Source organism: Pseudonocardia oceanicola (assembly GCF_047200735.1).
In the GTDB taxonomy this organism is placed as follows: domain Bacteria; phylum Actinomycetota; class Actinomycetes; order Mycobacteriales; family Pseudonocardiaceae; genus Pseudonocardia.
Genome location: NZ_JBJZON010000015.1, coordinates 115,343 through 171,197 on the forward strand (window position 1 = coordinate 115,343; position 55,855 = coordinate 171,197).

The window sequence follows — 55,855 nt, forward strand, 5'->3', positions numbered from 1 at the left end:
GGCGCGCAGCGCCGCGAGCGCGGGCTGGGCGACGAGGGAGTCGCCGAGGCCGTTGGCGCGGAGGACGGCGATCCGCCGCACCCCCGGGAGCAGACCATGATCGGGCACGAGGACGGGATGCCCGCTGCGGCCGTCCGCACACACCTCCGCCCGTCCCCGGCCGGGTGCCGCGGGGCCTGTCGCGGTGGCGCCGGTGCTCCTACCGTGAGCACGTGCGCAGCGACGTCGTGCGGACCGCGGCCGTCGCGTGCACCGGCCTGCTCGGCACCGCGACGGGGCGGGACTGGACGGTCCGGGCCGGTGCGCCGGACATGACGGTGGCCGAGGTCGTCGCGCACATCGCCGAGGTCCTCACCGCCCACGTGCTGCGCCGGCTCGTCCCGTGGGCGCCGCACGAAGGCCGCTCCTGGCCCACGCTCCGCTGGGCCAACGGCCGCACCTCACGGGGCGCCCGGCCGCGCCTGGAGACGTGGCGGTGGCACTGCGCCCCGCTCGCGGAATGGGACGGCACCGGCCCCTGAGCGGAGGGACCGGTGCCGTGGGATCGCGCGGGAGCCGACGAGGTCAGGGGGTGAACGCCGACTCGGCGGCGCGGTCCACGCGGCGGTGGTAGCGCTCGCCGGCCTTGCCCCCGACGACCGCCCCGATCAGCGCCACCGCGGCCGCGATCAGCAGGGCGATCACACCGGTCAGGGTGAGCGCCTCACCGGAGACCGCGACGCCGGGCACGCGCAGCGCGGCGAACAGGCTGTCCGTGGCGCCGGTGACCGCGATCGCGATCGACACCGCGACGGTGACGACGAGGCCCATCGCCCAGACCGCGACCCCGTTGCGGGCGCCGTCGAAGCGGGCGAGCCGGCCCGAGACGTAGCCGCCGGCGTAGTAGGACAGCAGCATCACGGCCACCGCGACGATGCCGCCGGTGATGCCCAGCATCCGGGGGTCCTGGCCGGGCCCGGCGCCGAGGTCCGGCGACACCCCGGCCAGCCGGACGACGAGCGAGGCGAGCGCGCCGAGCAGCACGGTCAGGCCCACCGCGACGAGCCAGCCGAAGAAGGCCGACCCGATCTTGAGGCCGCCGAAGCGTTCGTGCTGGTACTCGTGGGCGGCGGACAGCGCGCCGTGGCTGGTGTAGTGCTGGGCCAGCTCGGCGTCGGGCTCGTGGCGATCCGGTGCGGTGCGCACGGTGCGGCGGTCGATCGGGACGGTCACCCCGCGGTCGTCCGGGGTGGCGCCGGAGAGCGGGATGGTGCGGGAGCCGCCCGTCCGCGGGCGCACCACACCCCAGGGTGTGCCGTCCGGCCCGTCGACGACGTCCGTGAGCCGCCCGACCGTGTTCCCCGACCGTCCGCGCACGGTCTGGCCGACCCACTCGCGTGGACCGGCCGAACCGTCGGCCGCGGGCCGCGGGAACTGCTGGGTGGCGGGGTCGGCGGCGGGATCCGGGCCCGGGCCGGTCGGGGCGGGCCCGGCCGGGGCGCCCGCCGCGGACCCGGACGAGGACGGGCTACCGGTGCTCGCGGAGTCCATGACGTCGGGTACCCGACGGTGGCCCGCCTCACACGTCCGCGGGGCTGCGCGGCCGCTCCACCGGACGTGGGACGATGGACGGGACCCCGTACCGGAATGGATGTCTGAGTGACGACGTACGCCGACCGCACGTTCACCCCGCCGGAGCGCATCCGGAACTTCTGCATCATCGCCCACATCGACCACGGCAAGTCGACGCTGGCCGACCGGATGCTGCAGATCACGGGCGTGGTCGACGAGCGCGCCATGCGCGCGCAGTACCTCGACCGGATGGACATCGAACGCGAGCGCGGCATCACGATCAAGGCGCAGAACGTCCGGCTGCCGTGGACGGTCGACGGCACCGACCACGTCCTGCACCTGATCGACACGCCCGGCCACGTCGACTTCACCTACGAGGTCTCGCGCGCGCTGGAGGCCTGCGAGGGCGCGATCCTGCTGGTCGACGCCGCGCAGGGGATCGAGGCGCAGACGCTGGCGAACCTCTACCTGGCGCTCGACAAGGACCTCACGATCATCCCGGTCCTCAACAAGATCGACCTGCCGGCGGCGGACCCCGACCGCTACGCCGCGGAGATCGCGCACATCATCGGCTGCGACCCGGGCGACGTGCTGCGGGTCAGCGCCAAGACCGGTCTCGGCGTCGAGGCGCTGCTGGACGAGGTCGTGAAGCAGATCCCGGCGCCGGAGGGCGACGCGGACGCCCCGGCGCGTGCCATGATCTTCGACTCGGTCTACGACACCTACCGCGGCGTCGTCACCTACATCCGGGTCGTCGACGGCAGGATCGTGCCGCGCGAGCGGATCAAGATGATGTCCACCGGCGCCACCCACGAGCTGCTCGAGGTGGGGATCGTGTCGCCGGAGCCGAAGCCGAGCGAGGGTCTCGGCGTCGGCGAGGTGGGCTACCTGATCACCGGGGTGAAGGACGTCCGGCAGTCGAAGGTCGGCGACACCGTCACGTCCCAGCGGCACGGCGCCGCGGAGCCGCTCACCGGCTATCGCGAACCGCGCCCGATGGTCTACTCCGGCCTCTATCCGGTGGACGGTTCCCAGTACCCGGACCTGCGCGAGGCGCTCGACAAGCTCCAGCTCAACGACGCCGCGCTCACCTACGAGCCGGAGACGTCGGCGGCGCTGGGCTTCGGCTTCCGCTGCGGTTTCCTCGGCCTGCTGCACCTGGAGATCACCCGGGACCGGCTCGAGCGCGAGTACGGCCTCGATCTCATCTCCACGGCGCCCAACGTCGTCTACCGGGTGACCGCCGACGACGGTACCGAGATGACCGTGACGAACCCGTCGGACTGGCCGACGGGCAAGGTCGCCGAGATCCACGAGCCGATCGTCAAGGTCACGATCCTCGCGCCCTCGGAGTTCATCGGCGCGATCATGGAGCTCTGCCAGAGCCGGCGCGGCCAGCTCGGCGGGATGGACTACCTGTCCGAGACCCGCGTGGAGCTCCGGTACACGATGCCGCTCGCCGAGATCATCTTCGACTTCTTCGACGCGTTGAAGTCCCGCACCCGCGGCTACGCGTCGCTGGACTACGAGGAGGCGGGCGAGCAGCAGTCCGACCTGGTGAAGGTCGACATCCTGCTGCAGGGCGAGCCGGTCGACGCGTTCTCCGCGATCGTGCACAAGGACGCGGCGTACTCCTACGGCACCACCATGGCGTCGAAGCTGCGCGAGCTGATCCCGCGCCAGCAGTTCGAGGTGCCGATCCAGGCCGCGGTGGGGTCGCGGATCATCGCGCGGGAGACCATCCGCGCGATCCGCAAGGACGTCCTCGCCAAGTGCTACGGCGGCGACATCAGCCGCAAGCGCAAGCTTCTGGAGAAGCAGAAGGAGGGCAAGAAGCGGATGAAGACCATCGGTCGGGTCGACGTGCCGCAGGAGGCCTTCGTGGCGGCGCTGTCCACCGAGTCGAGCGCGGACAAGGCCAAGAAGTAGCGCGGGAACCGGCCGCTGAGGAACCGGCGCTGAGGAACCGACGCTGACCGAACCGGCGCGGGGCCGACCGTCAGGGGTTTCGGCGTGGGGCCGCGGCGGAGTGGCCGGGCGGCCCGGGGCCCGGCGTCGCTGCTGAACCGGGAACGGGGGCGAAGGGAGCCGGGGAGCTCGGGGGTGTCGCTGGGGGAGCTCTACTCGGGGTCGGGGTTCGCCAGGTCGTCGAGGAGACGTGCGAGCTGCACGCGTTCGGGGGTCCGGGCGGCGCCGAGGGCGGTGCCCACGCGGCGCTCGATGCTCCCGCACACGCGCTCCACGACCTCACGGCCGCCCGCGGCGAGATGCACCAGCACCCGTCTTCGGTCCACCGGGTCGTTCTGCCGGTAGGCGTGCCCGTCGGCGACCAGGCGGTCGACGACGCGGGTGGCGGTGGGGGCGGGAAGAGCGGTGTGCGAGGCGATCTCGCCCATGCTGCGGCCTCCGCCGCGGGCGAGCATCAGCAGGACCCGCCAGCCGTCGCGGCTGACGCCCTGCGCCGAGGTGGCCGGGGTGAGCGACGCCGCGACGGCGCGCTCGACCCGGTCGAGGAGCTCGACGAGACCGGGGACACGCGGCGCCGGGACGGTCATGGTCCGACCGTGCACCGGCGCCGAGCTACTAAGTGGCTCAGGCACGATGACCGACTGTACTTGCTGTGCGGCACGTTTGCCGCAAATCGCGAGCAGAAGCCGTGACAGCAACGTTGCCGGTGTCAGTGCGTGAACACGATCTTGCCCGCTGTGTCTCCCTCGAGCATCGCGCGGAAGCCCTCCTCGGCCCGCTCGAGGGGGATCTCGAGCCCGATCTCGGGGGTGATGCCGGCGTTGGCCACGAAGCTCAGCAGGTCCGCCAGCTCCTGCCGGGTGCCCATCGTCGAGCCGACCACGTTCAGCTGCAGGAAGAAGAGCCGCTGCAGGTCGGCACCCGGGTTGGGGCCGGAGGTGGAGCCGCAGCAGACGATCGTGCCGCCCGGGCGCAGGGCCCGCATCGAGTGCTTCCAGGTGGCCTCGCCGACCGACTCGAACACGGCGTCGACCTTGCCGGGCAGCTTCGCGCCGGCCTCGAAGACGGCGTGCGCGCCGAGCTTCTCGGCCAGGTTCCGCTTCTCCTCCGTGCGCCCGGTCACCCAGACCGTCATCCCCGCCGCACGGCCGAGCTGGACGAGCGCGGTGGACACGCCACCGGAGGCGCCCTGGACGAGCATCGTCTGCCCGGGGTGCAGGCCGGACTTGGTGAACAGCATCCGGTAGGCGGTCAGCCACGCGGTGCCCATGACGGCGGCCTGGCTCGCGGTGATGCCCTGCGGCTTGGGTACGGCGTTGCGCTTCGGGACCACGACGTGGTCCGCCATCGCCCCCTGGTACTTCTCGGTGAGCAGCGTGCGCCTGGGGTCGAGCGTCTCGTCGCCGCTCCAGTCCGGGTCGCCGATGATCGAGTGCAGGACGACCTCGGTGCCGTCCTCCAGCGTGCCGGCGCCGTCGCAGCCGAGGATCATCGGGAACTGGTCGGGCTTGATGCCGACGCCCCGGAGCGTCCAGAGGTCGTGCATGTTGAGGCTGGCGGCGGTCACCCTGACCTTGACCCAGCCCTCGGGGACCTCGGGCTCGGGGCGCTCACCGACGGTCAGGGAGTCGAGCGGAGTGTCGGCGTTGGGCTCAGCGGCGTAGACGGCGAACATGCCCAGAACCTAACCCGCCGGACCCGGCGCTACCGTGTGAACCGTGGCGAGGGCGATCGCGGACTGGTGGGACGCGCTGGAGCTGTGGCTGACCCAGCTCGCCTTCTCGCTCCAGGTCGGGCTGGCGATCCTGGTGGTCCTGCCGCTGTGCTGGGCGGTCGCGGGGCTGCTGGACCGCGCCGCCGGTGTGGTCACCGACGCCGTCGCGCGCCGGCGTCGGTAGGCGCCGCGCCGAGCGGCGTGGCGGTGGGGACGGCCGCGCGGCGCGGTCCGGCGGCGTCGGGATCGGTGCCGTGCCGGCGCCGGAGGTGGCGTGGGTGAGGGGCGCGGCGGCGGTCAGGGGGCCAGGTCGCGCCACTCCGGGATCGGGGTGTCGATCACCACGCCCCCGCAGGCGCCGGCGACGGCGGAGAGCACCTCGGAACACCCGGCGTCGACGCGCAGGGCGGCGAGCGGATCGCCGCGGGTCTCGCCCCGGTTCACGATCACGACCGGCACGCCGTGCCTCCCGGCGTGCTTCACGAACCGCAGCCCGGACATGACGGTGAGCGAGGAGCCGGCGACCAGGAGCGCGCCGGCGACGGGCCGTAGCGCGTCGACCATCGCGTAGGCGCGGGCGACCCGGTCCTTCGGCACGTTCTCCCCGAAGAACACGACGTCGGGCTTGAGCGGGCCGCCGCACGCCGTGCAGCCGACCAGCCGGAAGCCCTCGGTGCGTTCGAGCAGGACGTCGCCGTCGGGCGCGGTCTCGATCCCGGGGCCGACGGAGTCGGCGAAGCCCGGGTTGGCCTCCGCCAACCGCGCCTGCAGGTCCGCCCGTGAGCTGACCGCACGGCAGGACAGGCAGACGACGTCGGCGATCCGGCCGTGCAGGTCCACCAGGACGCGGCTCCCGGCCGCACCGTGCAGACCGTCGACGTTCTGGGTGATCAGACCCTGGAGCACACCACGGCGCTCGAGGTCGGCGAGGGCGAGGTGGCCCGGGTTGGGCACGGCCCGCCGCATCCGGGCCCAGCCGACGTGGCTGCGCGCCCAGTACCGGCGCTGCGCCGCGGGCCCGGAGACGAACTCGCCGTAGGTCATCGGACGGCGCAGCGGCGACCCGGGTCCGCGGTAGTCCGGGATCCCGGAGTCGGTGGAGAGCCCGGCCCCGGTCAGCGCGACGAGCGGGCGCCCGGCGAGCAGCTCGAGCGCCCGGTCGACGGGGGCGGCCACGGCGTGGGTCACGATCTGCAGGGTACGTGGCGCAAATGTCCAATGCCCGGCGCTCGTGAGCGACGAACCTCGGACGCATGACGGAACACACCCAGTTCACCGAGGCCGTCGACCTCGCCGTCGGGATCCTCCGCGGCGCCGCGGTCGAGCGGTACGCCGACCCGACCCCGTGCCGTGACTACACCGTGGCCGACCTGGTGAACCACCTCGCGTTCGGCTTCCTGCTGGCCCACCACGCCGCCACCCGCGAGCCCTGGCCGGAGGAGTGGGCGGCCGACGACCGGGCGCCCTTCCTGCGCGAGCTGCCCGAGCGCGAGTGGGCCGCGGCCGCGGAGAAGGAGGGTGTCGCGGCTGCCGCGGCGTGGGCCGACCCGCAGGTGTGGGAGGGCGAGTCCCACCTGGGGGGCGGGCCGATGCCCGCGGCCGCGGTCGGCGCGATGATGACCGGCGAGTTCGTGGTGCACGCCTGGGACCTCGCGGTGGCGACGGGACAGCCGTTCACCGTGTCGCCGGAGCTCGGCGAGGCCGCGCTCGAGGCGATGACCGGCATGGCCGGGATGGGCCGCGAAGCCGGGTGGATCGGCGCCGAGGTGCCCGTCGATCCCACCGCGCCCGCGGTCGAGCGGGCGCTCGGGGTCAGCGGGCGGGACCCGGCGTGGCGGCCGTGACCGTCGCGTGCCTCAGCCGGGAGTGACCCAGCTGGGCTTGCGCTTCTCGCCGAAGGCGCGGATGCCCTCCTGGCCTTCCTCGCCGGCGAAGTAGTCCGCGGACAGGGCGTTCATCTCGGCGAAGTCGTCGGACAGGGAGCTGGGGCGTTCGCGGCGCAGCAGATCCTTCACGCCTTCGAGGGCGCCCGGGGCGCCGAGGCGGAGCATGTCGACGTAGCGGGTGACCTCGGCGTCGACCTGGTCGGTGGGGACGGCGCGGTTGAGCAGGCCGATGGCGGCGGCGCGGGGGGCGTCGAAGGTCTCGCCGGTGAGGAAGAGCTCGTGGGCGGCCCGCGGCAGCAGCCGGGGGAGGACGGTCACGGAGATGACCGCGGGCACCACGCCGATGCGGACCTCGCTGAAGGCGAAGGTGGCGGTGTCGGCGGCGATCGCGATGTCGCACGCGGCGACCAGCCCGACGCCGCCGGCCCGGGCCGGGCCGGTGAGCCGCGCGACGACCGGCTTCGGTGAGGTCCAGATCGTCTCGAGGATCCGGGGGACCTCGCGGACCCCCTGTTGCTCGGCGCCGGCGCCCTTGGACTCCTTGAGGTCCATCCCGGCGCAGAACACGGTGCCGGTGTGGGTCAGCACGATCACCCGGGCGGCGTCGTCGGCGATCGCGGCGTCGAGGTGGTCGATCAGCTCGCGGCGCAGCTGCGCGGACAGCGCATTGCGGTTCGCGGGGGAATCGAGGGTGATGGTCGCGACTCCGTCGGTGGTGTCGCGGTGCACGAGTTCGCTCACGGCCCGGACCCTACCCAGGAGACCGCCGCACGACGCCCGGGACGGTGCGCGACCGCCCGCTGCTCACCGCGTCAGGCGTCGGCGGTCCCGTGCGCGGCGAGCCAGTCCCGCGCCCGCTTCGGCGAGGCGCGCGACAGCCAGGCGTCCTGCACGATCTCGGCGAGCTCGTCGCGACCGAGCTCGTGCAGGCGCGAGGCCCGGACCAGGACCGACGGGTGGCCGTCGAAGTGCGGGGTGGTGAAGAAGGGCGAGCCGGGGTCCTGGACCAGGGCGGTCTTGTCCTCGTCGCCGCCGACCCAGAAGACGATCACGTCGGCGTAGCGATCACCGGTGTCCGGGTCGACCGCGTCGGGCCGGGGCGTGCGGAAGAAGACGAACGACTTGCCGCCCACCTGGTAGACCGCGTTGCCGCGGGGCCCGTCCACGCGCGTGACGTGCGGCATCCCCGCCGCGAGCTCGTGGACGTCCTCGACCCGGGCGGGCCGGGTGTCCGGTGCGGCGTCCATGCGGCGGATGCTGTCAGACGGCGAACAGCTGGTCCAGGTCCGCGAAGGCCTTGAACTCCAGTGCGTTGCCTGCCGGGTCGAGGAAGAACATCGTGTGCTGCTCACCCGGCTCGCCGGCGAACCGGACGTACGGCTCGATCACGAACTCCACGCCCGCGGCCCGCACCCGCTCGGCCAGCGCGGTGAACTCCGGGACGGGCAGGACCACGCCGAAGTGCGGGACCGGTACCTCGTGCCCGTCGACCGGGTTGCGCCCGGCGACCCCGCGGTGTCCGGGCACCAGGTGCGTGACGACCTGGTGGCCGTGCACGTCCCAGTCCGTCCAGGCCTCGGCGGAGCGGCCGCGGGCGAAGCCGAGGACCTCGCCGTAGAACCGGTGGGCGGCGGCGAGGTCGTCCACCGGGATCGCCAGGTGGAAGGGAGGCCGCGTCGGGCCCGTGGCCCTTCCCTCCGGGGCGGTCATGCGACCGGTCGCTCGAACGTGACCAGCAGCCCCTCCACCCCACCGGGGCCGATCCGGCCCTTCACGTCCGCGCTGGTGATCGCCTTGAGCTGCCAGCCGTCACCGGCCTCGCCGTTGAGGACCTTCTCCAGCTTGTCCGCCGACAGCTTGCCGCCGATCATCCCCTCGCGGAGCTGGACCACCTTGTACTCGAATCGCCGTGCCATGCTCCCGAGGATGCCAGGTGCCCGCGTCACGCCGGGTTCCCGAACGTTCGTCAGGCGGCCAGAATGGGCCGGCGCCCGCCGACGACGTCGTCCGGCGGGTGCGGAGGGAGGCGCCGTGACCGCCGCGTGCACCGGGCCGGACACCCGGCAGTCCGGCACCGCCGAGTACTCGCTGGCCGGGGTCGCCGAGGGGGACCGACAGGAGCTGTGGGAGCAGGTCGTCTCGGAGTCGCACGCCCCGATGACGGTGCGGTTCGCGGGTGGCCGGCCGCCGCGACCCTTCCACGGGGTCGTCCGGCGACGGCGGATCGGCGACCTCGAGCTCGTCGACTGCGAGTCCGATCCCTGTGACGGCGTGCGGCCCCGCTCCCGCATCGGGAGCGCGGACGAGGACCTGGTCGGCGTCCTGGTCACGCGGTCGGGCGGGGAGCTGGTGCTGCAGGGGGAGAGCGCCCGGCGGGTCCGCCCGGGCGACCTGCTCGTGTGGGAGGGCCGCCGGCCGACCCGCTTCTCGGTGCGGGGCCGCTTCGCCAAGCGCACCCTGATCACGCGGCGGTCCGCACTCGACGAGGTCCTCGGCCGCGGCTGGTCGGTCGGGGACCGCCCGCTCGACGGGTCCGATCCGGCCGCGCGCCTGCTCGTCGCCTACCTCGACCTGCTCGCGTCGGCGGGGGAGCTGCCGCCGTCGGCCGTCGCGGGAGCCCGCAACGCCACGTTGGAGCTGGTCGCAGGCCTGGTCCGCGCCACCGGTGAGGACGCCCCGCAGGGACCCGGGCTGCGTGCGGCGATGGAGTCGTGGATCGAGCGCCACCTCGGCGAGGAGATCACGCCGGCCGCGATCGCCGCGGCGCACGGGGTCTCCGTGCGCACGGTGTACCGGGCGTTCGAGACCTCGGGTGACACGGTCGGCGCCTACGTGCGCGGGCGGCGGCTGCTGCGGGCCCGGGCCGAGCTGGCCGCGGGCACCGTGCCGGTCTCGGTGATCGCGCAGAACTGGGGCTTCAGCGACTCCAGCCACTTCTCCCGGGCCTTCCGGGCGCGTTTCGGTACCTCGCCGAGGGCGTACCGGGCGGCGCTGCGGTCCCCGCGCTGACCCGCTGGCAGGGATCGGCCGGTTTCCGGCAGGCAGGTGCATGACTCTCCCCGCGCGGCTCCGCAGGATTGAAGTGACCCGGATCACCCCGCCGATGTGGAGAGCCGATGCGGTCGATCTTCTTCCATCTCATGCCCTACCGGGACCTCCCGGCCGACTTCGAACAGCGCTACGAGAGCATCTGGATCACCCCGCCCAACAGCGAGCTGTGCGACCCGAAGAAGGTCGCGCAGTACTACCAGTGGAACCTCGACGAGCTCGAGCTGGCCGACCGGCTGGGCTTCGACGGCGTCGGGGTCAACGAGCACCACCAGAACGGCTACGGCTTCATGGCCTCGCCGAACCTCATGGCCGCGGCGCTGGCCCGGCGCACCCCCAACAACTCCGCGATCATGGTGCTGGGCAACACGCTCGCCCTGTACTCGCCCGCCACCCGCGTGGCGGAGGAGTTCGCGATGCTCGACGTCCTCTCCAACGGGCGGCTGGCCGCGGGCTTCCCCGTGGGCACCTCGATGGACGTCAACTTCTGCTACGGCGTCCCGCCCACGCAGACCCGGCCACGGTTCCGCGAGGCCGAGGAGCTGATCACCCAGGCCTGGACGCGGCCCGGTCCGTTCACCTTCAACGGCCGCTACAACCAGTTGCGCTACGTCAACCCCTGGCCGCAGCCGCTGCAGAAGCCGCACCCACCCGTCTGGCTCGCCGGCGGCGGGTCGGTGGAGACCTGGGAGCTCGCCGCCGCGAAGAACTACACCTACAGCTACCTGTCCTTCTTCGGCGCGAAGTTCGGCAAGAAGCTGATGGACGGCTTCTGGGCGAAGATGGACGAGCTCGGGGTGGACCGCAACCCGTTCCGGGCAGGGTTCGCCCAACAGATCTGCGTCTCCGAGACCGACGAGCGGGCCGAGCAGGAGTACCTCGAACACGTCACGTACTTCTTCAACAAGTGCCTGCACATCCCGCCCTACTTCTTCGAGGCGCCGGGTTACCGCACGCGCAGGTCCACCGAGTTCGCGATCAAGACCAACCAGCCCGGTGCGATCGCCGCGGCGGCGGCGCTGGAGAAGAACTGGAAGACCCTCAACGAGGAGGGCTTCATCATCGCCGGCAGCCCGTCGACGGTCGCGGACCGGCTGATCGAGGTCGCGAAGACCCTGCGCGTGGGCAACCTGCACGCCCTGCTGCAGATCGGCTCGATGCCGCACGAGCTGACGAAGAAGAACATCACCCTGTTCGCCGAGGAGGTCATGCCCCGGATCCGGCACATCTGGGACGCCGAGGGCTGGACCCACGAGTGGTGGCCGGCCGGGGCGGCGAACCGGGCCGTGACCGGGCAGTCGGAGCAGCGGGCGGGGGCGCAGGCATGAGCGAGCTCGCGAGCGGGGCGTCGATGCAGACCACGGCGCCGGGCCGGGCCGACGAGCGGATCGTCCAGGTCGGACCGATCGCCGCCCGGGTGCTGGTCGCCGGGACCGGCGAGCCCCTGCTGTTCCTGCACGGCGCGGGCGGCCTGTGGTGGGACCCGTTCCTCGACGAGCTGTCCCGCCACCACACCGTCCACGCGGTGGAGCACCCCGGCGCGAACGTGTCCGAGGACCTCGACCACCTGCCCGGGCTGTGGGAGCTCGTCCTCTTCTACGACGAGCTGCTCGACGCCCTCGGCCTCGACTCCGTCCGCGTCGTCGGGCACTCCTTCGGCGGCATGGTCGCCGCCGAGCTCGCCGCCAACTCCCCGCGCCGGGTGTCGCGGCTGGTCCTGCTGTGCCCCGTGGGGTTCTGGCGCGAGGACCATCCGATCCCCGACATCGCGGGCATCCCGCCGGACACGCTCCCGCAGCTGGTGCTCGCCGATCCCGAGGGCCCGCTGGCGGCCGCGCTCACGCCGCCGGCCGACGACCCGCAGGCCCTGTTCGAGGCCGCCCTGCGGATGGCCAGCATCCTGCACTTCATCTGGCCGTTGCCGGACAAGGGCCTGGTCCGGCGTATCCACCGGGTGAGCGCGCCGACCCTGCTCGTGTGGGGGGAGCAGGACCGGCTCGTCGACCCCGCCTACGCCGAGGAGTTCACCTCGCGGTTGCGCGACTCGCGGCTGGCCCTCGTACCGGACGCGGGACACCTCCCGCAGCTCGAGCAGACCGGCGCCGTCCTGGCGCGGGTGCTCCCGTTCCTGGAAGGACGCTCCTGACATGCCGCTCGACCCGCAGATCGAGGCCCTGCTCGCACAGATGGCCGAGGAGGGCGCGAAGTCGCCGGAGAGCATGACCGTCGCCGAGAGCCGGGCCATGATCGCGGACCTGGCCGGCCTCGCCGGGCCACCCGCCGAGCTCGCACGCGTGGAGGACACCGCCGCGCCGGGGCCCGACGGCGACATCCCGGTCCGGATCTACGTGCCGCCGGGCGACGGGCCGCTGCCCGTGCTCGTCTACTACCACGGCGGCGGCTGGGTGATCGGCGACCTGGACAGCCACGACGCCCTCTGCCGGGCGCTGGCGGCCCGCGCGGGCTGTCTCGTCGCGGCGGTGGACTACCGGCTCGCGCCCGAGCACCGCTTCCCGGCCGCGGTCGACGACGCCTACGCCGCCCTCGTCTGGGCCGCCGAGAAGATCGGCGACCTGGGCGGCGACCCGGCCCGGCTGGCGGTCGGCGGCGACAGCGCCGGCGGCAACCTCGCGGCCGTGGTGGCGCAGCTGGCGAAGCAGCGGCGCGGGCCGCGGATCACCTTCCAGCTGCTGGTCTACCCGGCGACCGACCGCTTCGACGACAGCCCGTCCATGCGGGAGAACGCGCTCGGCCCACTGCTGTCCCGGGCGTGGATCGAATGGTTCCTCGGCTGCTACCTCACCAGCCCCGACGACGGGCTGGACCCGCGGGTCTCGCCGGCGCGCGCCGAGGACCTGTCCGGTCTGCCGCCCGCACTCGTGATCACCGCGGAGTTCGACCCGTTGCGCGACCAGGGCGCGGCCTACGCCGGGAGGCTGCGGCAGGCGGGTGTCGACGCGCGGTTGCTACCGGTCGCGGGCATGATCCACGGCTTCTTCCAGATGGCGGGGGTGATCGACAAGGCCCGGGACACGCTGGACGAGGCGGGCGACGCCCTGCGCGCGGCCCTGGCCTGACCCGAGCGCCCGGCGCCCCCGCCGTCAGCGCCGGTGGTCCGCCCCGCCGAACCGCCGGTGCAGGTGGTCCGCGGTGGGGGCGGCGGCAGGGAAGAAGGACTCGACCGCCACCTCCTCCAGGGTGATGTCCAGCGGCGCACCGAGCACCGAGACCGTCGAGAGGAAGGTGCGCAGGCCGTCGGGGTGGCGCAGCCGCAAGGGCAGCACGACCCCGTTGCGCGGACGCGCGTCCGGGTCGAGGCCGAGCGTGCGGCAGTGCCCGACCAGCTCGTCGAACAGGGCGCCGAGGGCGGGGTCGGCCGAGCGGTCGACCTGGCGCCGCAGCCGCGAGACGAGGTGGGCGGGGTACTCGTCGAGGCCATCGACGTACCGCGCGAGGCCGCGGGGGTGCAGGGCGAGCCGAAGGACGTCGGCCGGCGGCTCGAGCAGCCCCGGATCCACCAGGTCCACGAACACCGCGACGGCGGGTTCGGGGCGCAGAGGGGTACGGGGTGAACAGGCGCTCGGGTGGGTAGGCGCTCCGGGTGGTACCGACGGGACCAGGCTCCGGCCGGGCGGCACGGAGCCGACAGGGCTAGCGTCGTAACCGGAGGACACTTCCACCTGTGAGGGAGAGCGCGTGAAACTCGGCCTGCACATCGCGGACTTCACCTACCCGAGCGGCCCGCAGGGCCTCGCCGACGACCTCACCCGGATCGCCGTCGCGGCCGAGGAGGCCGGGATCGCCCGGGTCAGCGTGATGGACCACGTCTGGCAGATCCGGCCCGTCGGGCCGATCGAGAACGACATGCTGGAGGCGTACACCACGCTGGGTTATCTGGCCGCGCGCACCGAGCGCGTCGAGCTGCTGGCCTGGGTCACCGCCGTCAGCTACCGGGAGCCGGGGCTGCTCGCCAAGCTCGTCACCACCCTCGACGTGCTGTCGAAGGGGCGGGCGTGGCTCGGCGTCGGCGCCGCCTGGAACGAGGAGGAGGCGAAGGGTCTCGGGCTGTTCTTCCCGCCGACCGCCGAGCGGTTCGAGCGACTGGAGGAGACGCTGCGCATCTGCCTGCAGATGTGGAGCGCGGACGACGGCCCGTTCGAGGGCACGCACTACCGGCTCGAGCGGACGTTGAACGTGCCGCAGCCGTTGACCCGCCCGCACCCGCCGATCCTCATCGGCGGTGGGGGCGAGAAGAAGACGTTGCGCCTGGTCGCGCAGTACGCGAACGCGTGCAACCTGTTCGCCGGTCCCGACCTGCCGCACAAGTTCGACGTCCTGCGGCGGCACTGCGAGGAGGTCGGCCGGGACTACGACGAGATCGAGAAGACCGTCATGGGCCCGCTCGACCCGAGCGACCCGCCGGCCCTGGTCGAGCGGCTCACCGAGCTCGCCGGGCTGGGCGTGCAGGAGTACCACGGCACGGTGCCGGGGGTCTCCGAGCTCGAACCGCTGCGCGTGCTGGGCAAGGAGGTCGTCCCGGCGGTCGCCGACCTCTGACCACCTGCCCGCGCCCTGGCTCCACGAGGCACGTCCGGGGTGCCTCCGTGCGTCTCGTTCGTTCGTCGTTGCTCCGCGGTCGCACGACGGCGGCGCGCTCGCGTGAGTGGTGACGCCGCGGCACCTGCCGGGAGCACACTGCTCGCATGGACGAGGAGCGCAGGGCCTACGAGCGGGTCCGCGCCGCGCACCTGAGCGCGGTGCGGGCCGCCCTCGAGGACCACGTCGCGCGGCTCGGCTGGCCGCGCGAGCGGATCGAGCGGCACCGGGCCGAGCGGCTGCGCGCCCTGCTCGGCTGGGCACGGGAACGCTCGCCCTTCCACGCCGCCCGGACGGGCGAGGTCGATCCGGCGACGGCGACCGTCGACGACCTCGCCCGCTTGCCCGTGATGACCAAGCGGGAGGCCCAGGAGGAGTGGGACGCGATCGTCACCACCCCCGGCCTGGACCGCGCCGGGGTGGAGCGGGTGCTCGCCCGGCAGCGCTGGTTCTCCTACACCCCGCAGGGGTACCAGGTGTTCAGCTCGGGCGGGTCGAGCGGTGTGCGGGGTGTGTACCTCTGGGACTGGGCGCAGTTCGTCACGCTCGCCTGCCTCGCGTGGCGGTGGCAGCTCCGTGCCGACCGGGCCGGCGGGACCGACGGTCCCGCGCGGCTGGCGGTGCTCTCGGCGGGTGGGCCGCCGCACGCCAGCACGCCGCTGTTCGCGGTGGGCACGGCCGCGTCGACGGAGACCGTGGTGATCCCGGCCGCCGCGCCGTTCGACGACGTGCTCGCGGCCGTCGCCGATGCCCGCCCGACCGCGATGGTCGGGTACGCGTCGGTGATCGGCCGGCTCGCCCGGGCCACGCTCGCCGGGGAACTCGACGTCCGCCCGCTGCGGGTCAGCACCAACTCCGAGCCGCTGACCGAGGAGGACCGGACCGCGATCGGCGCCGCCTGGGGCGCCCCGGTGCACAACCTCTGGGGCTCGACCGAGATCGGAGTCCAGGCCGTCGGCTGCGGGGTGGGCGACGGCCTGCACATCTCGGACGACGAGGTGATCCTCGAGCGGGTCGACGCCGACGGCCGCCCCGTCGGCCCGGACGAGCCCGCCGCGCGCACCCTCGCGACGGGGCTGGCGGGCCGCACGTTCCCCTTCGTCCGCTACGACCTGGGCGACGAGGTCACCCTGCTCCCCGGGGTGTGCCCGTGCGGCAGCGCGATGCCGCGGGTCGCCGCCGTGGCGGGGCGCCGCGACGACGACCTCCGGTACGGCGGGCTGCTCGTCCCGGCCAGCGCCTTCCGGTACGTCCTGGGCGCCGACCCGCGGATCGCCGAGTACCAGGTCCACCAGACCTCGGGCGGAGCGGACGTGCTGGTGGTCGGCTCACCGGATCTCCCGGCGGTGACCGAGGCGCTGGTGGAGGCGCTCCGGCCCTACGGCCTTCCCGACGCCGCGATCACCGTCCGCACCGTCGACCGGATCCCGCGCAACGCCGCCACCGGCAAACTGTCCCGATTCGTCCCGCTTCGTCCCGCTGAGGGGACGCGTTGTGGAACCATAAGGCGAGCTCACGCGCCTCCAGAGCGCGTTATGGAACCATAACGCGAGCCCGCGCGCCTTCAGGATGCGTTGTGGAGCCATAGTGCGAGCTCAGTTGCCTCCACGAGGCCGGCGCGGCCGTTGGTGTCCTCAGCCGCTGCCGTCCGCCAGCCGTCGGGCCCGGCCCCGGAGCTCGGCGACGGAGGCGAGGTCGTCGTCCACCGCGCGGATCGCGCGGTTCGCGTCGCGCAGCTCGTCGACGCTGCGCCGCACGCCCTCGAGCCGCGTCGTGGTGGCCTTCTCGCGGGCGGTGACCGCGGCTCCGGCTGCGCGGCGCAGCGTGGTCTGAGCGGTCCGGGAGGCGTCGCGCAGCTGCTTGACCAGCACGATCTGGAACTCTTCGACGACGGCGCGGGTCCCCGCACGAGCCTCCTGGCGGCGGCGGTCGAGGGAGCGCTTGCGCTCCGCGGCCACGGCGGAACCGCCGAGCAAGAGCGCCGCCGTCACGGCCCCGGTGATCAGGACCCAGAGCGGCATCGCGACGTGGAAGACCCGGGTGAGAACCAGGGACATCATGATGCCGCCGTAGGAGGGCATGACGATCCTGGACAGTCGGGCGCCCACGGGCATGGCGCCCCGGTCGGACGCGACCGGCGGTGGGGCGAGGCCGTCGACGAGCGTGGTCGGGGCGGTCATCGGCAGGACGGGCACCTCGAGCGGGGTGCCGAGCTCGAGGTGTCGGTCGAGCCGCGCGGTGAGCTCGGCGACGGTGTCGCGGGCCTGTCCGTGTGCCCGGTCGGCCTCGGTGACGAGGCGCTCGCGGAGCTGTGCGTCGAGGCGGGCGCGATCCTTGCGCGGATCGGTCGCCGCGAGGGCGGCGTCGGATTCGGCCAGCACCCCGCGGGCGGCGGTCCGGACCGCGAACTCGGCGTCGGAGACGAGGGCGGCGAAGCCGTCGGCGAGGAGCTGGGGCCACTCCCGGGCGAGGGCGCGCTCGTGCTCGGACTGCGTGCGGGTGCGGGCCAGCTCGGCGCGCAGCCGGTTGGCGCGGGTGGGATCGGCGAGGGCGGCGCGGCGGTAGCGCAGGTCGGTCCCCAGGGAGGCGAGGGCGCGGTCGGTCTCCTCACCGGCCGCGCGGACCGCGGCAACCTCCTGGTCGGTGTTGCGGGACAGCCGCAGGGTCTCGCGGGCGCGGTGCAGGCGGCGGATCAGGTCCGCGCGGTCGTTGGCCTCCGCGCCGGCGAGGGTCTCGTCGAGGAGCTCGGCCGCCTGGGCAGCGGTGCTGCGGGCGGCGGCGATCGTCTCGGGCATCTCCGGCTCCTCGGGGTGGACGGGCAGAGCGTCCGGCACGACGTCGGGCGGGCGCCGTGGGGACGGCTCCGGCCGACCCGCGGGGCGGGCCGGCCGGGTCGGGTCATGCGGCGTAGTGGTCGTCGCAGTGGTCGTCGGAGGTGGCGTCGTCGGTGTCGGTGTCGTCCTCCTCGAAGCTCGCGGTCTCCTCGAAGTCGCCGTCGTCCTCGCCGCCGTCGTGGTCGTCGTAGCCCTCGTCCGAGTGGTCCTCCCAGTAGTCCTCCGAGTAGTCCTCGGAGTAGTCCTCGCTGTAGCTGCTCTCCCAGTTCGACATGTGTGCTCCTCGTCCGGTGGAGGCCCCCGGTCCGGGGCCTCCGGTGCCGAGAACTGTGCCGGTGCGGGAGGCTCGGGACGAGCGAGCCAACCCCCGCGAACGGTGCGCCGGCCCCCGTTCCCGATGTGGGGTGGACCCCCACTCGTGCCTGGGGCAGGCCCCGGGAATACCGACGGTGGGCCTGCGCGCTGCACGCTGCGAGGACCGACCGCCGGGAGGACGATGAGCACCGCCATCGCGATCGTCGGGGCTGGCCCGCGCGGCGTCGGGATCCTCGAACGGATCTCCGCCAGTGCGCACGAGCTGCTCCGGGACGCCCTGGACGTCCATCTGGTCGACCCGTACCCGGCCGGTGCCGGGCGGATCTGGCGCGACGCACAGTCGCCGCTGCTCGCCATGAACTCGATGGCCGCGGACGTCACGATGTTCACCGACGACACCGTGGTGTGCGACGGGCCGATCGTTCCCGGGCCGTCCTTCTGGGACTGGGCGCAGGGGCTCTCCGAGGCCGACCTCGCCGAGTGGCCACCCGAGCTGGTCGCCGAGCTGCGCGCCGTCACCGCCTCCACCTTCCCGAGCCGCCGGCTGCAGAGCCGCTACCTCGCCTCCGTCCTGCGCACGGTCGTCGACGGGCTGCCCGACGACGTCCGGGTGCACGTCCACCCCGCCCGCGCGACTGGGCTGACCGAGCGGGCCGGTCGGCAGGTGCTGGCGGTCGAGGGGGAGCCCGCGCTGACCGTCGACGCCGTCGTCCTGGCGTCCGGGCACCTCGACGCCGGCCCGACGCCGGAGGAGCAGGCGCTGCTCGACGCGGCCACGGCCCGGGGCCTGCGCTACCTGCCGCCGGAGCAGACCACGGACTCGGACCTCTCGGTCGTCGAGCCGGAGGAGACGGTGATCACGCGCGGGCTGGGGCTGGCGTTCGTCGACCTGATGGTGCTGCTGTTCGAGGGGCGCGGCGGCCGGTTCGAGGAGGGACCCGACGGGCTGACGTACCTGCCCTCGGGCCGCGAGCCGCGGCTGGTGGCCGGGTCCCCGCGCGGCGCCCCCTACCACTCGAAGTCGCACTACCAGCTGCGCGCGGGGCGCCCGCCGGTGCCGCGGTTCCTCACCTCCGCGGTGGTCGACGCCCTGGCCGAGGCGCTGCCGCGGCCGCTGGAGCTGCGCCGCGACCTGTGGCCGCTGATGGCCAAGGAGATCGCCTTCGGCTGGTACCACGAGCTGTTCGGTGGCCATCCCGAGCTGGTCGCGCTGCCGTGGACGGAGTTCGAGCCGCGCTTCGCCGCGCTCGACTGGGACTCCCCGGAGATGGCGGACCTGCTGTCCGTTGCGGTGCCCGACCCGGTCGACCGGATCGACTTCGCGGCGCTGGACCGGCCCTTCGACGGGCTGGCGGCCGGGTCGCTCGAGGAGCTCCAGCCGCTCGTCCGGGCCCGGATCGCCGAGGACCTGCATCGGCACACCGACGAGCGGCACACCCCGCACCTCGGGGCGTTCACGGCGATGCTCGCAGTGTACGGGGAGATCACGCGGGTGCAGGGCGCCGCGCTGCTGTCCGCGGCCTCGCGGGCCCGCGACGTCCCGTGGTGGCAGGCCTTCTTCAACTCGGTCGCGAGCGGGCCGCCCGGGTTCCGGGTCCGCCAGCTGCTGGCCCTCTCCGAGGCCGGGTTCGTGCAGTTCCTGGGCCCCGGCACCTGGGTCGACCTCGACGACGACGGGTTCCGCGCCGGCAGCACCACGCTCGCCGGGGCGGCGCCGGTCCGGTCCACGATCCTGATCGACGCCCGCCTGCCCGACCCGAGTCTCGATCGGACGGCGGACCCGCTGCTGGCTGCCCTGCACACCACCGGTGAGGTGTCCGAGGAGATCCTTCGGGACGACACGGGCGCGGTCCTGCGGCACACCGGGCTGGTCCGGGTGCGGCCGGCGGACGGGGCGCTGGTCGATGCCGGCGGGAACGTCCACGGGCGGCGGTTCGCCGTCGGCCCGCACACCACGGTCAAGGTCGCGGGCGCCTTCACCCGGCCCGGGATGAACGCGCAGAGCCTGCGCTACAACGACGCCGTCGCCCGCGCCGTCCTGCTCTCCCTCTCGGGCGCGCGCCGCGCCGCGGCCTGAGCGCACGCGCCCCGAACGGACGAACGGCGCTCCCGCTCACCCGTGGTGAGCGAGAGCGCCGTCCGTGTCGCGGGGGCAGCCGGCTCGGCCCCCACCCCTGCTGAGCGGGAGCGCCGCTGGCTCAGTCCTCGTCGGGAAGGGGGCGCGGGGTGGAGTCGGACGGGAGCCGCTCGGTCGAGCCGCCGGCGGCCGCGCCCGCCAGTTCGAGATCGACCGGGTCCGGCTGCGCCGCGGCGGCCGCCCGGGCACGACGGAGCCGGCCGACGGCGACGACGACCGCGGCGATCCAGGCCGCCACGATCACGACGTAGACGGCGGCGACCACGGTGCCGGGCAGGTCGACCGCCCGGAGGATCGTGCGGGCGTTCGTGAAGACGATGATGCCGCCGACCGCGGTGCCGAGGACCGGCGCGGGGATCTTGGTGACCAGCCAGGCCGCGATCGGCGCGGCGACCAGGCCGCCGAGCAGCAGCCCGCCGATCGTCCAGGGGTCGAGCACCGCGCTGCCGAGCCCGATCAGGAAACCGATGCTCGCGAACAGCGCGACCAGGAACTCCGAGGTGTCGACCGATCCGATCACCGTGCGCGGCGCGGTCTTGCCGGCCGTCAGGAGCGCCGGCGTCGCGACCGGCCCCCATCCGCCGCCGCCGCTGGCGTCGACGAATCCCGCGACCAGACCCAAGGGGGACAGGAACTTCGAGCGGTGCGGGGAGCGGCGGGCCGTCGCCTCGCGGGGCGGGCGGATCGAGAACCGCAGCAGGATGTAGACGCCGAGCGCCAGCAGGATGCCGGACATGATCGGGGCGGCGTTCTCGGTCGACAGCGCCGAGAGGGCGGTCGCCCCGAGGAACGCGCCGACCGCGCCCGGCACGCCGAGGCGGAGGACGAGCTTCCAGTCGACGTTGCCGAAGCGCCAGTGCGAGGCACCGGCGGCCAGCGTGGTGCCCACCTCGGCGAGGTGGACGGAGGCGCTCGTCGCGGCGGGGTTCACGCCGGCCATCAGCAGGAGGGAGGAGGAGGTGACGCCGTAGGCCATGCCGAGGGCGCCGTCGACGAGCTGGGCGCCCAGGCCGACCAGGGCGAACACGATCAGGGTGCGCATTGCGGGGGTTCTCTCGCGGTGGTGGGCGCGCGCGGGCACGGCGAACAGGCCGGGGCGCGGCGCGATCGAGCGGGGGGCGGGGGACGAGGGTCAGCGACAGAACTCGTCGAACGCGTGGCCGCGGCGCGACGGCCAGAACCGCTCCAGATCCGAGATCCGGAGGGGCCGCACGGCGAAGGCACCCGAGGTGGTCGGGCGCAGATCGTCGGCGGGCATGACCTCATCGTGCGATCAGCGGGCCCCGGGGACAACCCGGGGTCCGTGATGCGGGAGGGGTGGCAAATGTCCGGACGAAACCGCTGGTAGGACGGCGTTCCGTGCTGACATGCGGAGACGGCCGGGACCGGCGGCACATCATGATCGTCCGGCTCGGGGGACGTGGTCAGCCTCTCAGGACGGTTCCCGTTCTCCGGGCTCGTGATCGCCGTTCGGGACGGACCGGGGCCGCCCGTGGCCGGCATCGGTCACGATCGGCGATCACGAGTGCCCGGGGGAGGCCGACGACCTCGTGGGGAGCAGCCGACGGTTCCCGGTGGCCTCGAGGAGGACGGGCTCAGGCCGCGGCGGGCAGCAGGGCGGCCGCGGCGGCGCGGTAGCGGGCCAGGACGACGTCGGCGATCGCCGGGTGCGCCCCGAGCGCCTCGGCGACGGGCGCGCCACCGACCTGCTCGTGAACCCGGTCGAGCAGCCGCCCGGGGGCGAGGAACCACGAGGCCACGGCGATGCGCCGGAACCCGCGCTCCCGCAGCGCCGCAGCCGCGTCGGCGACGCGCGGTGAGGCGGTGGCGAAGCCGGCGACGGCCCCGGGCCAGCGCCCGGCGAGCCGGTGCACGACGTCGTTGGCGGCCGCGTGCGACGAGCCCGTGCCGGCGAGCACGATCCCCAGACCGGGGTCCCCGGGGGCGGCTCCGAGGGCCGCGAGCCGCTCGGCGGCGACGTCGAGCAGAGCCGGATCGGGCCCGAGGACGTCGGCGACCCGGACCTCGGCCGCGCCGGACTCCGCCACGACCGCCGGGATGTCGACCCGTGCGTGGTAGGCCGAGCCGAGCAGCAACGGCACCACGACGGCGGGCCCGGCCAGGCCGGCCAGCACCTCGCCGAACCCGGGCTCGTCGAAGTCGAGGAAGGCGGGCCGGACGTCGAGCCCCGGCGCCCGGGAGCGCGCGACGTCGACGAGGTCCCGGATGGTCGTCGAGGACCGTGGGTCCCGGCTGCCGTGCGCGACGGCGACGAGAGCGGGAGACGACATCAGCGATCAGTTCCGATCATGCCCGCCGCTCCCGTCCCGCGAGCCCGGCTGCGACTCGTGGGAGCCCGGAGCGCGACTCGCGGGAGCCCGGAGCGCGACTCGCGGGAGCCCACAGCGCGACTCGCGGGAGCCCACAGCGCGACTCGCGGGAGCCCACAGCGCGACTCGCGGGGAGGGGGAGTGCGGGTCGTGGTCACTCGGCGGGGCGCAGGGCCAGCGGGGTGCCGACCAGGCCCGCGGCGAGGGTGTTGCCGGTGGGCGGGTCGATGAGGACGAAGCTGCCCGTGGCGCGGATGTCGGCGTACTCGTCGACCGGCAGCGGGTCCGCGGTGCGGACCGTGACCCGGCCGATGTCGTTGAGCCCCAGGGCCTCCGCCTCGACCTCGGTCAATGTGTCCGTGTCGATGCGGGACTCCGGCGCGCCGACCATCACCTGCGTGGTGCGGGTGCCGTGCTTGAGCAGCAGCCGGGCGTTCGGGCGCAGCGGCTTGTCACCCAGCCAGCAGAGCGTCGCGTCGATCTCGGCCGTCACGGAGGGCTGCGCGTCCGCCGCGACCAGCATGTCGCCGCGGGAGATGTCGATGTCGTCCGCCAGGCGGATGGTCACCGAGCGTCCGGCGGTGCCCTCGTCGAGCGGGCCGTCGGCGGTGTCGACGTGGGTCACCCGCGTCTCGCGGCCCTCGGGCAGCACGACCACGGTGTCGCCCGGCCGGACCGCGCCGGCCGCGATCTGACCCGCGTATCCCCGGTAGTCGTGCAGGTCCCCCCAGCGCGCATCGGCACTCCCGCGCGGGCGGATCACGTACTGCACCGGCATCCGGAAGGGCTTCGCCACCTCCGGCCCGACGACGGGAACCGACTCGAGGTGCCCGAGCAGCGTCGGCCCGTCGTACCAGGGCGTGTGCGCGGAGCGCTCGACCACGTTGTCGCCGACCAGCGCGGACACCGGGATGGTCTGCACGGCGTCGTCGGCGAAGCCGAGCGAGCGCGCCAGTCCGGCGAACTCCTTCTCGATCGCCCGCAGCGCGGCCTCGTCGTAGTCGACGAGGTCGATCTTGTTGATCGCCAGGACGAGCCGCGGCACGCGCAGCATCGCCAACACGGTGGCGTGCCGGCGGGTCTGCTCGACGATCCCGTTGCGCGCGTCCACGAGCAGCACCGCCAGCTCGGCGGTCGACGCCCCGGTCACCGTGTTGCGCGTGTACTGCACGTGCCCCGGGGTGTCCGCCAGCACGAACTCGCGCGTGGGCGTGCCGAAGTAGCGGTAGGCGACGTCGATCGTGATGCCCTGCTCGCGCTCGGCCCGCAGGCCGTCGACCAGTAGCGACAGGTCCGGTGTGGCCAGTCCCTTGTCGACGGACGCGCGCTGCACGGCCTCGATCTGGTCGGCGAGCACGGACTTGGTGTCGTAGAGCAGCCGCCCGACCAGGGTGGACTTGCCGTCGTCGACGGAGCCCGCCGTCGCGAAGCGCAGCAGGTCCCTGCCAGATCCCGTAGAGCCCATCAGAAGTACCCCTCGCGCTTGCGGTCCTCCATGGCGGCCTCGGAGAGGCGGTCGTCGGCGCGGGTGGCGCCGCGCTCGGTGAGCCGGGAGGCGGTGACCTCGGCGATGATGTCGTCGAGGGTGGTGGCGGTGGACTCGACGGCGCCGGTGCAGGAGCCGTCGCCGACGGTCCGGTAGCGCACCGACCTCGACTCCACCGTCGCCCCGCGGGCGTCCCCCCACGGACCCTCGGTGAGCCACATGCCGTCCCGCCGGAAGACCTCGCGCTCGTGCGCGTAGTAGATCGACGGCAGCTCGATCTCCTCGCGCTGGATGTAGCGCCAGACGTCGATCTCGGTCCAGTTGGAGATCGGGAAGACGCGCACGTGCTCGCCCGGGGCGTGCCGTCCGTTGTAGAGGTTCCACAGCTCGGGCCGCTGTTTCCGCGGGTCCCAGCGACCGAACGCGTCGCGGAGCGACATGATCCGCTCCTTGGCCCGCGCCCGCTCCTCGTCCCGGCGCCCGCCGCCGAACACGGCGTCGAACCGGTGCTCGACGATCGCGTCGAGCAGGGGTTGGGTCTGCAGCGGGTTGCGGGTGCCGTCGGCGCGCTCGACCAGCCGGCCGTCGTCGATGTAGTCCTGGACCTTCGCGACCTCGAGCCGCAGGCCCAGGCGCTCGACGATCGAATCCCGGAAGTCGATGACCTCGTCGAAGTTGTGCCCGGTGTCGACGTGCAGCAGCGGGAACGGCACCGGCGCCGGCGCGAACGCCTTGACGGCCAGGTGCACCAGCAGGGTGGAGTCCTTGCCGCCGGAGAACAGGATCACCGGGCGGTCGAACTCGCCCGCGACCTCGCGGAAGATGTGGATGGACTCGGACTCGAGCGCGTCGAGCGCGTCGAGCGCGGCCTTCTTCTCGAGTGTCGTCATGCTCGTGTCTCCAGGGCCTTCGCCGGCTCGGTCACGTGTGCAGCCCGCATTCGATCTTCGACGTGCCCGCCCAGCGGCCGCTGCGCGGGTCGGCCCCGGGGCGGGGCTTGGCGGTGCAGGGGGCGCAGCCGATGCTCGGGTACCCCGCGTCGACCAGCGGGTTCACCAGGATCCCGTGCTCGGCGATGTACTGCCCCATCTCCTCGTCGCTCCACGCCGCGATCGGGTTGATCTTGACCAGCCCGAACTTCTCGTCGTAGGTGACCAGGGGGGTGTTCGCGCGGGTGGGCGCCTCGACGCGGCGGACGCCGGTGACCCAGGCGTCGTAGCGGGCGAGGGTGTCCTGCAGCGGCGCGACCTTCCGCAGCGCGCAGCACCGGTTGGGGTCGCGCGCCCAGAGGTCCTTGCCCTCGGCGGCGTCCTGCTCGGCGACGGACTGCGCGGCCTGCGCGTCGACCATCCGCACGTCGTAGACCTGCTCCACCGCGTCCCGCGTGCCGATCGTCTCGGCGAAGTGGTAGCCGGTCTCCAGGAAGAGGATCTCCACGCCGGGCCGGGCCTTGGCGGCCAGGTCGACGAGCACGGCGTCCTGCATGTTCGACGCGACGATCAGCCGGTCGCCGAAGGTCTCCGCGGCCCAGGCGAGCACCTGCTCGGCGGTGGCGTCCGGGCCCAGCTGCTCGGCTCCGCGGGCGGCCACCTCGCGCAGGTCGGTCTCCGTGGCAAGACTCATGACTCGACTCCTTCGGGGACCCCGATGCCGACGAACGTCACGACGAAGGTGCGCAGGCAGGAGGCGCACCACCAGGCGGCACCGGGCACCTTGTCCGAACGTTCGGCGGGGGCGAGGTCTTCCTCGCCGCAGTACGGGCAGTGGTAGGGAACGACGCGCGAGGTCATCGAGCCTCCTCGCTTGCGCTCGTCGGCCACATGACCTGAGGTGCTGCGCTGAATGGTGACCTCGCGAGCTCGGTCACTTGAGGTCGTCCTCGTCCGCCCGCAGCACCCACTGGGCGAAGCGCTCGCCCTGCTCGCGCTGCGCGACGTACTTCCGCACCACGCGCTCGACGTACTCGCCGAGTTCCTTGCTCGTGACCTTGAGCCCGCGCAGCTTGCGGCCGAAGCCGGCGTCGAGGCCCAGCCCGCCGCCCAGGTGCACCTGGAAGCCCTCGACCTGGTTGCCCTCGGCGTCGCGCACGATCATGCCCTTGAGGCCGATGTCGGCGACCTGGGTGCGCGCGCAGGAGTTCGGGCACCCGTTCAGGTGGATCGACACCGGCGTGTCGATGTCGCCCTGGATGTCCGCGAGACGCTCCTCCAGGTCGTCGACCAGGCGGATCGCCCGCTCCTTGGTCTCGACGATGGCGAGCTTGCAGAACTCGATCCCGGTGCAGGCCATGGTCGCGCGCCGCCACGGCGAGGGGTTCGCCTGCAGCCCCATCCCCTCGGCCTCGGCGACCAGGGACTCGACGGCCGCGTCGGGCACGTCGAGCACGACCACCTTCTGCTGCGCGGTCAGCCGCACCCGCCGCGACCCGGCCGACTCGGCGGCCTTGGCCAGTGCGACCAGGGTGTCCCCGGAGACGCGGCCGGACGCCGGGGCCAGCCCGATGTAGTTGTTCCCGTCCTTCTGCCGGTGGACACCCACGTGGTCGATCGGGCGCTCCGGGACCGCCGGCGCGGGCCCGTCGACCAGCCTGCGGCCCAGGTACTCCTCCTCGAGCACGCGGCGGAACTCCTCCGCGCCCCAGTCGGAGATCAGGAACTTGATCCGGGCGCGGTGCCGCAGGCGGCGGTAGCCGTAGTCCCGGAACACGCTGCAGACGCCCGCCCACACCTCGGGGACCTCGTCCAGCGGCACCCAGGTGCCCAGCCGCTGCGCGATCTTGGGGTTGGTGGACAGCCCGCCGCCGACCCACAGGTCGAAGCCGGGGCCGTGCTCGGGGTGGTCCACGCCGACGAACGAGATGTCGTTGATCTCGTGCGCGACGTCCTGCTGCCAGGAGATCGCCGTCTTGAACTTGCGCGGGAGGTTCGAGAACTCCGTGGACCCGATGTAGCGGTCCAGGATGGTGCGGATCGCGGGCTCGGGGTCGACGGGGTCGCTCGCGGCGACGCCCGCGACGGGGGAGCCGAGGATGACGCGCGGGGTGTCGCCGCACGCCTCGGTCGTCAGCAGGCCGACGCCCTCGACCTTCTCCCAGATCGCCGGCATGTCCTCGACCTGGATCCAGTGGTACTGGATGTTCTGCCGGTCCGAGATGTCCGCGGTGTTGCGCGCGTACTGCTGGGAGATCTCGCCCAGCACGCGCAGCTGCTCGGTGGTGAGCGCGCCGCCGTCGCTGCGGACGCGGAGCATGAAGTAGCGGTCGTCCAGCTCCTCCGGCTCGAGGGCGGCCGTGCGGCCGCCGTCGATCCCGGGCTTGCGCTGGGTGTAGAGACCCCACCAGCGGAAACGGCCCCGCAGGTCGGCGGGGTCGATCGAGTCGAAGCCGCGCTTGGCGTAGATGGTCTCGATCCGGGTGCGGACGTTGAGCCCGTCGTCGTCGCGCTTGGTGCGCTCGTTCGGGTTCAGCGGCTCGCGGTGGCCGAGCTTCCACTGGCCTTCGCCGCGCTTGCGCTTCTGGTTCGGCACGGCAGGGGTGTCCGTGGGCACGGAGGAGGGCATGAGGGTGGGAGCTCCTGAGCTCGGCGATGGCGGCGCCGGGGCATGCCGGGACTTCTCGGGAGTCCGGCGCGGACCGGGGCCTGGTCTGAGGGGGCGAGGGCGCGGCGCGGCGCTACCGTCGACAGAGCGCGCTGTTGACCCGGTGCAGGTCCACGTGGCGACGGGCCACGAGGCGCAGAGTCAGCGCAGTCACGACCATCAGGGTGCCACGGTGCCCGCACCGAAGGCCACTGGTCGCCCGGATGCTGGGAGGGGGCTCACAGCCGGGGTCAGCCCCGGCCGCGCCCGTTGCCGTTGCCGTTGCCGTTGCCGTTGCCGTTGCCTTCGTCCCGCTCACGGCCCGTCCCGTCCTCGTCCTCGTCCTCGAGATCGTCGAGGAAGTCCCGGTCGAAGAAGTCCTCGTCGTCCTCGTCGTCGTCCCGCAGGACGACGCGGGGCGTGCGGGCCGGCGCCGGAGCCTCCGGGGTGGGCGTGGCCTGCTCCAGGGCGGCCCCGGCGACACCCGCCAGGTCCGGCACGGCCTGCTCGGTCGGGGCCGGGACGGTCGGGGCCGAGGTGGGGGCGGGTGCGACGGGGGCGGGTGCGGTGGTCGTCGGACCGGAGAGCAGGGTCGTGCCCAGGACGACCGCGCCACCGGCCGCCACCACACCGCCCGCCACGACCGCGAGCACCCCGCGCCGCGGCCTCGCCGGTGCGGCGGACCGGTGCCGTGCCGGGGACGGTACGGGCGTGGGCAACGGCGCCGTCGCCGGGCGGACGGCGACGTGCCCGAGGCGCTCCCCGACCTCGGCGGCGCTCGGCCGGGCCGCGGCGTCGTCGGCGGTCATCGCGATGAGCAGCGCGCGCAGCGGGGCGTCGAGGTGCGGCGGCACGTCGGGGCGCCGGTGGATGCGTGCGACGGCCGACTCCAGAGCCGCACCGGCGTACTCGCGCCGCCCGGTGAGCGCCTCGAGCAGGACCAGGCCGAGGGCATAGACGTCCGCGGGCGGGCCGACCTCGCGCCCCCTGACCTGCTCGGGGGCCATGTACGCGGGCGTCCCGACGGCGAGCCCCATGGTCGTGACACGGGTGGCGTCGAGCAGCCGGGCGACGCCGAGGTCGGCGAGGAAGGGGCGACCGGAGCGGTCGAGCAGGACGTTGGCGGGCTTGACGTCGCGGTGCACGACGCCGAGCGCGTGCAGGTGCGCGAGGGCCCCGGCGATCACCGTGCCGATCGCGACCACACGGCCGACGGGGAGGGGACCGAGCTCGACGAGGTCGGCGAGGGAGCCGCCGTCGACCAGCTGCATGACGACGTAGCCGCGGCCGCCGTCGACCCCTGCGCCGTCGCCGCCACCGTCCACACCGCTGTCGAGGACCTCGACGAGGGCCGGATGGGGCGGAACCTCGTCGAGCCCGCGGACGCCCAACCTGCGGACGTCGATCCCGGGGTGGAGCAGCTTGATCGCGACCGCGCGGCCGGTCCGCAGGTCCGTCGCGCGGTGGACGTGGGCGGTGCCGCCCACGCCGATCAGCTCGTCGATGCGGTACCGCGCACCGAGCACCCCGTGCTCGGTGTCCGTCCCGGTGTCCATGCCGTGTGGGACCTCCTCCGCCGCCGACGCGGCGGCGGCCGCGCGGTGGGCCCCTTGGTACCCCATCCGGCTCGGCCCGACCTGCACGCGCCCGCCGGGAAGATCGGCGGCGGCCGAACGGCGCAGGCGATCTCTCAGGGTCCGGTCCCGCCCGGTCGTGTTCGCCCGCGAGGGTCGCGCGGGTGTGCCCGCGGCGGAATGATCGGCACGACGGGATTCACGTCCCGCGGAACGGGGCAACCGGGCGCCGGCGGAAGGAGGGCGATGGCTCCGCGGCACGGACGGGCGCGCGGCCGGATCCCGGCGGCGGACCTGCTGCGCGGACACCGGCGACCGACGCAGCCGGGGCGGCGCGGGCTGCTGGCGGCGCTCGCGGCCGTCGGGGTGCTCGGCGTCGGGGGAGCGGCGACCTGGGCCGTGGTCGCCGCGGACGACGTGGCCGACCGCACGCCGACGGCGCTGCCGACGATCTCGTCCGCCCCCTCGCCCGGCGGGACGGGTGCCGATCCGGGTGGCACGGCCACGCCCGGTGCGGGGGCGGACGGTTCCGGTTCGGCCGGTGCGGGGTCGGGCCCGGCGGGGTCGGGCTCGGCGGGGTCGGGCTCGGTGGGGTCGGGCTCGGTGGGGTCGGGCTCGGTGGGGTCGGGCTCGGTGGGGTCCGGTTCGGTGGGGTCGGGCTCCGGCGGGTCGGCGGGGTCCGGTTCAGCGGGTTCCGGCGGGTCGGCGGGGTCGGGCGGCTCGGCGGCGCAAGGTGGTTGGGCAGGGTCTGGTTCCGGCGGGGCTGTGGGGCCCGGTGACGCGGGGTCGGGCGGTTCGGCGGGGTCGGGCGGAGCGGCGGGCGGGGGCACGACCCCTGGACCGTCGAGCCCTGCTCCGTCGACCCCTGCTCCGTCGACCCCTGCTCCGTCGACCCCTGCTCCGTCGAGCGCGACCGGGCGTGACCCCGCAGGGCCTGGTCCGTCGGGCGGGACCGGGCGTGACCCCGCAGGACCTGGCGCGCCCGGCGTGCCGCCGGCCGCGGGCGGATCTGGTCCGGGTGGTCCCGCGGGCGCACCGCCGGTGGCTCCCGCGCCGTCCGGCGGAGGTGCCGGCACATGCCCGTCGGGCCCGGACCCCGGCTCGCCGCCCCCGTGTCGCGTCGTCCCCGGTCCTCAGGGGCCGGATGGCGATCTCGTCGTGGACCGTGTCGAACGCCGCGCCGACGAGGCCGAGCGTCGGGACGAGCGGGCCGCGGAGGAGGCCGAGCGTCGGGCCGAGCCGGCGGGGGATGAGGCGGAGAGCTGGGCCGAGCTCGAGCTGAGGGCCGACGTCGACGGACGGCCACGCCACGCCGTCGCTCCCGACGAGGAGGACCGGCGGTCCTTCGGCGAGCGCCGCCGGGTCCCTGACGATCGCTGGGTCCCCGCCGCCGGGGACCGCACCGGTGTGGGGCGGCACCGGGCCGACCGAGAGCGGCTCGCTCGACCGATCACCGGCTCGACGGCCGCCACACCGGGGCCATCACCGGCAGCGCGGCGCCCGGCACGCCCCACCACCGCCCGCGGTGATCACGGATGGGCGAGGCGTCCGACGTGAGGCACGACCCCGCCACCTCGCCACCCCGAGTCCGTACCGTGGAGCCGTGAGCGAGCCGCCGTTCGGGATCTACGTGCACGTGCCCTTCTGCGCGTCGCGCTGCGGCTACTGCGACTTCAACACCTACACGGCCTCCGAGCTCGCCGGATCCGGGTCGTCGCCCGACGGCTGGCTCGACGCCGTCCGCCGCGAGCTGGCCCAGGCCCGCCGCACCGTCGGCGACCGCGTCGTCGACACGGTTTTCGTGGGCGGGGGCACGCCGTCCCTGATCGGCGCAGCACGCCTCGGCACCGTGCTCGACGCGGTCCGCGCGGAGTTCGGCCTCGCGCCGGGCGCCGAGGTGACGACCGAGTCGAACCCGGAGTCGACGTCGCCGGAGTTCTTCGCCGACCTCGTCGGGGCCGGGTTCACCCGCGTCTCGCTCGGCATGCAGTCCGCGGCGCCGCACGTCCTGCGCGTGCTGGAGCGCCGGCACACGCCGGGCCGCGCCGTCGAGGCGGCGCGCGAGGCCGCGGCGGCCGGGATCGCCCATGTCAACCTCGACCTGATCTACGCGACGCCCGGCGAGACCACGGACGACCTCCGCGCGTCCGTGGAGGCCGTGCTCGACGCGGGCGTCGACCACGTCTCGGCGTACTCGCTGATCGTCGAGGACGGCACCGCGCTGGCCCGCCGGGTCGCCCGCGGGGAGTTGCCCGCGCCGGACGATGACGTCGCCGCCGAGCGTTACGAGCTGATCGACGACCTGCTCACGGCCGCCGGGCTGCACTGGTACGAGGTGTCGAACTGGGCGCGTACCCCCGGGGCCGAGTGCCGGCACAACCTCGGCTACTGGCTCGACGGCGACTGGTGGGGCGTCGGGCCCGGCGCCCATTCGCACCTGGCCGGCCGGCGCTGGTGGAACGTCAAACACCCCGCCCGCTACGCCGCGACCGTCGCGGAGGGTTCGCCGGAGGCCGACCACGAGGTGCTGACGGCGGCGGACCGGCACACCGAGCGGGTAATGCTGCGGCTGCGCCTCGCCGAGGGTCTGGACCTCGCGCTGCTCGACGACCCCGCCCGCCACGAGGCCGAACGCGCAGCTGCCGCCGGCCTGCTCGACGCCGCGGCCCTCGGTCGCGGCCGCGCAGTCCTCACCCGGCCGGGCCGCCTGCTCGCCGACCGCGTGGTGCAGGACCTGCTGCTGGCGGGCGAGGGCACCCTCGCATGACGGCTGCCCTCCCGCCGAACGATGCCGCCCCGGCCGACCGCTCGGCGCTCCCCTACCCCCTCGCGCTCCCACACCACTCCCTCGTCGTACGCCGCCGCGCGCTCGGGCACCGCCGCGCGCTCGGGCACCGCCGCGCGCTCGGGCACCGCCGCGCGCTCGGGCACCGCCGCGCGCTCGCACACCACCTCGGTGCGCCGCACACCGGCTCCGGCGGCGGTGCCGCGGAGCGCCGGCCTGGGCGAGCGGGCTGCCCGGTACCTCGCCCCGGAGCGGGCGAGCGAGCCGTCGGGGTCGGCCGGTGAGCCCTCGGCGCAGGACGGTGCTCGCGGTCCTCGCCGCGCTCGTGCTGGTGGTGGCGGTGGTCGTCGGGGTGCGGGTGGCGGGCTCCGCCGGGCCCTCCGTCGACACGGAGGCCCGGCCCGCCCAGGACCGCCCCGGTCCCGTGCTGCTCGTGCCCGGGTACGGCGGCGGTCGGGACTCCCTGCTGCGGCTCGCGGCGCAGATCGAGGCGACGGGCCGGGACGCCGAGGTGCTCACCCTCGTCGGCGACGGTACCGGCGACCTCTCCGCCCAGGTCCGGCTGCTCGACGAGGCGGCGGACGCCGCCCTCGCCGCCGGCGCCCCGTCCGTCGACGTCGTCGGCTACAGCGCCGGCGGGGTGGTCGCCGGGTTGTGGGTCGCCCGCGACGACGGCGCCGCCAAGGCCCGCCGCATCGTCACCCTCGGATCGCCCCTGCACGGGACGTCGCTCGCCGCGCTCGCGGCCAGTGAGGTACCCGGCGCCTGCCCGGTGGCCTGCCGCCAGCTCGCCCCCGGCTCCGCCGAGCTCACCGAGCTCGCGGCGGCCGACGTCGGCAACGCCCTGCCCTGGCTCTCGGTCCGGACCGGCGACGACCAGACCTCCACCCCGCCCGACACCGCGAACCTCGCCGGCGCGGTCAACGTGTCCGTGCAGCAGGTCTGCCCGGTCGCCCGGGTGAGCCACTCCGCCCTGCCCACCGACCCGACGGTCACCGGGCTGGTCCTGCGCGGGATCGCGGCCCGCCCGATCGACCTCACCGGCGCGGGCTGCGGCGCCGCCGCCCTCTGAGGTCGCCTCCGTCCGGACATGACGGCGGGGCGGACCGGGCTTGCGGCGGTGATCGTCGGAGGGGACCGCGATCGGCCACGAGCGGCCGAGAAGCGTCCCGGTCGGTGATCACGGCCGCGTCCCGCACGGTCTCGAGGCACCACCCCGCGAACTCGACCGCCTCACGTCGTGACGTCCTTGGTGCTGAAGTTGGCCCAGGCGGCGCCGAAGGCGATGACGACGTAGGCCAGCTGCACCAGCACCCCCTCCCGCACGTCGGTCCAGAGGATCGGGGCGCGGTAGAGGTCGATCCACGCCAGCCAGTGCGAGGTCGGCAGGTAGGGCTCGATCGCCGCGGCGGCGTCGAGGGGCTGCAGCGCGGCGCTGGCCACCACGACCGCCAGCACCCCGAGGGTCGCCGCGAGCGGGGAGTCGGTGAGCGTCGAGAAGAACACTCCCACCGCACCCAGTGCGAGCATGCACAGCGCCAGGTACCCGACGGTCACCGCGGTCCGGGCGACGACGTCGGCGGGGGTCAGCTCGACGCCGGACAGGGACGGGATCGACCCGCCGCCGCCCAGCGTGGCCTCGGGCCCGAAACCGAAGGCGGCGACACCGACGACGTAGGACACGAGCGTCACGAACAGCACCGCGAGCAGCACGAACGCGGCCACGGAGATCAGCTTCGCCAGCAGCAGGTGGACCCGCCCGACCGGCCGCACCAGCAGGTAGCGCAGCGTCCCGGCCGCCGCCTCGCCCGCCACCGTGTCGCCCGCGACGATCGCCACCGTGATCGGCAGGAAGATCGGGATGACGAGTGCGAGCGCCGCCGCCGGGAAGATCTGCCCGTTGCTCACCACGGCGGACAGGAAGGCGCCGCCGCGGCCGGGCGGCGGGGCGAGCCGCGTCGTCGCGAGCAGGATCGCGACCAGCGTCGGCAGCGCGCACAGCAGGGCCCAGCACAGCCACACCCGCCGCCGGCGCAGCAGGAGCCGCAGCTCGACGCCGATCACCGTGCCCCCTCCGGCCCGGCGCGGGACGCGCCGCGGTCGACCCGGTCGGTTCCGCTCCCGGTGAGCTCCAGCACCACCTGCTCCAAGGTCCGCCGTTCCTCGGTCAGTCCGGTCACCGGCACCCCGCCGGCGACCAGTCGGGCGTTGAGCGCCGCCGGCGCCACCCCGCGCACGGTGACCGTGTCGCCGCTGCGGCCGACGACCTGCCCGTCCAGCAGCCCGACGACGGCCGCGGGCTCGGGTGTGCGGACGAGGACCCGCCCGGTGGGGACGCGCAGCGCCGCGAGTTCGGAGGTCACTGCGAGCCGCCCGGCGTCCATCACCCCGACGTGCGTGCACAACGCCTCGACCTCGGTGAGCAGGTGCGACGAGAGCACCACGGTGGTCCCGGCCTCGTTCAGCGAGGTCAGCAGCGCCCGGATCTCGTGGATGCCGCGCGGGTCGAGACCGTTGGTCGGCTCGTCGAGCAGCAGCAGCTCCGGCTCCCGCAGCAGGGCTGCCGCGATGCCGAGCCGCTGCCGCATGCCGAGGGAGTAGGCCCGCACCGGGCGCCGGTCGACGCCGCCGAGCCCGACCCGTTCCAGGGCCTCGTCGACCCGGCGACGGCGATCCCGCAGGCGCCCGCCCGGCCCGGCGGCGTCGAGCAGCCGCAGGTTGGCCCGCCCGGACAGGTGGGACCACGCCGCCGGACCCTCGACCAGCGCGCCGACCCGGGGCAGCACCGACCGGGCGCGGCGCGGCACGGGTTCGCCGAGCACCTCGATCGACCCCGACGTCGCGTGTACCAGCCCGAGCAGCATCCGGACCAGCGTGGTCTTGCCCGAGCCGTTGGGGCCCAGCAGCCCGAACCGGACGCCCCGGGGGATCTCCAGCGAGACATCCCGCACCGCCGTCACCCGGCCGAACCGCTTGGTGAGTCCGCTCGTCGCGACGATCACGTGCGCCGTCCCGGCAGCTCGCGCACCGCCCGTTCCAGCACCTCCGGCGCCACGGTCCCGGCCAGCAGGACCCCGCCGCGGCGGATCCCCCCGCGCGCGACGACCGACAGCAGCGGTGTGCTGACCCGCGCGGCCCGCCCGACCGGCACCTCGACCGCGACCCCGCCGGTCGATGCGGCGCCGTCGATCAGCCGGTCCGCGATCCCGCGCGACGCCGGGACCAGCACGAAGCCCGACACGCCTGCGCCGTACACCCCGACGCCGGGCAGCCCGGCGCCGAGCGGGACACGATCGCGGCCGGCGAGCCGCACCGGCGGCGGGGCGGCGTCGAGCTGGCGGAGGGCGCCGGCGAGATCCGCGGCCTCGGCGGTGACCACCCCGGCGCCCGGCGGCACGGCGGGGGTGAGGGTGCGGTCGTCGGGAGTGGTCAGCGCGACCTCCAGGAACTCGGTGGACAGCAGAGGGCGGTCGTCGGTCCGCGCGGCCACCTCGACGCGCAGCGGGAGGCCCGACGACGGGTCGCACCAGACGTCGATCCGCCCGACGGTGGTGTCCGGGTCGGCCGGCACGACCCGGAATCCGGCGGCGGACCACCCGGCGATCCGGCGCGGCTCGAGGGAGGTGACGGGGTCGGCCCGGGTGAGCCCGACGAGCCGGCGGGCCAGCTCCCCCGGGACGAGGTCGCCGGCCCGGGGCAGCCGGACCGGGGTGTCGCCGGTGACGGTCGTGAGCTGGTTCGCGCCGAAGTCCCACAGGTACTCGCGACCCGCCCGCCGGTAGGTGTCCCGCTCGCCGGCCGGGGTGAGCTCGTCGACCCGCCAGAGGTCCGGGCCCGCCACGTACGCCCGCAGCTGCGTGACCCCCGTGAACAGGGCGATGACCCGCTCCAGCGCCGGGATCTCGGGCAGGCCGAGCCGGCCGGTGCTCTCCGCGTAGCCGACGTGTGGCGGGATCCCGGCCAGCACCCGCCCGCGCAGGGCCTCGGCGGGCTCGTCCGCCCCGCCGGCCGGCAGGGTGGTCGCGGCCGCGCCGACGATCGCCGCGGTGCCGGCGGCGACCAGCACCCAGCGTCGCGTCACCCGAGGAGCAGCCATCCGGATCCAGACTGCCAGGCGCGGGTGAAGCCCGCGTACGGGCCGCTCACCCGCCCCGACCGGCCTGCAGCGCGGGGGAGCGGGACAGGACGAAGACCCCGACGACGATCAGGGCGGCGCAGCCGAGCGCACCGACCAGCCGCCAGCCCGTCGCCGTGGCCTCGCCGAACACGACGACGCCCCACGAGACCGCGACGAGCGGGTTGGTCAGCGTCACGCCCGGCTCGACGGCCACGAGGGCACCCGCGGCCAGCGCGTTCTGCAATAGGTAGAACGACAGCAGCCCGACCGCCACGGCGGCGTAGGTCTGCCAGGTCAGGACCACGGCCGCCGGACCGTGCTGGGCGACCTGCCGGCCCGCGGCCGAGAAGAAGGCGCCGCTCAGCCCGTAGCCCGTGCCGCTCGCCACGCCGAGGAGCGCGGCGCGGGTGTCCCGCCCGCGCCGCCAGGCGACCACGGTCAGCACCGCGACGACGCCGAGCACCAGGCCGGCCCCGATCGCCCAGACCGGTCCGGGGACGGTCAACGGGTGCCCACCCTCGGGGGACAGCAGGGACACGAACCCGGCGAGCGACGCGGCCAGCAGGGCCACGCCGACCCAGTCCCGGGGCGCGAGCCGGCCGCCGAGGAAGAGCGCGGATCCGAGGACGGCCAGCGGCAGCTCGGTCACCAGCAGCGGCTGCACCACCGTGATCTGCCCCAGCGAGAGCGCGGTGATGTGCGAGACCAGGCCGCCGAGGCTGACCAGCACCCCGAGCAGCCACAGCGGCCGGCGCAGCAGGCGCACCAGCAGCCGCACGGACTCGTGCGGATCGCTCTTCTCGTGCCGCGCAGAGCTACGCTGCAGCACGTCCCCCGCCGCGGCGGCCAGTCCCGCCGCCGCGGCCAGCCCGATGGCCAGGCCCGTCACCCCGCCGCCCCCGTCCCTACGCCGTCCGACGGCCCGTGCCGCCCGCAGGGCGATACCTGTTGTGGTCGGCGGTAAACGCGGCAGGTTCCCCGCCCGCGGCGACGGGCCCGGGGCCCGGCGGCCGTCGAGGTGGGACGTCCCCTGGGCGGTGCGCAGCGCGATCCGCGGTCCGGCCCGTCGAGGTGCGGCTCGACCCGGTCAGGTGGACGGTGGCCGTGCGCGGCCACCGGTGGGCAGCCCCCGGAACACGCATCCCGCGAGGGGAGGTTGAGGTTGAGCGGGGACGGCGCAGAATCCTGAGCCGGGTCACACCTCGCGCCCGGGCGATCGGGGGGCGCTTCCGCATAGACTGGACGAACGTCCGGTGACGTGTGCGGGTCAGCAGGGAGGTGTGTGCGGTGAACGCCGACGAACGCCGCTTCGCGGTCCTCCAGGCGATCGTGGCGGACTACGTCTCGACCCAGGAACCCGTGGGCTCCAAGACGATCGTGGAGCGCCACAACCTCGGGGTCTCGAGCGCCACGGTCCGCAACGACATGGCCGTGCTGGAGGAGGAGGGGCTGATCGCCCAGCCGCACACCAGCGCCGGCCGCATCCCCACCGACAAGGGCTACCGGCAGTTCGTCGACCGGCTGGCCCAGGTCAAACCGCTGTCGGCGGCGGAGCGCAAGGCCGTCCAGACCTTCCTGGAGGGCGCGCTCGACCTCGACGACGTCCTCCGCCGCAGTGTCCGGCTGCTCGCGCAGCTGACCCGGCAGGTCGCCGTCGTCCAGTACCCGACGCTGACCCGCTCCACGGTCCGGCACCTGGAGGTCGTCCAGCTCACGCCCGCGCGGCTGATGCTGGTCCTGATCACCGACTCGGGGCGGGTGGACCAGCGGATGGTCGACCTGGGCCAGGTCGTCACCGAGGAGGACGCAGGCCGGCTGCGCACGCTGCTCAACCAGGCGTTGGCCGGCCGCCGGCTGGCCGACGCGTCGGCGCGGGTCGCGGAGCTGCCGCACTCGGCGCCGACCGAGCTGCGCGACGTCGTGCTCACGGTCTCCACCGTGCTGATCGAGACGCTGGTGGAGCACCCGGAGGAGCGGCTGGTGCTGGGCGGCACCGCGAACCTCACCCGCAACACCGCGGACTTCCCGGGGTCGTTGCGGCAGGTCCTCGAGGCCCTCGAGGAGCAGGTCGTGGTGCTGAAACTGCTGGCCGCGGCGCAGGACCCGGGCCTGGTCACGGTGCGGATCGGCGAGGAGAACGAATCGGCCGACCTGCACACGGCCTCGGTCGTGTCGATCGGCTACGGGCCGGGCACCGTCCTGGGCGGAATGGGCGTGGTCGGACCGACCCGAATGGACTACCCGGGCACGATGGCGGCGGTGCACGCCGTCGCCCGATACGTGGGTGAGATCCTGGCGGGGCGTTAGGGCCCACCGGGCTGAGCTGTCGAGCACCGAGCTGTACTGAGCTGTCGAGCACAGAAGGATCATGGGGACTTCGAGGGTGGCACGGGACTACTACGGCATCCTGGGCGTCGAGCCGGGCGCGGACGCCGCCGAACTGAAGCGGGCCTACCGCAAACTCGCGCGGGAGCTGCACCCGGACGTCAACCCGGAGCCGGCGGCGCAGGAGCGCTTCCGCGAGGTCAGCGCGGCCTACGAGGTCCTCACGGACCCGGAGAAGCGCCGGATCGTCGACCTGGGCGGCGATCCGCTGGACAACGGCCGCGGCGGCGGCGCGGGCGGGGCGGACCCGTTCAGCGCCTTCGGCTTCGGCGACATCATGGACGCGTTCTTCGGCGGCGCGGCGGGCGGCCGCTCGCGGGGGCCGCGCAGCCGCGTGCAGCCGGGCGCGGACGCGCTCATCCGCATGCAGCTGACCCTGGAGGAGTGCGCCACCGGGGTGCAGCGCGAGCTGACCGTGGACACCGCGGTGCTCTGCTCGGAGTGCGGCGGGGACGGCTGCGCCCCCGGCACGCACCCGCAGGCGTGCGACACCTGCGGGGGCCGCGGCGAGGTGCAGAGCGTGCAGCGCTCCTTCCTCGGCCAGGTCGTTACGTCGAGGCCGTGCCCGACCTGCCGCGGGCTCGGCGAGGTCATCCCGGAGCCGTGCCGGCAGTGTGCGGGCGACGGCCGGGTGCGCTCGCGGCGCAGCGTCGGCGTCCGGATCCCGGCCGGGGTGGCCGACGGGATGCGCGTGCGGCTGGCGGGCCAGGGCGAGGTCGGTGCGGGCGGCGGCCCGGCCGGCGACCTCTACGTCGAGGTCGAGGAGATCCCGCACGAGGTCTTCCAGCGCGACGGCGCGGATCTGCACGTCCGGCTGCCGCTGCCGATGACCGCGGCCGCGCTGGGGGCCACGCTCCCGCTGCCGATGCTCGACGGCTCCAGCGAGGACCTGCACGTCGAGCCGGGCACCCAGGCCGGCACGCTGCGCACGCTGCGCGGGAAGGGCATGCCGCGGCTGCGCTCCACGGGCCGCATCGACGGCCATGGGGATCTGATCGTGCACGTCGACGTCACCGTGCCCACCAAGCTCGACAAGGAGCAGACCGAGCTGCTGCGTCAGCTCGCCAAGCTGCGCGGCGAGGAGCAGCCGGACCTGGCCGTCGGCGCCCGCAACGGGCACGGGCTGTTCGCCCGGCTGCGCGACTCCTTCCGGTAGGGCGGCCGGTGGGCACCGCGCCGCTGTTCCTCGTCGAGGAGCTGCCGGCGTCCGGGTCCGTGCTGCTCGACGGGCCGGAGGGCCGGCACGCCGCGGCGGTCAAACGGATCCGGGTCGGCGAGGTCGTGCGGCTCGGCGACGGTCGCGGCGCGGTCGGCCGGGCCCACGCGCTCGCCGTCGCCAAGGACTCGGTGGAGTTCGCGCTCGACGAGGTCGTGCACCATCCGGCGCCCGTGCCGCGGGTCGTGCTCGCGCAGGCCCTGGTGAAGGGGGACCGCGGCGAGCTGGCCGTCGAGCTGGCCACGGAGGCGGGCGTCGACGCGATCCTGCCGTGGCGGGCGGCGCGGTGCGTCGCGCGCTGGGAGCAGGGGCCCCGCGGCGAGAAGGCGCTCGCGCGCTGGCGCTCGACCGTCCGCGAGGCCGCCAAGCAGGCCCGCCGGCCGTGGATCCCGGAGGTGGGCGAACCCGTGAGCACCGCCGACCTGGCGGCCCGCGGCGGCCCGGCCCTGGTGCTGCACGAGAACGCGGGCGCCGTGCTGTCCGCCGCGGACCTGCCGGCGGACGGGGAGGTGCTGCTCGTCGTCGGGCCGGAGGGCGGGGTGTCGGAGGAGGAGCTGGCCACGCTCGCCGCCGCCGGGGCCCGCCCGGTCCGGCTCGGCCCCGAGGTGCTGCGCGCCTCGACCGCCGCTGCGGTGGCGCTGGGGGCCATCGGTGTGCTGACCGGGCGTTGGTGCGAGCGGGACGCGGCGCCGCCGGCCCCCTCGGCGCGGACGTGACCGGGACCACGTGGCTGCGCGTGCACCGACTGCGTGACCGCGCAAGGAACTGGTCTAGGCTCGGGGCGGCTCACCCACCCCCCTGGTGAGCACCCGGTCCCGCGGCCCGTCCTCGGCGCCGCGGGGGCCGCCGGAAACACGAGGCGGCCGCGCCGCGACGATCCTCCCCCCGGTCGTCGCGGCGCGCCACGGGGAGCCGTAGCGTCCGGGCATGGGTGTCCTGCAGGAGCTGCTCTCCGCTCTGTCCTCCCGGCGGGTCGAGATCGTCGACCTGACCGCCCCGCTGCACTCCGGTACGCCGATCCTGCAGCTGCCGCCCCCCTTCGCGAACACGATCCCGTTCTCGTTGTCCGAGATCAGCCGCTACGACGAGCGCGGTCCGGCCTGGTACTGGAACGACATCCACACCGGCGAGCACAGCGGCACCCACTTCGACGCGCCGGTCCACTGGGTCACCGGCCGGGACGGCGAGGACGTGTCCCAGGTGCCCGCGTCGCGGCTGCTGGCCCCGGCCGTGGTGCTCGACTTCTCCGCGGAGTCCGCGGCCGACCCGGACTTCCTGCTCGAGATCGACCACGTGACGGCGTGGGAGGCCGAGCACGGGGCGCTGCCCGAGGGCGGCTGGCTGCTCTACCGGACCGGCTGGGACGCCCGCTCGGCCGACGCCGAGGCCTTCCTCAACGCCGACGCGAACGGCCCCCACACCCCGGGCGTCTCGGTCGAGTGCGCGACCTGGCTGGCGGAGGAGGCGCCGATCCTCGGGTTCGGCACCGAGACCGTCGGCACGGACGCGGGTGCCGCGCACTCCTTCGACCCGCCCTTCCCCTGCCATTCCTTCCTGCTCGGCGCGGGCAAGTACGGGCTCACCCAGCTGCAGAACCTCGCGACGCTCCCGCCGACCGGCGCCGTGCTGCTCACCTCGCCGCTGCCGATCGTCGGCGGCTCGGGCTCACCGGCGCGCGTGCTGGCCCTGGTGGAGAGGTGATCGTCGCGTGATCGTCGCCGAGCTGGTCGGAGGGACGCTCGCGAAACTGGGCGTCGGGCACGCGTTCGGGGTGGTGGGCAGCGGCAACTTCCACGTCACGAACGCCCTGCGGGAGGCAGGGGTGCCGTTCACCGCGACCCGGCACGAAGGCGGCGCCGCGACGATGGCGGACGCCTTCGGGCGGATGTCCGGGCGCCCCGCCGTGCTCAGCGTGCACCAGGGCTGCGGCCTGACCAACGCCCTGACCGGGATCACGGAGGCCGCGAAGAGCCGCACACCGATGATCGTCCTCGCCGCCGACACGGCCGGGTCGGCCGTACGGTCCAACTTCCGGATCGACCAGGACGCGCTGGTCACGGCCGTGGGCGCGGTCGCCGAGCGGGTGCACTCGCCGGAGAGCGCGCTCGCGGACACCGTCCGCGCCCACCGCACCGCGGTCGAGCAGCGCCGCACGGTGGTGCTCAACCTGCCGCTCGACGTCCAGGCCGCCCCGGCCGAACCGGCGCCCCGGCCCGCGCTCCCGCCCGTCGCCCCGCCGCGGGCGTCGGCCGAGGCCGTGGCCGCACTCGCCGGCCTGCTCGACGAGGCGCAGCGGCCGGTCTTCGTCGCCGGCCGCGGCGCCCGCGGGGCCCGGGAAGAGCTGCGCGCGCTCGCCGAGGCGTCCGGCGCACTGCTCGCGACCTCGGCGGTGGCCTCGGGACTGTTCCACGACGACCCGTGGTCGCTCGGGATCTCCGGCGGGTTCGCCTCGCCGCTCGCGGCCGAGCTGATCGCCGGCGCCGACCTCGTCGTCGCGTGGGGGTGCGCGCTCACGATGTGGACCACCCGGCACGGCCGGCTGATCGGCGACGGGGCGCGGGTGGTCCAGGTCGACCTCGACGTCGACGCGCTCGGCGCCCACCGGTCCGTCGACCTCGGCGTGGTGGGCGACGTCGCCACCACCGCCGCGGAGGTGCTCGGGGCGGTCGGCCCCCGCACCGGCTACCGGACACCGGACGTGCGGGACGCGATCGCCGACCGCGGACGCCTGCGGGACGTCCCGTACACCGACCTGACCGGGCCCGAGGGGATCGACCCGCGCACGCTGACGATCGCGCTCGACGACCTGCTGCCGGCCGAGCGGGTCGTCGCCGTCGACTCGGGGAACTTCATGGGCTACCCGGCGGCGTACCTGCAGGTCCCCGACGAGCTCGGGTTCTGCTTCACGCAGGGCTACCAGTCGATCGGCCTCGGCCTGGCCACGGCGGTCGGCGCGGCCCTCGCCCGGCCGGACCGGCTCGTCGTCGCGGCGCTGGGCGACGGCGGCGCGCTGATGGGCGCGGCCGAGCTGGACACCGTGGCCCGGCTCGGGACCCCGATGGTGATCGTGGTCTACGACGACCGGGCCTACGGCGCCGAGGTGCACCACTTCGCGGGGGCCGACCACACGACCGTCGTGTTCCCGGAGACCGACATCGCCGCGATCGGGCGGGGCTACGGGCTCGACGCGGTGACGGTCCGGGCCCCGGGGGACCTCACGGGCGTCGAGGAATGGCTGGCGGGCCCGCGCGACCGGGCGCTGCTGGTCCACGCCACGATCGCCTCGGACGGCGGCTCGTGGTGGCTGCAGGAGGCGTTCCGCGGCCACTAGTGCGGTGATCACCAGATACCCCCTGGCCCGGCGTCCGGGTCACCGTGCGGCGGGGCGACGTCCGCCGGACGTCCGCGGAGCACTGCTCCGGTGCACCGGAGCGACCGGGCCGAACGGCGGGGCGGGCCGTCGGTTCCCGGCGGTAACATCGGGCACGGCACAGGCCCTCCGGGCCGCGGTGCAGGACCCCAGCGCAGAGCAGCAGGAAGCAGGCGACCAGATCACGTGACGCAGCCGGACCCCGTCCAGTCCCGCATCGCTGTCCCGGACACCGCGCTGCTCGCGCTGCTCGGCTCCCGTGACGAGTCGTTGCGCACCGCCGAGGAGCTGCTCGCCGCGGACGTGCACGTGCGCGGCAACGAGCTGACCCTCTCCGGCGAGCCCGCCGACGTGGCGTTCGCCGAGCGCGTGTTCGCCGAGCTCATCACGGTGGCCGAGCGGGGCCAGCAGGTCGGGTCGGACACCGTGCGGCGCACCGTCGAGATGCTCGGCGTCGCCGACCCCGCCGTCGCCGCCGTGCGCGGCGAGTCGCCGGCCGAGGTGCTGAGCCTGGACATCGTCTCCCGCCGGGGCAAGACCATCCGGCCGAAGACGCTGAACCAGAAGCGCTACGTCGACGCGATCGACGCGAACACGATCGTCTTCGGCATCGGCCCGGCCGGTACCGGCAAGACGTACCTGGCGATGGCCAAGGCCGTGCAGGCGTTGCAGGCCAAGCAGGTCAACCGGATCATCCTCACCCGCCCGGCCGTGGAGGCGGGGGAGCGGCTCGGCTACCTGCCGGGCACGCTCTACGAGAAGATCGACCCCTACCTGCGTCCGCTGTACGACGCGCTGCACGACATGATCGATCCCGAGTCGATCCCGAAGCTCATCGCGGCGGGGACGATCGAGGTCGCGCCGTTGGCGTACATGCGCGGTCGCACGCTCAACGACGCGTTCATCATCCTCGACGAGGCGCAGAACACCACGCCCGAGCAGATGAAGATGTTCCTGACCCGGCTGGGCTTCGGCTCGAAGATCGTGGTCACGGGCGACGTCACGCAGATCGACCTGCCGGGCAGCACCCGGTCCGGCCTGCAGGTCGTCCAGGACATCCTGTTCGGGGTGGACGACGTGGCGTTCCCGGAGCTGACCAGCAGCGACGTGGTGCGCCATCGGCTGGTCAGCGAGATCGTCGACGCCTACGCCCGCTTCGACGGTGACCGGAACCGGGGCCAACTGCGCAGCGCCGCCCCCCGCACCGGCCCTCCGCAGGACCGTCGCACCCGCCGTCGCTGACCGCCGACCTGCGGCCGGCGGCGGCACCGCGGTGGCCCGGACCCCCACATGATCGCCGGTTCGGACCGCTGCACGCCGCCACCGGCCGTGACGGGGCCAGACCGACGATCACGACCGTCCCCTGCGACCGGCGCGCCGCCGGAGGTGTCGGGTCCCGGTCGGCGGTGATCAGGAGGCCGCCTCGTTCCGGCCCTCGACGACCGGGGGCCAGGCGGCGGCGCCGAGCTCGCGGGAGACCGCCCGGGCGGTGTGCCGCAGGGCGTCCGGCGCCGCGGGCGGCAGCGGCCACTCCCCGGCGGGCACGACGAGCCCGATCGCCCCGGCGATCACGCCGTCGGCCGCGGCGATCGGCGCCCCCAGCCCGCACTCGCCGAGCACGGCCTCCTCGACCTCGGTCGCGAGGCCGGTGCGGCGCACCCCGGCCAGCTGCGCGTCGAGCTCCCGCGCCTCGGTCACGGTCTCGCCCGTCATCCGGTGCGGTCGCTCGGCGGGCTCGCAGGCGCCGTAGGCCAGCAGCGCCTTCCCGACCGCGCAGGCGTGGGCCGGCACCACGATGCCGACCTCGGTCATCTGCCGACTCCCGTCCGGCCGAGGTTCGTGGCCGACCACGATCGCATCGCGCTGCAGGGCCACCGCCACCCGCACCGCGCACCCCGTGCGCCGGGCCAGGTCCTCCGCCCACGGCCGGGCCCGGGCCCGCAGCTCGAGGTTGTCCAGGTAGACGTTGCCGAGCCGGAGCGTGGCCGGACCGAGCCGGTAGAGGCCCGAGTCCCGCTCCTGCACGACCATGCCGTGCGCGACCAGCGTGCGGACGAGCCCGTGCACGGTCGACGGGGCGAGCCCGCAGCCCGTCGCGATCTCCCCGAGACTGCGCCGCTGCGCCCCCTGCAGCACCGCCAGCACCTTCAGGGCCCGGTCCACGGACTGGATCACCGTTCACTCCTTGTGTCGTGCGCCAGGTCACAGTAGCGTCCGACAGGTTTTCGGCATAGCCGAACGGGCTTCGGGTGCGCGGGAGGATCCCATGAAAAAGCTCATCAACGACCCGGCCGACATCGTCGTCGAGGCGCTCCGGGGAATGGCCGCGGCGCATCCCGAGCTCCGCGTCGACCTCGAGAACAGGGTCGTCTTCCGCGGCGACGCGCCGGTCCGGGGCAAGGTCGGGCTGGTCTCCGGCGGCGGCTCCGGGCACGAGCCGATGCACGGCGGGTTCGTCGGCGCCGGCATGCTCGACGCCGCGTGCGCCGGCGAGGTCTTCACCTCGCCCGTCCCGGACCAGATGGTCGCCGCGACGGAGGGCGTCGACGGTGGCGCCGGCGTGCTGCACATCGTGAAGAACTACACCGGCGACGTCATGAACTTCGAGATGGCGGCCGAGCTGGCCGCGGCGAAGACGGGCGTCGAGGTCCAGGCCGTCGTCGTCGACGACGACGTCGCCGTGCAGGACAGTCTCTACACCGCCGGGCGCCGTGGCGTGGGGACCACCGTGCTGCTGGAGAAGATCGTGGGCGCGGCCGCCGACCAGGGCCGCAGTCTCGCCGAGGTCGCCGACGTGGCGCGCAAGGTCGACGACCGCGGGCGCAGCATGGGCATGGCGCTGACCTCGTGCACCGTGCCCGCCGCGGGCCGGCCGACCTTCGACCTCCCCGACGACGAGATGGAGATCGGCATCGGCATCCACGGCGAGCCGGGCCGTCGTCGCGTGCCCCTCGCGCCCGCCAAGGAGATCGCGGAGATGCTGGTCGAGCCGATCCTGGCCGACGCGGACTTCACCGCCGAGCCCGTGATCTGCTTCGTCAACGGCATGGGCGCCAGCCCGCTGATGGAGCTGTACCTGATGTACGGCGAGGTCGCGGGGCTGCTCGAGCGGGCCGGGGTGCGGATCGCGCGCTCGCTGGTCGGCCCCTACATCACGAGCCTGGACATGGCGGGCTGCTCGGTCACCCTGCTCCGCGCCGACGACGACCTGCTCGGCCTGTGGGACGCGCCGGTCCGCACGCCGGGCCTGCGGTGGGGCGCATGACCACCTCCGACGAGCTCCTGGGCTGGATGCGCGAGTTCGCCCGGCAGGTGACCGAGCACCGCGACGAGCTGACCGCGCTCGACTCCGCCATCGGCGACGCCGACCACGGGATCAACATGGCGCGCGGGATGGGAGCGGTGCTCGAGGCGCTCGACGCCGCGCCGCCGGCGACCGTGGGCGCAGCGTTCAAGCAGATCGGGATGACGCTGGTCAGCAAGGTCGGCGGGGCGAGCGGGCCGCTCTACGGGACGCTGTTCCTGCGGTTCGGGACGGCCGCGGGCGAGGTCACCGAGCTCGACCCGGCCGGCTTCGCCAAGGCGTTCCGCGCCGGGCTGGAGGGGGTCGTGGCGCGCGGGCGCCCGGAGGCCGGGGACAAGACCATGTACGACGCGCTGGCTCCCGCGCTCGACGCCCTCGACGAGGCCCTCGCGGGCGGCGCCACCCTCGGCGACGCGCTCCGCTCGGCATCGACCGCAGCGGACGCGGGGCGGGACGCCACCATCCCGATGCTCGCCCGCAAGGGCCGGGCGAGCTACCTGGGCGAGCGGAGCGTGGGGCACCAGGACCCCGGGGCGACGTCGTCGGCCCTGCTCGTCGCCGCCGCGGCCGCGACCCTGGGATGAGCACGTGACGGAGGGCACCGGGGGAGCGGGGGCCGGCGCTGTGGCCGCAGGTGCGGCCGTCGCGGGGCCGTCCGGGCCATCCGGATCGTCCGGGCGTGGCGTGGCCGCCGCCGGTCCGCCCGTCGGTCTCGTCGCCGTGTCGCACAGCCGGGCTCTCGGCGAGGCCGCGGTGGCGCTGGCCCGCGAGATGCTGCACGGGCCGGCGGGGGAGGCGGTCCGGGTCGAGGTGGCGGCCGGCCTCGACGCCACCACGTTCGGCACCGACGCGACCGCCGTCGCCGAGGCCATCACTGCGGCCGATGCAGGTGCCGGGGTCGTCGTCCTGATGGACCTCGGCAGCGCCGTGCTGTCCGCGGAGGTCGCGCTGGAGCTGCTCGAGGATCCGTCGGCCCGGGATCGGGTGCTGCTCTGCCCGGCCCCGCTGGTGGAGGGCCTGGTCGCCGCCGCCGTCGCGGCAGCGGGCGGGGCGGACCGGGCCGGGGTGGCGGCGGAGGCGGTCGCGGGTGCCGACGCGAAGGCGGCCCAGCTCGGGCCGGTCGACGCACCGCCGCCCGTCGTCGGGTCGGCCGCGCAGCCCGGGCCTGCCGGTGGTGCGGAGGGTGGGGCCGGGCCTGGCGGTGGTGCGGAGGGCGGGGCCGGACCGGTCGGCGCGGAGGGCGGCCCCGTCGGGTGGGGACTCGAGCCGGGCGACTCCGTGGGGGTCGACGAGGGCGGGGTCGATGCGGGCGGGGTCGACGGGAAGGGGGTCGACGGGAAGGGGGTCGACGGGAAGGGGGTCGACCGGGAGGGCGGGGTCGGAGCCGGGGCCCAGGCGACGGGCACCTTCGTGGTGACCCCGCCGCACGGGCTGCACGCCCGCCCCGCGGCCGTGCTGGTCCAGGCCCTGCGCGGGTTCGACGCCCGGGTGGAGCTGCGCGTGCCCCGGACGGGCCGCGGCCCCGTTCCCGCAGCGAGCCTCACCGGCGTGGCCTCGCTCGACGCGGGGGCGGGGGCCGAGGTCGAGGTCCGCGCGCGGGGACCGGAGGCGCGCGAGGCCGTCGACGCCCTCCTCGCCCTCGCCGCGGAGGGCTTCGGCGACGCGCCACCGACCACGTCGCCTGCCGCCCCGACCCCTGCCGCCCCGACCCCTGCCGCCCCGACCCCTGTCGCCCCGTCGCCTGTCGCCCCGTCGCCTGCCGCCTCGGCTCCTGGCGCCGCGTCCACTGCCGCCGCGTCGGCTGCCGGCGCCCCGGCCCCGGCCCCGTCGACTGCCGGCGCCCCGGTCCCGGCCGGGTCGACTGCTGCCGCCGGGGCCCCCGCAGCCTCCACCGCCTCACCCCCCACCACACCGGCCCCCACCACACCGGCCCCCACCACACCGGCCCCCACCACACCGGCCCCCACCACACCGGCCCCCACCACACCGGCCCCCGGGACGCCGGCGCCCGTCGTCGGAGCGGCGGGGTTCGGGCAGGGGAGCGGGGCCCTGCCCGCCTCCCCCGGCATCGCGATCGGGCCGGCGCGGCTGCACCGGGCCGTCGAGCTGCGGGTTCCCGACGAGAAGGCCGACGATCCCGAGCGCGAACGGGAGCGCCTGGACCACGCCCTCGACGAGGCACGCCGCACGATCGCGGCCGTGCGCGACGCCACCCCGGCCTCCGAGGCCGCGATCTTCGACGCCCACCTGACGATGCTCGACGATCCCGCCCTCGTCGACGCCGCGCACTCCGGCATCGCTGCCGGCGAGGCGGCCCCAGCGGCCTGGGCGGCCGCCGTCGACGACGCCGAACGCACGCTCGCCGCGCTCCCCGGCGAGTACCTCCGCGCCCGCGCCGCCGACGTCCGCGCCGTCGGCGACGAGGTCCTCCGCGCCCTGCTGACCGGCAGCTCCCGACTCGCGCTGCCGGATCTGCCGACCCGCGGAACAGCACCCCGTGACTCGGGAGATCCGGCAGCGCGAGTCGCGAGTTCCGGGGGCCCACCGCTGAGCGCGCCGACCCCGCCCGAGCCGGACCGCGAGCCGACCGGTTCCGTCGGGCCGACCGGTTCCGTCGGGCCGACCGGTTCCGCCGGGCCGACCGGTTCCGCCGGGCGGACCGGTTCCGTCGGGCCGGCCGGCTCTGCCGGGCGGGTCGTGCTCGTCGCCGCGGACCTCACGCCCGCCGAGGCGGCGGTGCTCGAGCCGGAGGACGTGGCCGGGGTCGTCCTGGCCGGCGGCAGCGCCACCGGTCATGCCGCGATCCTGCTGCGCGCCCGCGGCATCCCCGCCGTGGTCGGGGCGGGCCCGGCCGTGCTGAACCTGGATCCCGGCACCACCCTCGCGCTCGACGGCACGGCGGGCCGCCTCGTCGTCGACCCGGCCGCCGAGGTCACGGCAGCCTACGCGGCACGACTCGCCCGCCGCGCCGAGCAGGAGGCCTCGGCTCGCGCCCGGGCGGACGAGCCCGCCCGCACCCGCGACGGCACCGGGATCCTGGTCGGCGTGAACGTCGGCGCCGACGCGGCGGGCGCCGCCGGCACCGGCGCCGATCTCGCCGGCCTGGTCCGCACCGAGTTCCTCTTCCTCGATCGGGCCGAGCCCCCCGGCGTCGACGAGCAGGAGGCGGCCTACCGGGCCGTCGCCGAGGCGCTCGGCGGGCGCCGGATCGTCCTGCGCACCCTCGACGTCGGCGGCGACAAGCCCCTGCCGTACGTGCCGATGCCTGCTGAGGCGAACCCGTTCCTCGGCGTCCGCGGGCTGCGGCTGGCCCTGCGCCGCCCGGACCTGCTCGCCGACCAGCTCCGCGCGATCGTCCGGACCGCCCGTGCGACGCCGGTCAGCGTGATGTTCCCCATGGTCACCGTGCCCGCCGAGCTGTACGCCGCCCGGGCCGCCCTCGACGAGGCCATCACCGCGGAGGGCCGCGGCCGCCCGCCGGGGCTCGAGGTCGGGATCATGGTGGAGGTGCCCGCGACGGCCCTGACCGCGGCCGCGTTCGCCCCCGCGGTGGACTTCCTCAGCATCGGTACGAACGACCTCACCCAGTACACGCTCGCGGCGGAGCGGGGCTCGGCCGAGGTCGCGGCCCTCGCCGACCCGCTCTCCCCGGCGGTCCTGCGGTTGGTCGACGCCACCTGCCGCGGCGCCGGCCCCGCCCTGGTCGCGGTGTGCGGCGAGCTCGCCGCCGACCCGGTCGCGACCCCGGTACTCGTCGGGCTCGGGATCCGCGAGCTCTCGGTCGCGCCGCCGGCGGTCGCGCTGGTCAAGCAGGCCGTCCGGGGGGTGGACGCGGAGGCGGCGCGAGCCCTCGCCGGGCGGGCCCTCACCGCGCCGGATGCCGCCGCGGTGCGCGCGCTGCTCGGGGCCGAGCCGGCGGACGGGGCCCCGGACGCCGACACAGGCGCCGGGAGGGACGCCGACTGAGTGCGACCCGGCCCGGTGCGACTACCCTCGTCGGAGTCCCGCCCCAGGTCGCGCCGAGAAGGTTGGTCCGAGAACCGCCGTGAGCATCGAGGTCGTCAACGAGTCCGGCGTCGCCGTCGACGAGTCGCTGATCGTGTCCGTCGCCCGGTACGCGCTCGACGCCATGCGGGTCAGCCCCGCCGTCGAGCTGGCGATCACCGCGGTCACCCTCGACACCATGGCCGAGCTGCACGAGCGGTGGATGGACGAGCCCGGGCCCACGGACGTCATGTCCTTCCCGATGGACGAGCTGGTCGACGACACCCGCCGCCCGGACGCCCCGGAGATCGGCCCCGCGCTGCTCGGCGACATCGTGCTCTGCCCGGCGTTCGCCAAGGACCAGGCGGTCAAGGCCGGGCACGCGCTCTCCGACGAGCTGCACCTGCTGACCGTGCACGGCGTGCTCCACCTGCTCGGCTACGACCACGCCGAGCCGGACGAGGAGCGCGAGATGTTCGCGCTGCAGAACCGGCTGCTGCACGACTGGCGCACCGAGCGGGCGCAGGCCGCGGCCCGCGAGGCCCAGCGGCGCAGCGACTCCCGCCTGCTGGGCGCCGTCGGGCTCGACGCGCCGGCCGACCCCACCGAGCAACGCTGACGGCACCCGCCCGACCACCGCAGGAGAGTAGATGAACGCCGCCGGCCTGCTCGCCGTCGCGATCGTCCTGATCCCCGTCGCCGGGTTGTGCGCGGCCGCCGATGCCGCACTCACCTCGATCTCGCGCGCGCGGGTCACGGACCTGGTCCGGGCGAACCGGCCCGGGTCCCGGGCGCTGTCCACGGTCGTCGACGACCGGGCCCGCTACGTCAACCTGCTGATCCTGCTGCGGCTGATGAGCGAGACGGTCGCGACGGTCCTGCTCACCATCGCGCTGGCGAGCTGGTTCGACCCGGCCTGGGTCGGTGTCCTGCTGGCGGCGGTGATCATGGTCGTGGTCAGCTACGTCCTGATCGGGGTGGGCCCCCGTACTCTCGGCCGCCAGCACCCGTACGCGCTGGGGCTGGCCGTCGCCGCGCCGGTGCGGATCATCGCGACCCTGCTCAGCCCGCTGACCAAGCTGCTCATCCTGGTCGGCAACGCGATCACGCCGGGCCGCGGCTTCCGCGAGGGCCCGTTCTCCTCCGAGGTCGAGCTGCGCGAGCTCGTCGACATGGCCAGCACCAGCGGCGTCGTCGAGGAGGGCGAGCGGAAGATGATCCACTCGGTCTTCGAGCTGGGCGACACGATCGTCCGGGACGTCATGCAGCCCCGGCCCGACGTCGTGTGGGCCGAGCAGGACACGCCGGTCCAGAAGGTCGTCCGGCTCGCGCTGAAGAGCGGCTACTCCCGGATCCCGGTGCTCGGCGAGGGGATCGACGACGTCATCGGCGTCGCCTACCTCAAGGACCTGGTCGGTGCGGGCTGGGACCGGCCGGACGCGCGGCTCGTCGAGGTCGTGCGGCCACCGGTGTTCGTGCCCGACTCCAAGCGGATCGACGAGCTGCTCAAGGACATGCAGCGCACCCGCAACCACATGGCCGTCGTGGTCGACGAGTACGGCGGCACCGCCGGCGTCGTCACGATCGAGGACATCCTCGAGGAGATCGTCGGCGACATCTCCGACGAGTACGACACCGACGAGGTGCCCGAGGTGCAGCGGCTCGACGGCGGCACCCTGCGGTTGGCCGCCCGGCTGCCCGTGGAGGACCTGACCGAGCTGTTCGCCGGCGAGTTCAGCGGTACCGAGCGCGAGGAGCAGCTGCGCGAGGCACTGGGCGAGGCCGACGTCGACACCATCGGCGGGCTGCTCGCGCAGCGGCTGGGCAAGGTCCCGCTGCCCGGCGCCGAGGCCGAGGTCGAGGGGCTGCTCCACCTGCGCGGCGAGGGCGGCAAGGACGCCCGCGGCCGCATCCGTATCACGTCGGTGCTGGTCACGCCCGTGGCCGTACCGGAACCGGCCGACGCCAGCGAAGCCAGCGACCAGAGGGAGGACGCCGCCGAGCAGGTCGACGTCCGGGAGGAGACCGATGTCCGGCAGTGACCCGACCGAGCTCGACGCCGAGGACGCCAAGATCGTCACGCTGGCGCGCTCCTCGCGCGCCCGCACCGGCGCCGCCGAGGGTGCCGCGGTCCGCGACACGGACGGCCGCACCTACGCCGCAGCCTCCGTCGCGCTGCCGTCCCTGCGGCTCACGGCCCTGCAGGCGGCCGTGGCGGCCGCCGTGTCCAGCGGGGCGCCGGGGCTGGAGGCCGCCGCCGTCGTCACCGAGAGCGGCGAGGCGGACGAGGCCTCGGTCGCCGCGGTGCGCGACCTGACCGCGGCCGCGCCGGTGATCGTGGCCGACGCGTCCGGCGCCGTCGTGAGCGTGCTGACGCCCGCATGAGCACACCCCGGTACGACCTCGTCGTCGTCGGCGGCGGGATCGTCGGCCTGGCCACCGCGCACGCGGCGGTCCGCAGCGGGCGAAGCGTCGCCGTCGTCGAACGGGAGTCGCGGCTGGCGGACCACCAGACCGGCCACAACTCCAACGTGATCCACTCCGGGCTCTACTACGCCCCGGGCGGGCTGAAGGCCCGGCTGGCGGTGGCCGGGTGCGCCGAGACCGTCGCCTTCTGCCGCGAGCACGACCTGCCGCACCAGGTGTGCGGGAAGCTGGTCGTGGCCACCGAGCCCGAGGAGCTGCCGCGGATGGCGGAGCTGGAGCGGCGCGGAGCGGCCAACGGGGTCGAGACGCAGCGGCTCGACGCGGAGGGCATCCGCGAGCGGGAGCCGCACGTCCGCGGGCTCGAGGCGCTGTGGGTGCCGTCGACCGGGATCTGCGACTACCGGGCGATCGCGGAGAAGCTCGGCGAGCTGGTGGCCAAGGAGGGCGGCGAGATCCACCTCGGCCGCGCGGTCACCGGGATGGTCCGGCGGGGGACCTCGTCCCGGCCCGACGTCGTGGTCCGCACCGCGCAGGGCGACCTGCTGGGGGAGCGCGTCGTGGTGTGCGGCGGGCTGCGCTGCGACGAGCTCGCGCGCGCCGCCGGCGTGGATCCTGGCGTGCGGATCATCCCGTTCCGCGGGGAGTACTCGGGCTTCACCGACGACGCGGCGGAGCTGGTCAAGGGCCTGATCTACCCGGTCCCGGACCCGGCCTTCCCGTTCCTCGGGGTGCACGCCACCCGCGGCATCGACGGGCACGTCCACGCCGGGCCCAACGCCGTCCTCGCGCTGGCCCGCGAGGGCTACTCGTGGGGCACGGTCAAGCCCAAGGAGCTGCTGGGCTCGCTGGTGTACCCCGGGATGCTGCGGGTCGCGAAACGGCACTGGCGCTACGGGCTCGGCGAGGTGCACCGGTCGCTGTCCAGGGCGGCCATGGTCGCCCAGATCCAGCGGATGCTGCCGGAGGTCGAGGCGCGTCACCTCACGCCCGCGGGCGCCGGGGTGCGGGCGCAGGCCGTGAAGCCGGACGGCACCCTCGTCGACGACTTCCTCTTCGTCGAGCAGGGCGGTGCCGGCGGGGTCCGGGGCCCGGGCTCGATCCTGCACGTGCTCAACGCGCCCTCCCCGGCGGCCACCGCCGCCCTGCCCATCGGCCGCGAGATCCTCGAGCGGCTCACCGGCGACAACCCGGGTCCCCTGTGAGTGCGGACAGTCGCCAGAGCGACTGTCCGCACTCACAGGCCGAGCGAAGCGAGGCATCATGACCGCATTCGGGTCCTGGCCGGAGGACTTCCGCTCCGGCTTCGCGTGCTTCGTCGGACGGCCCAACGCCGGCAAGTCGACGCTGACGAACGCGCTGATCGGTCAGAAGATCGCGATCACGTCGTCGCGCCCGCAGACCACCCGGCACGCCATCCGCGGGATCGTGCACCGGCCTGACGCGCAGCTCGTCGTGGTCGACACTCCCGGGCTGCACAAGCCCCGGACCCTGCTCGGCTCCCGGCTCAACGACGTCGTGCGGGAGACCTGGGCCGAGGTCGACGTCATCGGCTTCTGTGTGCCCGCGGACCAGCCGGTCGGCCGCGGCGACGAGTTCATCGCCGACGAGCTGAGGTCGGTCGCGGGCCGCACACCGGTCGTGGGCGTCGTCACGAAGACGGACAAGGCGCAGCCGCAGCAGATCGCCGAACGGCTCACGCAGATGACCGAGCTGATGGAGTTCGCGGACGTGGTGCCGTGCTCGGCGACGAGCGGGTACCAGGTGCAGCTGCTCGCGGACCTGCTGGTCGCGAAGCTGCCCGAGGGTCCGCCGCTGTACCCGGACGGCGAGCTGACCGACGAGCCGGAGGAGACCCTGGTCGCCGAGCTGGTCCGCGAGGCCGCGCTGGAGGGGGTCCGCGACGAGCTGCCGCACTCGATCGCCGTCGTCGTCCAGGAGATGATCGAGCGCGAGGACCGGCCCGCCGACGACCCGATGCTCGACGTGCACGCCACGATCTTCGTGGAGCGGCAGAGCCAGAAGGGCATCGTGATCGGCCGCGGCGGCGAGCGGCTGCGGCACGTCGGCACGGCCGCCCGGAAGCAGATCGAGTCGCTGCTCGGCACCAAGATCTTCCTCGACCTGCACGTCACCGTCGCGAAGGACTGGCAGCGCGACCCGCGTCAGCTGCGCAAGCTCGGCTTCTGATCCGCTTCGAGCCAGGCCGGCCGACCCGGTTCCGCGACCTGCGGCGACGCCCGCGGGGTCCGACCGGGCTCGGCGAGGTCCGACGGGCACGGCCGCGGCGATCCGTCGTCCGCCGAGGTCGTCTCGCCGGGGTGAGGTAGCGGGCGTACGGGGTACGTCAGCCTGATGCGGACGCGACCAGGGAGGCGCCGATGTGCCGGTGGCTGGGCTACTTCGGCAGTCCCCTCGAGCCGAAGGAACTGATCTACGACACCCGGCACTCGCTCATCGAGCAGAGCAGGCGCGCCGCCCCGGACAGCGCCATCGCGAACGGCGACGGTTTCGGGCTGGGCTGGTACGGGAAGGGACCGGACGCCGCGCTCTACCGCAGCGAGTCGCCGGCCTGGGGCGACCAGAACCTGCGCGAGATCGCGGGCGTCGTGCAGTCAGGGCTGTTCCTCGCGCACGTCCGCGCGGCCACCGGCACACCCGTGCAGCAGACGAACTGTCATCCCTTCCGGTACCGCAACTGGATCTTCGTCCACAACGGCTTCGTCGACCGGTGGGCCGAGCTGCGCCGGGGCCTGCTCTTCGCCGTCCGGCCCGATCTCTTCGACAACGTCCGGGGCAGCACCGACTCGGAGGTCCTCTTCCACCTCGCGCTCACGTTCGGGCTGGAGGAGGAGCCGCTGCCCGCGCTGGAGCGGATGGCCGGCTACGTGGAGGCCGCCGGCCGCGCCGTCGGCTCCGATCACCCGCTGCAGATGACGGTCGGGGTCGCCGACGGCGAGCGGCTCTACGCCGTCCGGTACGCCAGCGGCCCGGTCGTCAACACCTTGTACGTGAGCAGCGAGGTCGACGCGCTGCGCCGGCTCTACCCCGCGGACGAGCGCTGGCAGCACTTCTCCGAGGAGTCCCGGGCGGTCGTGTCCGAGCCGCTGACCGACCTGCCCGGGCTCTGGCACGAGGTGCCGCCCTCGACGGCGCTCGTGCTGCAGAAGGGGCCGGGCGTCGAACAGCCCTTCCGACCGCGGCCGCCGGCGTAGGGGTCAGAACCGGTCGGAGGTCTCCAGGACCCGGTAGGTG

Annotated in this window: 55 protein-coding genes (2 of these 55 cut by a window edge); 28 read left to right on the forward strand and 27 right to left on the reverse strand. The window is 74.8% G+C overall.

The genetic code is table 11. The features are described 5' to 3' along the window. Positions 1 to 108, reverse strand: the start of a protein-coding gene (locus tag ACL02T_RS21025; RefSeq protein WP_412832431.1) for a glycosyltransferase family 9 protein. Its footprint begins 966 nt before the window's first position; only the first 108 of its 1,074 coding nucleotides appear in the window; its start codon is at positions 106 to 108; the stop codon falls past the left edge of the window. A 104-nt stretch (positions 109 to 212) separates the two neighbouring features. Here ACL02T_RS21025 and ACL02T_RS21030 point away from each other — a divergent pair, with 104 nt between their 5' ends. Beyond that, entirely contained in the window at positions 213 to 521 is a 309-nt protein-coding gene (locus ACL02T_RS21030) for a hypothetical protein (protein WP_412832432.1), read from the forward strand. A gap of 43 nt (positions 522 to 564) precedes the next feature. On the opposite strand, the gene ACL02T_RS21035 is transcribed toward ACL02T_RS21030, so the two are convergent. After that, complete coding sequence (locus tag ACL02T_RS21035; RefSeq protein ID WP_412832433.1) at positions 565 to 1,530, reverse strand: PRC-barrel domain-containing protein; 966 nt, start codon at positions 1,528 to 1,530, stop codon at positions 565 to 567. A 108-nt stretch (positions 1,531 to 1,638) separates the two neighbouring features. On the opposite strand from ACL02T_RS21035, the gene lepA reads away from it, so the two are divergent. Beyond that, positions 1,639 to 3,480: a translation elongation factor 4 gene (lepA, locus tag ACL02T_RS21040; protein ID WP_412832434.1), complete on the forward strand. Its 1,842-nt coding sequence runs from the start codon at positions 1,639 to 1,641 to the stop codon at positions 3,478 to 3,480. Between the two features lie 191 nt (positions 3,481 to 3,671). On the opposite strand, the gene ACL02T_RS21045 is transcribed toward lepA, so the two are convergent. After that, positions 3,672 to 4,106, reverse strand: a complete 435-nt coding sequence (locus ACL02T_RS21045) for a MarR family winged helix-turn-helix transcriptional regulator (RefSeq protein ID WP_412832435.1) — start codon at positions 4,104 to 4,106, stop codon at positions 3,672 to 3,674. Positions 4,107 to 4,228: 122 nt separating this feature from the next. After that, positions 4,229 to 5,194: a zinc-binding dehydrogenase gene (locus ACL02T_RS21050; RefSeq protein WP_412832436.1), complete on the reverse strand. Its 966-nt coding sequence runs from the start codon at positions 5,192 to 5,194 to the stop codon at positions 4,229 to 4,231. Positions 5,195 to 5,237: 43 nt separating this feature from the next. On the opposite strand from ACL02T_RS21050, the gene ACL02T_RS21055 reads away from it, so the two are divergent. Continuing rightward, entirely contained in the window at positions 5,238 to 5,417 is a 180-nt protein-coding gene (locus ACL02T_RS21055; RefSeq protein WP_412832437.1) for a hypothetical protein, read from the forward strand. A gap of 113 nt (positions 5,418 to 5,530) precedes the next feature. Here the strand turns inward: ACL02T_RS21055 and ACL02T_RS21060 are convergent, their stop codons facing one another. Next, complete coding sequence (locus ACL02T_RS21060) at positions 5,531 to 6,421, reverse strand: Sir2 family NAD-dependent protein deacetylase (RefSeq protein WP_412832438.1); 891 nt, start codon at positions 6,419 to 6,421, stop codon at positions 5,531 to 5,533. Between the two features lie 65 nt (positions 6,422 to 6,486). Here ACL02T_RS21060 and ACL02T_RS21065 point away from each other — a divergent pair, with 65 nt between their 5' ends. Beyond that, positions 6,487 to 7,077, forward strand: coding sequence for a TIGR03086 family metal-binding protein (locus ACL02T_RS21065; RefSeq protein WP_412832439.1), 591 nt, complete (start codon positions 6,487 to 6,489; stop codon positions 7,075 to 7,077). 12 nt (positions 7,078 to 7,089) lie between these two features. On the opposite strand, the gene ACL02T_RS21070 is transcribed toward ACL02T_RS21065, so the two are convergent. The 4 genes from ACL02T_RS21070 to ACL02T_RS21085 all read right to left on the reverse strand — a co-directional run bounded on the left by ACL02T_RS21070 (position 7,090) and on the right by ACL02T_RS21085 (position 9,035). Continuing rightward, entirely contained in the window at positions 7,090 to 7,860 is a 771-nt protein-coding gene (locus tag ACL02T_RS21070) for an enoyl-CoA hydratase-related protein (protein ID WP_412832440.1), read from the reverse strand. Positions 7,861 to 7,931: 71 nt separating this feature from the next. Continuing rightward, complete coding sequence (locus tag ACL02T_RS21075; protein WP_412832441.1) at positions 7,932 to 8,366, reverse strand: MmcQ/YjbR family DNA-binding protein; 435 nt, start codon at positions 8,364 to 8,366, stop codon at positions 7,932 to 7,934. A 13-nt stretch (positions 8,367 to 8,379) separates the two neighbouring features. After that, the gene (locus ACL02T_RS21080) at positions 8,380 to 8,829 is read right to left on the reverse strand and encodes a VOC family protein (RefSeq protein ID WP_412832442.1); all 450 of its coding nucleotides are present in this window, start codon (positions 8,827 to 8,829) and stop codon (positions 8,380 to 8,382) included. Next, complete coding sequence (locus ACL02T_RS21085; protein WP_412832443.1) at positions 8,826 to 9,035, reverse strand: DUF4177 domain-containing protein; 210 nt, start codon at positions 9,033 to 9,035, stop codon at positions 8,826 to 8,828. The genes ACL02T_RS21080 and ACL02T_RS21085 overlap by 4 nt, the downstream gene beginning before the upstream one ends. A gap of 115 nt (positions 9,036 to 9,150) precedes the next feature. On the opposite strand from ACL02T_RS21085, the gene ACL02T_RS21090 reads away from it, so the two are divergent. The 4 genes from ACL02T_RS21090 to lipP1 all read left to right on the forward strand — a co-directional run bounded on the left by ACL02T_RS21090 (position 9,151) and on the right by lipP1 (position 13,244). Continuing rightward, a complete protein-coding gene (locus ACL02T_RS21090) occupies positions 9,151 to 10,128 on the forward strand; it encodes a helix-turn-helix domain-containing protein (protein ID WP_412832444.1) in 978 nt (325 codons plus the stop codon). A 107-nt stretch (positions 10,129 to 10,235) separates the two neighbouring features. Then, entirely contained in the window at positions 10,236 to 11,495 is a 1,260-nt protein-coding gene (locus ACL02T_RS21095) for an LLM class flavin-dependent oxidoreductase (protein WP_412832445.1), read from the forward strand. Next, a complete protein-coding gene (locus ACL02T_RS21100; RefSeq protein WP_412832446.1) occupies positions 11,492 to 12,313 on the forward strand; it encodes an alpha/beta fold hydrolase in 822 nt (273 codons plus the stop codon). Before ACL02T_RS21095 ends, ACL02T_RS21100 begins: the two co-directional genes overlap by 4 nt. A gap of 1 nt (position 12,314) precedes the next feature. Further along, positions 12,315 to 13,244 (forward strand): LipP1 family hormone-sensitive lipase, encoded by a 930-nt coding sequence (gene lipP1 / locus ACL02T_RS21105; RefSeq protein ID WP_412832447.1) that lies wholly within the window; start codon positions 12,315 to 12,317, stop codon positions 13,242 to 13,244. Between the two features lie 24 nt (positions 13,245 to 13,268). Here the strand turns inward: lipP1 and ACL02T_RS21110 are convergent, their stop codons facing one another. Next, complete coding sequence (locus ACL02T_RS21110) at positions 13,269 to 13,883, reverse strand: MmyB family transcriptional regulator (RefSeq protein WP_412832448.1); 615 nt, start codon at positions 13,881 to 13,883, stop codon at positions 13,269 to 13,271. Here ACL02T_RS21110 and ACL02T_RS21115 point away from each other — a divergent pair. Further along, on the forward strand, positions 13,864 to 14,724 hold the full coding sequence (locus ACL02T_RS21115) for an LLM class F420-dependent oxidoreductase (RefSeq protein WP_412832449.1): 861 nt from the start codon (positions 13,864 to 13,866) through the stop codon (positions 14,722 to 14,724). The two genes, ACL02T_RS21110 and ACL02T_RS21115, sit on opposite strands and share 20 nt — an antisense overlap. 146 nt (positions 14,725 to 14,870) lie before the next feature. Further along, positions 14,871 to 16,310 carry a phenylacetate--CoA ligase family protein gene (locus ACL02T_RS21120; RefSeq protein WP_412832450.1) on the forward strand — a complete coding sequence of 480 codons (1,440 nt, stop codon included), beginning with the start codon at positions 14,871 to 14,873 and terminating at the stop codon, positions 16,308 to 16,310. Between the two features lie 87 nt (positions 16,311 to 16,397). Here the strand turns inward: ACL02T_RS21120 and ACL02T_RS21125 are convergent, their stop codons facing one another. Both ACL02T_RS21125 and ACL02T_RS21130 read right to left on the reverse strand, forming a co-directional pair. Next, a complete protein-coding gene (locus ACL02T_RS21125) occupies positions 16,398 to 17,558 on the reverse strand; it encodes a coiled-coil domain-containing protein (RefSeq protein ID WP_412832451.1) in 1,161 nt (386 codons plus the stop codon). Positions 17,559 to 17,661: 103 nt separating this feature from the next. After that, positions 17,662 to 17,871 carry a hypothetical protein gene (locus tag ACL02T_RS21130; protein WP_412832452.1) on the reverse strand — a complete coding sequence of 70 codons (210 nt, stop codon included), beginning with the start codon at positions 17,869 to 17,871 and terminating at the stop codon, positions 17,662 to 17,664. A gap of 222 nt (positions 17,872 to 18,093) precedes the next feature. Between ACL02T_RS21130 and ACL02T_RS21135 the strand changes: the two genes are divergently transcribed. Beyond that, positions 18,094 to 19,989 carry an FAD/NAD(P)-binding protein gene (locus ACL02T_RS21135; RefSeq protein ID WP_412832453.1) on the forward strand — a complete coding sequence of 632 codons (1,896 nt, stop codon included), beginning with the start codon at positions 18,094 to 18,096 and terminating at the stop codon, positions 19,987 to 19,989. 121 nt (positions 19,990 to 20,110) lie between these two features. On the opposite strand, the gene ACL02T_RS21140 is transcribed toward ACL02T_RS21135, so the two are convergent. From ACL02T_RS21140 to ACL02T_RS21180, 9 genes are all read right to left on the reverse strand, one after another. Next, positions 20,111 to 21,091, reverse strand: coding sequence for a sulfite exporter TauE/SafE family protein (locus ACL02T_RS21140; protein ID WP_412832454.1), 981 nt, complete (start codon positions 21,089 to 21,091; stop codon positions 20,111 to 20,113). A 90-nt stretch (positions 21,092 to 21,181) separates the two neighbouring features. Beyond that, positions 21,182 to 21,307 carry a hypothetical protein gene (locus ACL02T_RS21145; RefSeq protein ID WP_412832455.1) on the reverse strand — a complete coding sequence of 42 codons (126 nt, stop codon included), beginning with the start codon at positions 21,305 to 21,307 and terminating at the stop codon, positions 21,182 to 21,184. 337 nt (positions 21,308 to 21,644) lie between these two features. Continuing rightward, positions 21,645 to 22,340, reverse strand: a complete 696-nt coding sequence (locus ACL02T_RS21150) for a sirohydrochlorin chelatase (protein WP_412832456.1) — start codon at positions 22,338 to 22,340, stop codon at positions 21,645 to 21,647. Between the two features lie 193 nt (positions 22,341 to 22,533). After that, entirely contained in the window at positions 22,534 to 23,844 is a 1,311-nt protein-coding gene (locus ACL02T_RS21155; RefSeq protein WP_412832457.1) for a sulfate adenylyltransferase subunit 1, read from the reverse strand. Beyond that, positions 23,844 to 24,755, reverse strand: a complete 912-nt coding sequence (cysD, locus tag ACL02T_RS21160; RefSeq protein ID WP_412832458.1) for a sulfate adenylyltransferase subunit CysD — start codon at positions 24,753 to 24,755, stop codon at positions 23,844 to 23,846. Before cysD ends, ACL02T_RS21155 begins: the two co-directional genes overlap by 1 nt. Positions 24,756 to 24,786: 31 nt before the next feature. After that, the gene (locus ACL02T_RS21165; protein WP_412832459.1) at positions 24,787 to 25,488 is read right to left on the reverse strand and encodes a phosphoadenylyl-sulfate reductase; all 702 of its coding nucleotides are present in this window, start codon (positions 25,486 to 25,488) and stop codon (positions 24,787 to 24,789) included. Next, positions 25,485 to 25,655 carry an Insertion element protein gene (locus tag ACL02T_RS21170; protein ID WP_412832460.1) on the reverse strand — a complete coding sequence of 57 codons (171 nt, stop codon included), beginning with the start codon at positions 25,653 to 25,655 and terminating at the stop codon, positions 25,485 to 25,487. Before ACL02T_RS21170 ends, ACL02T_RS21165 begins: the two co-directional genes overlap by 4 nt. 73 nt (positions 25,656 to 25,728) lie before the next feature. Further along, complete coding sequence (locus ACL02T_RS21175; RefSeq protein WP_412832461.1) at positions 25,729 to 27,423, reverse strand: nitrite/sulfite reductase; 1,695 nt, start codon at positions 27,421 to 27,423, stop codon at positions 25,729 to 25,731. Between the two features lie 269 nt (positions 27,424 to 27,692). Further along, positions 27,693 to 28,997, reverse strand: a complete 1,305-nt coding sequence (locus ACL02T_RS21180) for a serine/threonine-protein kinase (RefSeq protein ID WP_412832462.1) — start codon at positions 28,995 to 28,997, stop codon at positions 27,693 to 27,695. A gap of 1,621 nt (positions 28,998 to 30,618) precedes the next feature. Here ACL02T_RS21180 and hemW point away from each other — a divergent pair. Together hemW and ACL02T_RS21190 are read left to right on the forward strand one after the other, a co-directional pair. Next, positions 30,619 to 31,782, forward strand: coding sequence for a radical SAM family heme chaperone HemW (gene hemW / locus ACL02T_RS21185; protein WP_412832463.1), 1,164 nt, complete (start codon positions 30,619 to 30,621; stop codon positions 31,780 to 31,782). Positions 31,783 to 32,080: 298 nt separating this feature from the next. Next, positions 32,081 to 32,872, forward strand: coding sequence for an esterase/lipase family protein (locus ACL02T_RS21190; protein ID WP_412832464.1), 792 nt, complete (start codon positions 32,081 to 32,083; stop codon positions 32,870 to 32,872). A 161-nt stretch (positions 32,873 to 33,033) separates the two neighbouring features. On the opposite strand, the gene ACL02T_RS21195 is transcribed toward ACL02T_RS21190, so the two are convergent. The 4 genes from ACL02T_RS21195 to ACL02T_RS21210 all read right to left on the reverse strand — a co-directional run bounded on the left by ACL02T_RS21195 (position 33,034) and on the right by ACL02T_RS21210 (position 36,806). Continuing rightward, entirely contained in the window at positions 33,034 to 33,864 is an 831-nt protein-coding gene (locus tag ACL02T_RS21195) for an ABC transporter permease (protein WP_412832465.1), read from the reverse strand. After that, positions 33,861 to 34,802, reverse strand: coding sequence for an ABC transporter ATP-binding protein (locus ACL02T_RS21200; RefSeq protein WP_412832466.1), 942 nt, complete (start codon positions 34,800 to 34,802; stop codon positions 33,861 to 33,863). Before ACL02T_RS21200 ends, ACL02T_RS21195 begins: the two co-directional genes overlap by 4 nt. Continuing rightward, the gene (locus ACL02T_RS21205; protein ID WP_412832467.1) at positions 34,799 to 35,881 is read right to left on the reverse strand and encodes a hypothetical protein; all 1,083 of its coding nucleotides are present in this window, start codon (positions 35,879 to 35,881) and stop codon (positions 34,799 to 34,801) included. Before ACL02T_RS21205 ends, ACL02T_RS21200 begins: the two co-directional genes overlap by 4 nt. Before the next feature lie 61 nt (positions 35,882 to 35,942). Beyond that, a complete protein-coding gene (locus ACL02T_RS21210) occupies positions 35,943 to 36,806 on the reverse strand; it encodes a DMT family transporter (protein ID WP_412832468.1) in 864 nt (287 codons plus the stop codon). Between the two features lie 398 nt (positions 36,807 to 37,204). Here ACL02T_RS21210 and hrcA point away from each other — a divergent pair, with 398 nt between their 5' ends. The 6 genes from hrcA (at position 37,205) to ACL02T_RS21240 (ending at position 44,130) form a co-directional block, all read left to right on the forward strand. Next, positions 37,205 to 38,224: a heat-inducible transcriptional repressor HrcA gene (gene hrcA / locus ACL02T_RS21215; protein ID WP_412832469.1), complete on the forward strand. Its 1,020-nt coding sequence runs from the start codon at positions 37,205 to 37,207 to the stop codon at positions 38,222 to 38,224. A gap of 76 nt (positions 38,225 to 38,300) precedes the next feature. Next, a complete protein-coding gene (gene dnaJ, locus ACL02T_RS21220; protein ID WP_412832503.1) occupies positions 38,301 to 39,458 on the forward strand; it encodes a molecular chaperone DnaJ in 1,158 nt (385 codons plus the stop codon). A gap of 8 nt (positions 39,459 to 39,466) precedes the next feature. After that, a complete protein-coding gene (locus ACL02T_RS21225) occupies positions 39,467 to 40,234 on the forward strand; it encodes a 16S rRNA (uracil(1498)-N(3))-methyltransferase (protein ID WP_412832470.1) in 768 nt (255 codons plus the stop codon). 211 nt (positions 40,235 to 40,445) lie between these two features. After that, complete coding sequence (locus tag ACL02T_RS21230) at positions 40,446 to 41,219, forward strand: cyclase family protein (RefSeq protein WP_412832471.1); 774 nt, start codon at positions 40,446 to 40,448, stop codon at positions 41,217 to 41,219. Between the two features lie 7 nt (positions 41,220 to 41,226). Beyond that, positions 41,227 to 42,849, forward strand: a complete 1,623-nt coding sequence (locus tag ACL02T_RS21235; protein ID WP_412832472.1) for a thiamine pyrophosphate-binding protein — start codon at positions 41,227 to 41,229, stop codon at positions 42,847 to 42,849. Positions 42,850 to 43,074: 225 nt separating this feature from the next. Next, positions 43,075 to 44,130: a PhoH family protein gene (locus ACL02T_RS21240; protein WP_412832473.1), complete on the forward strand. Its 1,056-nt coding sequence runs from the start codon at positions 43,075 to 43,077 to the stop codon at positions 44,128 to 44,130. Between the two features lie 168 nt (positions 44,131 to 44,298). Here the strand turns inward: ACL02T_RS21240 and ACL02T_RS21245 are convergent, their stop codons facing one another. Beyond that, entirely contained in the window at positions 44,299 to 45,063 is a 765-nt protein-coding gene (locus ACL02T_RS21245; RefSeq protein WP_412832474.1) for an IclR family transcriptional regulator, read from the reverse strand. A 91-nt stretch (positions 45,064 to 45,154) separates the two neighbouring features. On the opposite strand from ACL02T_RS21245, the gene dhaK reads away from it, so the two are divergent. The 9 genes from dhaK (at position 45,155) to ACL02T_RS21290 (ending at position 55,815) form a co-directional block, all read left to right on the forward strand. Beyond that, positions 45,155 to 46,153, forward strand: a complete 999-nt coding sequence (gene dhaK / locus ACL02T_RS21250) for a dihydroxyacetone kinase subunit DhaK (RefSeq protein ID WP_412832475.1) — start codon at positions 45,155 to 45,157, stop codon at positions 46,151 to 46,153. Then, positions 46,150 to 46,776: a dihydroxyacetone kinase subunit DhaL gene (gene dhaL, locus ACL02T_RS21255; RefSeq protein ID WP_412832476.1), complete on the forward strand. Its 627-nt coding sequence runs from the start codon at positions 46,150 to 46,152 to the stop codon at positions 46,774 to 46,776. Before dhaK ends, dhaL begins: the two co-directional genes overlap by 4 nt. 100 nt (positions 46,777 to 46,876) lie before the next feature. Next, positions 46,877 to 50,158, forward strand: coding sequence for a phosphoenolpyruvate--protein phosphotransferase (gene ptsP, locus ACL02T_RS21260; RefSeq protein WP_412832477.1), 3,282 nt, complete (start codon positions 46,877 to 46,879; stop codon positions 50,156 to 50,158). Between the two features lie 79 nt (positions 50,159 to 50,237). Continuing rightward, positions 50,238 to 50,795: an rRNA maturation RNase YbeY gene (ybeY, locus tag ACL02T_RS21265; RefSeq protein WP_412832478.1), complete on the forward strand. Its 558-nt coding sequence runs from the start codon at positions 50,238 to 50,240 to the stop codon at positions 50,793 to 50,795. 31 nt (positions 50,796 to 50,826) lie between these two features. Further along, the gene (locus ACL02T_RS21270) at positions 50,827 to 52,218 is read left to right on the forward strand and encodes a hemolysin family protein (protein WP_412832479.1); all 1,392 of its coding nucleotides are present in this window, start codon (positions 50,827 to 50,829) and stop codon (positions 52,216 to 52,218) included. Next, positions 52,205 to 52,561 carry a cytidine deaminase-like protein gene (locus ACL02T_RS21275; protein WP_412832480.1) on the forward strand — a complete coding sequence of 119 codons (357 nt, stop codon included), beginning with the start codon at positions 52,205 to 52,207 and terminating at the stop codon, positions 52,559 to 52,561. Before ACL02T_RS21270 ends, ACL02T_RS21275 begins: the two co-directional genes overlap by 14 nt. Then, on the forward strand, positions 52,558 to 53,805 hold the full coding sequence (lhgD, locus tag ACL02T_RS21280) for an L-2-hydroxyglutarate dehydrogenase (protein WP_412832481.1): 1,248 nt from the start codon (positions 52,558 to 52,560) through the stop codon (positions 53,803 to 53,805). The genes ACL02T_RS21275 and lhgD overlap by 4 nt, the downstream gene beginning before the upstream one ends. A 58-nt stretch (positions 53,806 to 53,863) precedes the next feature. Beyond that, positions 53,864 to 54,790, forward strand: coding sequence for a GTPase Era (gene era, locus ACL02T_RS21285; RefSeq protein ID WP_412832482.1), 927 nt, complete (start codon positions 53,864 to 53,866; stop codon positions 54,788 to 54,790). Between the two features lie 191 nt (positions 54,791 to 54,981). Beyond that, the gene (locus ACL02T_RS21290) at positions 54,982 to 55,815 is read left to right on the forward strand and encodes a class II glutamine amidotransferase (protein ID WP_412832483.1); all 834 of its coding nucleotides are present in this window, start codon (positions 54,982 to 54,984) and stop codon (positions 55,813 to 55,815) included. 3 nt (positions 55,816 to 55,818) lie between these two features. Here the strand turns inward: ACL02T_RS21290 and ACL02T_RS21295 are convergent, their stop codons facing one another. After that, positions 55,819 to 55,855: the 3' portion of a hypothetical protein gene (locus ACL02T_RS21295; protein ID WP_412832484.1), read on the reverse strand. Its footprint extends 272 nt past the window's final position; 37 of the gene's 309 nt are visible here — the last part of the coding sequence; its start codon lies off the right edge, out of view; it ends in the stop codon at positions 55,819 to 55,821.

Excerpts from the sequence above, each read along its gene's own strand:
- ACL02T_RS21035 (WP_412832433.1), bottom strand. The coding sequence starts at position 1,530 with ATGGACTCCGCGAGCACCGGTAGCCCGTCCTCGTCCGGGTCCGCGGCG.
- ACL02T_RS21045 (WP_412832435.1), bottom strand. The coding sequence starts at position 4,106 with ATGACCGTCCCGGCGCCGCGTGTCCCCGGTCTCGTCGAGCTCCTCGAC.
- ACL02T_RS21050 (WP_412832436.1), bottom strand. The coding sequence starts at position 5,194 with ATGTTCGCCGTCTACGCCGCTGAGCCCAACGCCGACACTCCGCTCGAC.
- ACL02T_RS21065 (WP_412832439.1), top strand. The coding sequence starts at position 6,487 with ATGACGGAACACACCCAGTTCACCGAGGCCGTCGACCTCGCCGTCGGG.
- ACL02T_RS21075 (WP_412832441.1), bottom strand. The coding sequence starts at position 8,366 with ATGGACGCCGCACCGGACACCCGGCCCGCCCGGGTCGAGGACGTCCAC.
- ACL02T_RS21080 (WP_412832442.1), bottom strand. The coding sequence starts at position 8,829 with ATGACCGCCCCGGAGGGAAGGGCCACGGGCCCGACGCGGCCTCCCTTC.
- ACL02T_RS21085 (WP_412832443.1), bottom strand. The coding sequence starts at position 9,035 with ATGGCACGGCGATTCGAGTACAAGGTGGTCCAGCTCCGCGAGGGGATG.
- ACL02T_RS21095 (WP_412832445.1), top strand. The coding sequence starts at position 10,236 with ATGCGGTCGATCTTCTTCCATCTCATGCCCTACCGGGACCTCCCGGCC.
- ACL02T_RS21100 (WP_412832446.1), top strand. The coding sequence starts at position 11,492 with ATGAGCGAGCTCGCGAGCGGGGCGTCGATGCAGACCACGGCGCCGGGC.
- lipP1 (WP_412832447.1), top strand. The coding sequence starts at position 12,315 with ATGCCGCTCGACCCGCAGATCGAGGCCCTGCTCGCACAGATGGCCGAG.
- ACL02T_RS21110 (WP_412832448.1), bottom strand. The coding sequence starts at position 13,883 with ATGTGCAGGCCGAGTTTCACGCGCTCTCCCTCACAGGTGGAAGTGTCC.
- ACL02T_RS21120 (WP_412832450.1), top strand. The coding sequence starts at position 14,871 with ATGGACGAGGAGCGCAGGGCCTACGAGCGGGTCCGCGCCGCGCACCTG.
- ACL02T_RS21125 (WP_412832451.1), bottom strand. The coding sequence starts at position 17,558 with ATGCCCGAGACGATCGCCGCCGCCCGCAGCACCGCTGCCCAGGCGGCC.
- ACL02T_RS21130 (WP_412832452.1), bottom strand. The coding sequence starts at position 17,871 with ATGTCGAACTGGGAGAGCAGCTACAGCGAGGACTACTCCGAGGACTAC.
- ACL02T_RS21135 (WP_412832453.1), top strand. The coding sequence starts at position 18,094 with ATGAGCACCGCCATCGCGATCGTCGGGGCTGGCCCGCGCGGCGTCGGG.
- ACL02T_RS21140 (WP_412832454.1), bottom strand. The coding sequence starts at position 21,091 with ATGCGCACCCTGATCGTGTTCGCCCTGGTCGGCCTGGGCGCCCAGCTC.
- ACL02T_RS21145 (WP_412832455.1), bottom strand. The coding sequence starts at position 21,307 with ATGCCCGCCGACGATCTGCGCCCGACCACCTCGGGTGCCTTCGCCGTG.
- ACL02T_RS21150 (WP_412832456.1), bottom strand. The coding sequence starts at position 22,340 with ATGTCGTCTCCCGCTCTCGTCGCCGTCGCGCACGGCAGCCGGGACCCA.
- ACL02T_RS21155 (WP_412832457.1), bottom strand. The coding sequence starts at position 23,844 with ATGGGCTCTACGGGATCTGGCAGGGACCTGCTGCGCTTCGCGACGGCG.
- cysD (WP_412832458.1), bottom strand. The coding sequence starts at position 24,755 with ATGACGACACTCGAGAAGAAGGCCGCGCTCGACGCGCTCGACGCGCTC.
- ACL02T_RS21165 (WP_412832459.1), bottom strand. The coding sequence starts at position 25,488 with ATGAGTCTTGCCACGGAGACCGACCTGCGCGAGGTGGCCGCCCGCGGA.
- ACL02T_RS21170 (WP_412832460.1), bottom strand. The coding sequence starts at position 25,655 with ATGACCTCGCGCGTCGTTCCCTACCACTGCCCGTACTGCGGCGAGGAA.
- ACL02T_RS21175 (WP_412832461.1), bottom strand. The coding sequence starts at position 27,423 with ATGCCCTCCTCCGTGCCCACGGACACCCCTGCCGTGCCGAACCAGAAG.
- ACL02T_RS21180 (WP_412832462.1), bottom strand. The coding sequence starts at position 28,997 with ATGGACACCGGGACGGACACCGAGCACGGGGTGCTCGGTGCGCGGTAC.
- ACL02T_RS21230 (WP_412832471.1), top strand. The coding sequence starts at position 40,446 with ATGGGTGTCCTGCAGGAGCTGCTCTCCGCTCTGTCCTCCCGGCGGGTC.
- dhaK (WP_412832475.1), top strand. The coding sequence starts at position 45,155 with ATGAAAAAGCTCATCAACGACCCGGCCGACATCGTCGTCGAGGCGCTC.
- dhaL (WP_412832476.1), top strand. The coding sequence starts at position 46,150 with ATGACCACCTCCGACGAGCTCCTGGGCTGGATGCGCGAGTTCGCCCGG.
- ACL02T_RS21270 (WP_412832479.1), top strand. The coding sequence starts at position 50,827 with ATGAACGCCGCCGGCCTGCTCGCCGTCGCGATCGTCCTGATCCCCGTC.
- ACL02T_RS21275 (WP_412832480.1), top strand. The coding sequence starts at position 52,205 with ATGTCCGGCAGTGACCCGACCGAGCTCGACGCCGAGGACGCCAAGATC.
- lhgD (WP_412832481.1), top strand. The coding sequence starts at position 52,558 with ATGAGCACACCCCGGTACGACCTCGTCGTCGTCGGCGGCGGGATCGTC.
- era (WP_412832482.1), top strand. The coding sequence starts at position 53,864 with ATGACCGCATTCGGGTCCTGGCCGGAGGACTTCCGCTCCGGCTTCGCG.
- ACL02T_RS21290 (WP_412832483.1), top strand. The coding sequence starts at position 54,982 with ATGTGCCGGTGGCTGGGCTACTTCGGCAGTCCCCTCGAGCCGAAGGAA.